The 55,811-nt window shown below is 72.6% G+C and carries 52 protein-coding genes (2 of these 52 cut by a window edge); 30 read left to right on the top strand and 22 right to left on the bottom strand.

All coding sequences use genetic code 11. The annotated features are described in order from the left end of the window. From PD653B2_RS21275 to PD653B2_RS21265, 3 genes are all read right to left on the bottom strand, one after another. A protein-coding gene (locus tag PD653B2_RS21275) for a hypothetical protein (protein WP_085874414.1) crosses the window boundary here: on the bottom strand, positions 1-694 show its 5' portion. The gene continues 44 nt to the left of window position 1, outside the view; the window shows 694 of its 738 coding nt (coding positions 1-694); the start codon lies at positions 692-694; the stop codon falls past the left edge of the window. Then, a complete protein-coding gene (locus tag PD653B2_RS21270) occupies positions 691-1,161 on the bottom strand; it encodes a SigE family RNA polymerase sigma factor (RefSeq protein WP_085874413.1) in 471 nt (156 codons plus the stop codon). The genes PD653B2_RS21275 and PD653B2_RS21270 overlap by 4 nt, the downstream gene beginning before the upstream one ends. 68 nt (positions 1,162-1,229) lie before the next feature. Then, on the bottom strand, positions 1,230-1,682 hold the full coding sequence (locus PD653B2_RS21265) for a nuclear transport factor 2 family protein (RefSeq protein WP_085874412.1): 453 nt from the start codon (positions 1,680-1,682) through the stop codon (positions 1,230-1,232). Between the two features lie 118 nt (positions 1,683-1,800). Here PD653B2_RS21265 and PD653B2_RS21260 point away from each other — a divergent pair, with 118 nt between their 5' ends. Further along, positions 1,801-2,919, top strand: a complete 1,119-nt coding sequence (locus PD653B2_RS21260) for a hypothetical protein (protein ID WP_085874411.1) — start codon at positions 1,801-1,803, stop codon at positions 2,917-2,919. Positions 2,920-2,932: 13 nt separating this feature from the next. Here PD653B2_RS21260 and PD653B2_RS21255 read toward each other — a convergent pair whose 3' ends face one another. Together PD653B2_RS21255 and PD653B2_RS21250 are read right to left on the bottom strand one after the other, a co-directional pair. Next, positions 2,933-3,391: an RrF2 family transcriptional regulator gene (locus tag PD653B2_RS21255; RefSeq protein WP_085874410.1), complete on the bottom strand. Its 459-nt coding sequence runs from the start codon at positions 3,389-3,391 to the stop codon at positions 2,933-2,935. A gap of 83 nt (positions 3,392-3,474) precedes the next feature. Beyond that, the gene (locus tag PD653B2_RS21250) at positions 3,475-4,386 is read right to left on the bottom strand and encodes a sulfite exporter TauE/SafE family protein (protein WP_085874409.1); all 912 of its coding nucleotides are present in this window, start codon (positions 4,384-4,386) and stop codon (positions 3,475-3,477) included. 174 nt (positions 4,387-4,560) lie between these two features. Here PD653B2_RS21250 and PD653B2_RS21245 point away from each other — a divergent pair, with 174 nt between their 5' ends. Further along, positions 4,561-6,432, top strand: a complete 1,872-nt coding sequence (locus PD653B2_RS21245) for an acyl-CoA dehydrogenase (protein WP_085874408.1) — start codon at positions 4,561-4,563, stop codon at positions 6,430-6,432. A 154-nt stretch (positions 6,433-6,586) separates the two neighbouring features. Then, positions 6,587-6,817 (top strand): hypothetical protein, encoded by a 231-nt coding sequence (locus tag PD653B2_RS21240; protein ID WP_085874407.1) that lies wholly within the window; start codon positions 6,587-6,589, stop codon positions 6,815-6,817. A 7-nt stretch (positions 6,818-6,824) separates the two neighbouring features. Here PD653B2_RS21240 and PD653B2_RS21235 read toward each other — a convergent pair whose 3' ends face one another. Beyond that, complete coding sequence (locus tag PD653B2_RS21235) at positions 6,825-7,703, bottom strand: LysR family transcriptional regulator ArgP (RefSeq protein WP_085874406.1); 879 nt, start codon at positions 7,701-7,703, stop codon at positions 6,825-6,827. A gap of 70 nt (positions 7,704-7,773) precedes the next feature. On the opposite strand from PD653B2_RS21235, the gene PD653B2_RS21230 reads away from it, so the two are divergent. From PD653B2_RS21230 to PD653B2_RS21215, 4 genes are all read left to right on the top strand, one after another. After that, the gene (locus PD653B2_RS21230) at positions 7,774-8,376 is read left to right on the top strand and encodes a LysE/ArgO family amino acid transporter (protein ID WP_085874405.1); all 603 of its coding nucleotides are present in this window, start codon (positions 7,774-7,776) and stop codon (positions 8,374-8,376) included. A gap of 86 nt (positions 8,377-8,462) precedes the next feature. Then, positions 8,463-10,178, top strand: coding sequence for a GAF domain-containing SpoIIE family protein phosphatase (locus PD653B2_RS21225; RefSeq protein ID WP_085874404.1), 1,716 nt, complete (start codon positions 8,463-8,465; stop codon positions 10,176-10,178). Between the two features lie 10 nt (positions 10,179-10,188). After that, the gene (locus PD653B2_RS21220; protein WP_085874434.1) at positions 10,189-11,016 is read left to right on the top strand and encodes a maleylpyruvate isomerase family mycothiol-dependent enzyme; all 828 of its coding nucleotides are present in this window, start codon (positions 10,189-10,191) and stop codon (positions 11,014-11,016) included. Next, entirely contained in the window at positions 11,013-11,951 is a 939-nt protein-coding gene (locus PD653B2_RS21215; RefSeq protein ID WP_085874403.1) for an oxidoreductase, read from the top strand. Before PD653B2_RS21220 ends, PD653B2_RS21215 begins: the two co-directional genes overlap by 4 nt. Positions 11,952-11,981: 30 nt before the next feature. On the opposite strand, the gene PD653B2_RS21210 is transcribed toward PD653B2_RS21215, so the two are convergent. Genes PD653B2_RS21210 through PD653B2_RS21200 form a run of 3 tightly spaced genes read right to left on the bottom strand, consistent with a single transcriptional unit; the run spans position 11,982 to position 15,425 of the window. After that, on the bottom strand, positions 11,982-13,463 hold the full coding sequence (locus tag PD653B2_RS21210; protein ID WP_133059051.1) for a hypothetical protein: 1,482 nt from the start codon (positions 13,461-13,463) through the stop codon (positions 11,982-11,984). After that, on the bottom strand, positions 13,460-15,010 hold the full coding sequence (locus tag PD653B2_RS21205) for a hypothetical protein (RefSeq protein ID WP_085874401.1): 1,551 nt from the start codon (positions 15,008-15,010) through the stop codon (positions 13,460-13,462). The genes PD653B2_RS21210 and PD653B2_RS21205 overlap by 4 nt, the downstream gene beginning before the upstream one ends. Then, positions 15,003-15,425 carry a hypothetical protein gene (locus PD653B2_RS21200; RefSeq protein WP_085874400.1) on the bottom strand — a complete coding sequence of 141 codons (423 nt, stop codon included), beginning with the start codon at positions 15,423-15,425 and terminating at the stop codon, positions 15,003-15,005. The genes PD653B2_RS21205 and PD653B2_RS21200 overlap by 8 nt, the downstream gene beginning before the upstream one ends. Before the next feature lie 163 nt (positions 15,426-15,588). Between PD653B2_RS21200 and PD653B2_RS21195 the strand changes: the two genes are divergently transcribed. Beyond that, complete coding sequence (locus tag PD653B2_RS21195) at positions 15,589-16,413, top strand: oxidoreductase (RefSeq protein ID WP_085874399.1); 825 nt, start codon at positions 15,589-15,591, stop codon at positions 16,411-16,413. Positions 16,414-16,460: 47 nt separating this feature from the next. Here the strand turns inward: PD653B2_RS21195 and PD653B2_RS21190 are convergent, their stop codons facing one another. Continuing rightward, positions 16,461-17,150 carry a VC0807 family protein gene (locus PD653B2_RS21190; protein ID WP_085874398.1) on the bottom strand — a complete coding sequence of 230 codons (690 nt, stop codon included), beginning with the start codon at positions 17,148-17,150 and terminating at the stop codon, positions 16,461-16,463. A 218-nt stretch (positions 17,151-17,368) separates the two neighbouring features. Between PD653B2_RS21190 and PD653B2_RS21185 the strand changes: the two genes are divergently transcribed. The 7 genes from PD653B2_RS21185 (at position 17,369) to PD653B2_RS21155 (ending at position 24,724) form a co-directional block, all read left to right on the top strand. Further along, positions 17,369-17,908 (top strand): hypothetical protein, encoded by a 540-nt coding sequence (locus PD653B2_RS21185; protein ID WP_085874397.1) that lies wholly within the window; start codon positions 17,369-17,371, stop codon positions 17,906-17,908. Positions 17,909-17,916: 8 nt separating this feature from the next. Beyond that, positions 17,917-18,564: a hypothetical protein gene (locus PD653B2_RS21180; protein WP_085874396.1), complete on the top strand. Its 648-nt coding sequence runs from the start codon at positions 17,917-17,919 to the stop codon at positions 18,562-18,564. Positions 18,565-18,599: 35 nt separating this feature from the next. Next, entirely contained in the window at positions 18,600-19,628 is a 1,029-nt protein-coding gene (locus PD653B2_RS21175; RefSeq protein ID WP_085874395.1) for an LLM class flavin-dependent oxidoreductase, read from the top strand. A 129-nt stretch (positions 19,629-19,757) separates the two neighbouring features. Then, positions 19,758-20,153, top strand: a complete 396-nt coding sequence (locus tag PD653B2_RS21170) for a ClpX C4-type zinc finger protein (RefSeq protein WP_085874394.1) — start codon at positions 19,758-19,760, stop codon at positions 20,151-20,153. 268 nt (positions 20,154-20,421) lie between these two features. Beyond that, entirely contained in the window at positions 20,422-22,761 is a 2,340-nt protein-coding gene (locus tag PD653B2_RS21165; RefSeq protein WP_085874393.1) for a beta-glucosidase family protein, read from the top strand. A gap of 55 nt (positions 22,762-22,816) precedes the next feature. Beyond that, the gene (locus PD653B2_RS21160; RefSeq protein WP_085874392.1) at positions 22,817-23,974 is read left to right on the top strand and encodes an acyltransferase family protein; all 1,158 of its coding nucleotides are present in this window, start codon (positions 22,817-22,819) and stop codon (positions 23,972-23,974) included. A 165-nt stretch (positions 23,975-24,139) separates the two neighbouring features. Then, complete coding sequence (locus PD653B2_RS21155) at positions 24,140-24,724, top strand: hypothetical protein (RefSeq protein WP_085874391.1); 585 nt, start codon at positions 24,140-24,142, stop codon at positions 24,722-24,724. Positions 24,725-24,739: 15 nt separating this feature from the next. Here the strand turns inward: PD653B2_RS21155 and PD653B2_RS21150 are convergent, their stop codons facing one another. After that, complete coding sequence (locus PD653B2_RS21150) at positions 24,740-25,351, bottom strand: hypothetical protein (RefSeq protein WP_085874390.1); 612 nt, start codon at positions 25,349-25,351, stop codon at positions 24,740-24,742. After that, positions 25,351-26,343 carry an MFS transporter gene (locus PD653B2_RS21145; RefSeq protein ID WP_207559468.1) on the bottom strand — a complete coding sequence of 331 codons (993 nt, stop codon included), beginning with the start codon at positions 26,341-26,343 and terminating at the stop codon, positions 25,351-25,353. Before PD653B2_RS21145 ends, PD653B2_RS21150 begins: the two co-directional genes overlap by 1 nt. Positions 26,344-26,782: 439 nt before the next feature. Here PD653B2_RS21145 and PD653B2_RS21140 point away from each other — a divergent pair, with 439 nt between their 5' ends. The 3 genes from PD653B2_RS21140 (at position 26,783) to PD653B2_RS21130 (ending at position 29,903) form a co-directional block, all read left to right on the top strand. Then, positions 26,783-27,367, top strand: coding sequence for a hypothetical protein (locus PD653B2_RS21140; RefSeq protein ID WP_133059053.1), 585 nt, complete (start codon positions 26,783-26,785; stop codon positions 27,365-27,367). Between the two features lie 59 nt (positions 27,368-27,426). Then, a complete protein-coding gene (gene pgm, locus PD653B2_RS21135) occupies positions 27,427-29,067 on the top strand; it encodes a phosphoglucomutase (alpha-D-glucose-1,6-bisphosphate-dependent) (RefSeq protein WP_085874388.1) in 1,641 nt (546 codons plus the stop codon). Positions 29,068-29,171: 104 nt separating this feature from the next. Next, the gene (locus PD653B2_RS21130) at positions 29,172-29,903 is read left to right on the top strand and encodes a peptidase E (protein WP_085874387.1); all 732 of its coding nucleotides are present in this window, start codon (positions 29,172-29,174) and stop codon (positions 29,901-29,903) included. Between the two features lie 40 nt (positions 29,904-29,943). On the opposite strand, the gene PD653B2_RS21125 is transcribed toward PD653B2_RS21130, so the two are convergent. From PD653B2_RS21125 to PD653B2_RS21115, 3 genes are all read right to left on the bottom strand, one after another. After that, the gene (locus PD653B2_RS21125; RefSeq protein WP_133059054.1) at positions 29,944-32,109 is read right to left on the bottom strand and encodes a DUF4185 domain-containing protein; all 2,166 of its coding nucleotides are present in this window, start codon (positions 32,107-32,109) and stop codon (positions 29,944-29,946) included. Positions 32,110-32,299: 190 nt separating this feature from the next. Then, positions 32,300-33,523 carry a fatty acid desaturase family protein gene (locus PD653B2_RS21120; protein WP_085874385.1) on the bottom strand — a complete coding sequence of 408 codons (1,224 nt, stop codon included), beginning with the start codon at positions 33,521-33,523 and terminating at the stop codon, positions 32,300-32,302. Between the two features lie 74 nt (positions 33,524-33,597). Then, positions 33,598-34,713: a ferredoxin reductase gene (locus PD653B2_RS21115; protein ID WP_085874384.1), complete on the bottom strand. Its 1,116-nt coding sequence runs from the start codon at positions 34,711-34,713 to the stop codon at positions 33,598-33,600. 95 nt (positions 34,714-34,808) lie between these two features. On the opposite strand from PD653B2_RS21115, the gene PD653B2_RS21110 reads away from it, so the two are divergent. After that, positions 34,809-35,978, top strand: a complete 1,170-nt coding sequence (locus tag PD653B2_RS21110) for a PucR family transcriptional regulator (RefSeq protein WP_085874383.1) — start codon at positions 34,809-34,811, stop codon at positions 35,976-35,978. Positions 35,979-36,009: 31 nt separating this feature from the next. Then, positions 36,010-37,131, top strand: a complete 1,122-nt coding sequence (locus PD653B2_RS21105) for a CDP-glycerol glycerophosphotransferase family protein (protein ID WP_085874382.1) — start codon at positions 36,010-36,012, stop codon at positions 37,129-37,131. A 123-nt stretch (positions 37,132-37,254) separates the two neighbouring features. Here PD653B2_RS21105 and PD653B2_RS21100 read toward each other — a convergent pair whose 3' ends face one another. Further along, complete coding sequence (locus PD653B2_RS21100; protein WP_085874381.1) at positions 37,255-38,211, bottom strand: cation diffusion facilitator family transporter; 957 nt, start codon at positions 38,209-38,211, stop codon at positions 37,255-37,257. 69 nt (positions 38,212-38,280) lie between these two features. Here PD653B2_RS21100 and PD653B2_RS21095 point away from each other — a divergent pair, with 69 nt between their 5' ends. Beyond that, complete coding sequence (locus PD653B2_RS21095) at positions 38,281-39,183, top strand: SGNH/GDSL hydrolase family protein (RefSeq protein WP_085874380.1); 903 nt, start codon at positions 38,281-38,283, stop codon at positions 39,181-39,183. Here the strand turns inward: PD653B2_RS21095 and PD653B2_RS21090 are convergent. Then, positions 39,114-40,334, bottom strand: a complete 1,221-nt coding sequence (locus PD653B2_RS21090; RefSeq protein WP_085874379.1) for an MFS transporter — start codon at positions 40,332-40,334, stop codon at positions 39,114-39,116. The genes PD653B2_RS21095 and PD653B2_RS21090 overlap by 70 nt on opposite strands. Before the next feature lie 89 nt (positions 40,335-40,423). Between PD653B2_RS21090 and PD653B2_RS21085 the strand changes: the two genes are divergently transcribed. Continuing rightward, complete coding sequence (locus tag PD653B2_RS21085; protein WP_085874378.1) at positions 40,424-40,858, top strand: MarR family winged helix-turn-helix transcriptional regulator; 435 nt, start codon at positions 40,424-40,426, stop codon at positions 40,856-40,858. A gap of 12 nt (positions 40,859-40,870) precedes the next feature. Here PD653B2_RS21085 and PD653B2_RS21080 read toward each other — a convergent pair whose 3' ends face one another. The 3 genes from PD653B2_RS21080 to paaN form a co-directional block, all read right to left on the bottom strand. Further along, entirely contained in the window at positions 40,871-42,385 is a 1,515-nt protein-coding gene (locus PD653B2_RS21080; protein WP_085874377.1) for an amidohydrolase, read from the bottom strand. 24 nt (positions 42,386-42,409) lie between these two features. Continuing rightward, a complete protein-coding gene (locus PD653B2_RS21075) occupies positions 42,410-43,852 on the bottom strand; it encodes a DHA2 family efflux MFS transporter permease subunit (protein WP_085874376.1) in 1,443 nt (480 codons plus the stop codon). A 402-nt stretch (positions 43,853-44,254) separates the two neighbouring features. Further along, entirely contained in the window at positions 44,255-45,916 is a 1,662-nt protein-coding gene (gene paaN, locus PD653B2_RS21070; protein WP_085874375.1) for a phenylacetic acid degradation protein PaaN, read from the bottom strand. A gap of 94 nt (positions 45,917-46,010) precedes the next feature. Between paaN and PD653B2_RS21065 the strand changes: the two genes are divergently transcribed. Then, entirely contained in the window at positions 46,011-46,655 is a 645-nt protein-coding gene (locus PD653B2_RS21065) for a hypothetical protein (protein WP_085874374.1), read from the top strand. A gap of 1 nt (position 46,656) precedes the next feature. Here the strand turns inward: PD653B2_RS21065 and PD653B2_RS21060 are convergent, their stop codons facing one another. After that, a complete protein-coding gene (locus PD653B2_RS21060; protein WP_085894319.1) occupies positions 46,657-48,111 on the bottom strand; it encodes a serine/threonine-protein kinase in 1,455 nt (484 codons plus the stop codon). Between the two features lie 121 nt (positions 48,112-48,232). Between PD653B2_RS21060 and PD653B2_RS21055 the strand changes: the two genes are divergently transcribed. The 7 genes from PD653B2_RS21055 (at position 48,233) to PD653B2_RS21025 (ending at position 55,560) form a co-directional block, all read left to right on the top strand. Then, positions 48,233-49,156 carry an ABC transporter ATP-binding protein gene (locus PD653B2_RS21055; RefSeq protein ID WP_085874372.1) on the top strand — a complete coding sequence of 308 codons (924 nt, stop codon included), beginning with the start codon at positions 48,233-48,235 and terminating at the stop codon, positions 49,154-49,156. After that, entirely contained in the window at positions 49,153-49,965 is an 813-nt protein-coding gene (locus PD653B2_RS21050; RefSeq protein WP_085874371.1) for an ABC transporter permease subunit, read from the top strand. The genes PD653B2_RS21055 and PD653B2_RS21050 overlap by 4 nt, the downstream gene beginning before the upstream one ends. Positions 49,966-50,027: 62 nt before the next feature. Beyond that, complete coding sequence (locus PD653B2_RS21045) at positions 50,028-50,594, top strand: RNA polymerase sigma factor (RefSeq protein WP_085874370.1); 567 nt, start codon at positions 50,028-50,030, stop codon at positions 50,592-50,594. Positions 50,595-50,641: 47 nt separating this feature from the next. After that, a complete protein-coding gene (locus tag PD653B2_RS21040; RefSeq protein ID WP_242665387.1) occupies positions 50,642-52,057 on the top strand; it encodes a M1 family metallopeptidase in 1,416 nt (471 codons plus the stop codon). 110 nt (positions 52,058-52,167) lie between these two features. Then, positions 52,168-53,151 carry an NAD-dependent epimerase/dehydratase family protein gene (locus tag PD653B2_RS21035; protein ID WP_085874368.1) on the top strand — a complete coding sequence of 328 codons (984 nt, stop codon included), beginning with the start codon at positions 52,168-52,170 and terminating at the stop codon, positions 53,149-53,151. Further along, positions 53,148-54,647, top strand: a complete 1,500-nt coding sequence (locus tag PD653B2_RS21030) for a carboxyl transferase domain-containing protein (RefSeq protein ID WP_085874367.1) — start codon at positions 53,148-53,150, stop codon at positions 54,645-54,647. Before PD653B2_RS21035 ends, PD653B2_RS21030 begins: the two co-directional genes overlap by 4 nt. A 136-nt stretch (positions 54,648-54,783) precedes the next feature. Next, a complete protein-coding gene (locus PD653B2_RS21025; protein ID WP_085874366.1) occupies positions 54,784-55,560 on the top strand; it encodes an SDR family oxidoreductase in 777 nt (258 codons plus the stop codon). A 3-nt stretch (positions 55,561-55,563) separates the two neighbouring features. Here PD653B2_RS21025 and PD653B2_RS21020 read toward each other — a convergent pair whose 3' ends face one another. Further along, positions 55,564-55,811: the final stretch of a serine/threonine-protein kinase gene (locus tag PD653B2_RS21020; RefSeq protein WP_085874365.1), read on the bottom strand. 979 nt of this gene lie beyond the right edge of the window; the window shows 248 of its 1,227 coding nt (coding positions 980-1,227); its start codon lies off the right edge, out of view; it ends in the stop codon at positions 55,564-55,566.

The raw sequence follows: 55,811 nt of genomic DNA, 5'->3' as shown, positions 1-55,811 counted from the left end.
CGAGGCTGAGCGGCGGCTCCGCGGTCAACGGGGCGACGTCCTTGCCCTCGGCGGCGTTGTACGACAGCACGCTCACGATGTAGCCGTGCCGCCAGACGGCGACACCCTGCGCCGTCACGCGGTCGGCCGTGGTGGGTCCCCAGACCAGGGTCTCCATGCCGTCGACGACTGTGCAGCTGCCGTCCGGGCCGCTCTGCTCCTGGCAGCTGGCCATGCTGCGCGCCGGCGCGATCACGAAGGTCGCGAGGGTGCCCTGGTAGCGAAAGTGCAGGACCCGGTCGTACCGGCCGCTCACCACCGAGTACGGCGGCTCCCTCAGGATCGGGCCGACCTCACCGGGGAGCATGGCCGCGAGCTGGTCACGGATGCCGTCCGGCCCGAGCGCCAGGGCGGCGTCCGGAGCCGGCGGGGCATCGCGCTCGCCGGCCGCGGTCGGCTTCGGCGTCACCGTCCCCGAGGGCGCACCCGCCGGGTCAGTCACCGTGCTGTCGCCGGGGCGCTGGTGGAGCTGGGTGGCGACCAGTCCCGCGCCGACCACGCCGACGACCGCCACCGCCGCGAACGCGGTGCCGGCGCGGCGGCGGCGCAGCTTCGTCCGCCCCCGGGCGGCCCCTCCGGCGACCAGCTCGGCGACCTCGGGGCGCAGTCCCGAACCGGCCCGCTCCAGCAGTGCGGTGATCTCGTGGTCGTTCATCGTGGCGTCCTCTCCCGCGCGCGCTCGAGGGCGCGCATGCTCCGGTTCTTCACCGCACCGGGGCTGAGCCCGAGGCGTCGGGCGACGTCCTCCACGGAGAGGTCGTCGCTGTAACGAAGCACCAGCACGGCTCGGTCGAGCGGCGCCAGCCCGGCGAGGACGTCCTGCAGGACGATCCGCAGGTCGCTCGCCGCGGCTGGGTCCGACCCGACCTGGTCCGGCAGGTCGGCGTACGGCAGCTCGTGGTTGCTCTTCCGTCTCCGTTGGCTGAGGAACGTGCGGACCAGCGTGGTCTGGGCGTACGCCGCGGGGTTGTCGATCCGCTTCCACTTCACGAAGACCTTGGCCAGCGTCTCCTGGACCAGGTCCTCCGCGCCGTGCCGGTCACCGCACAGCAGCCACGCCGAGCGGTAGAGCTGGGGGGTGCGCGCGACCGCGAACTCCTCGTACTCCTGGTCCGTCGTCATCTCGCTCCTGCGGGTCGGGCGGGTGCGGTGGTGCTCCACCCTCTAGGACGCACGCGGGAGCGAAACGGTCACACCTTCGTGTACGACGCCATCGTCCGCTCGGGCTCCCAGAAGGCCTTCATCGACGCGACCCGGCCGTCGTCGTTCACGACGTACACCATGATCAGGTCGGTGACGGTGTGGCTGCCGTCGGGGAAGGACGTCTTGATCCGGCCGACGTTCGCGCACGTGTTGCTGCCCGGGTTGGCGAACGACTCGTAGATCTCGAACTCGAACTTCTCGATCGGCTCGATCGCCAGCTTCCAGAAGGCGGCGATGCCCTCGTGGCCGCGGTGCCCCTTGCCGTCCGGGTCGAACATCGACGGGCCGACGGGATCCTCGAGCACCGCGTCCTCGGCGTAGACGGTCAGCCAGGCGGCCAGGTCGCCCTGGGCGACGGCGGAGTAGGAGCGCTGGGACGCGGCGCGCGCCGGGTGGTCGTCGTTCGCGGCCGTCCAGGTGATGGCGTCGGAGCTGATCATGGCCGCATCCTAGGCGCCGTACTGGAACACGTTCTAGGTACCGGCGGGCGTGACCACCGAAATCTCTCGTCCACGCCTCGTTCACCGCCCATCCGCCCGCGGCTGCCACGGTGGCGCCATGGGACGACGGACGGCATGTCTGCACATCGGGCTCCCCCGCAGCGGGGGCGCCTTCCTCGACTCCGCGCTGGCCGAGCACGCCGAGGCACTCCAGGCTGCGGGGCTGCGGCACCCGGCGATGTCCGCGGAGCAGATGTTCCGCGCCGCGATCGAGATCCGTCGTGACCACCGGGCCTGGGGCTACGAACGCCGCGAGGTCGAGGGCTCGTGGGCGGAGATCTGCCGGCGGGCCCGGAAGGGCAAGGGCGACGTGGTGCTCAGCCAGGAGCTGTTCGCGGCCGCCACGCCGCCGCAGATCGACCTGCTCCTGGACGCCCTCCACGGCTTCGACATCCAGCTCGTCGTGACGGCCCGCGACCCGGGCACCCAGCTGGTCGCGGCCTGGGCGGGCTCCGTCGAGGCCGGGCGTTCGGTGTCGTTCTCCCGGTTCTGCCAGCGGGTGATGGACCCCGCCCGCGAGCACGACCAGGCGCAGCGCTTCTGGGCCGGCCAGGACCTCAGCACCGTCCTGGGACGGTGGACTGCGGCGGTCGGCGGACCGCAGCGGGTGCACGTGATCGCCGTGCCGCCGGACCCCGGCGACGCCCGCGAGGAGATCTGGTCGGCGCTCGGCGAGATCGCGGGCTTCGACGCGACCCGGCTCCCCCTCGCGCTCGACACGTCCTCGGGCCCGAACCCGACCACGATCGCCGTCCTGCGCCAGGTCAATCGTGCCGTCGACGGCCGGCTGCCCGGCCGGACGCACCGGACCGTCGTACGCCGCTACCTGTCGGAGGGCTCGGCCCCCCACGTGCCGGCGCCCACCCTCCCGCCGGACCTGCACGCGACGCTGCTCGCGCTCGGTGAGCGCTGGCGCAAGGACCTGGCCGACGGCGGGTACGACGTGCACGGGGACACCGCCGACCTGCTGCCGGCGACGCCGGAGCCGACGGCGGCCCAGCCCGACGACGTCCCGGTCGAGGAGCGGCTGACGGCCGCGACCGACGTGCTCGCGAACGTGCTCGTCGAGGTCGCCCGCCTGCGTGAGCACAACCAGGCGCTCGAGGGGCGCAACACGAAGCTCGAGAAGAAGCGGAAGAAGCTGAAGAGCCGGCTGGCGGACGCGGAGACGCGTTAGCGGCTCCGCATGGTCAGTGCGGCTGCCATGCGTCCTCGTCGGCGGTGCGCGAGGTCACCGCGGGCGGGAGCTTGTGGTCGGCCAGGTCCTGGATCGAGACCTGCTCGAAGACGTCGCGCAGCGAGCGGCGCGCCGCGATCCACACGTGCTGGAGCACGTCGGCGGTCTCGTTGTAGGTGACCGCCTCGGGACGCAGCCCGTAGACGGAGACCAGCGGGCCGTCGACGGCGCGGATCACGTCGGCGACGGAGACGTCACTGGCGGCCCGGCCCATGCGCCACCCACCGGACTGGCCGCGTTGCGACATCACGACCCCGGACCGGCGCAGGTCGGCCAGGATCGCCTGGAGGAACCCGTGGGGGATGTCCTGGAGCCGGCCGAGCTCCTCCGCGCTCACGGCACGACCGTCCTCGCGCGACGCCATCTCGATCAGCGCACGGAGGGCGTAGTCGGACTTGGCGGAAACTCGCATGCGTCCAGTGTGTCAGATGTGTCGACTTGTTCACTCGACCTTGGCGCCCTTGTGGCGGCGGGTCACGCCGACGCGGCGGCGGGTCACGCCGACGCGGTGGCGTGACCGCGGACCCGGTCCTGAGGACGATCGCCGCCTCCTTCGCGCTCGGCCTGCTCGAGCTTGACGGCGTATGCGATCCACAGCACCCAGAGCGTGAACACGACCGAGGCGAGCAGCGCGATGGTGATGCCGGGGACGCCGGCCTGCTCGGCCAGGGTCTTGAGGTTGGTCAGCACGATGACCCCGCCGGCGGCGACGCCGAGCACCCGGGGCGGCAGGAAGCGGACCAGGGTCGCCGCGATCGGGGCGGCGACGGTGCCGCCGACCAGCAGAGCCGCGGCGAACGCCCAGTTGATGCCCTGGGTCCCGAGCGCGAGCAGGAAGCCGAGCGAGGCGCCGAGGGTGACGACGAACTCGGCGGTGTCGACCGACCCGACGACCTTGCGGGGCTCGAGCCGGCCCGACGAGAGCATCGTGGTCGTGCCGACCGGCCCCCACCCGCCGCCGCCGATCGCGTCGATCACGCCGGCGAAGAGGCCCATCGGCGCGAGGAAGCGACGTGACGGGCGCGGGTCGAAGCGCAGCGTGTGCATCGAGAGGAAGCGCCAGGTGACGTAGCCGCCGAGCGCGAGCAGGATCGCGGCCACGACCGGTACGGCGACGGCGGCGTCGAGGTCGACCAACACGGTGGCGCCCGCGAAGGCACCCACGAAGCCGGGCAGCGCGAGGATCGAGACCGTGCGCCAGTCGACGTTGCCGAGGGCGTGGTGGGAGATGCCGGACACCAGCGAGGTGCCGATCTCCGAGAAGTGGATCGCGGCGGAGGCGGCCGCGGGGCCGAGGCCGCCGGCGACCAGCAGCGTCGCCGAGGTCACGCCGTACCCCATCCCGAGCGAGCCGTCGACCAGCTGGGCGGCCAGGCCGACCAGGGCGAGTAGCACGAGCTTGCGCATGTCGCGTCACCTCGATGAATTATCTCTAGTGACTTTATAGTCAATCCTGGACGCCCGGGTGTCAACCGTCCGGGCTCTCCCGTCCACCGGACGTCGGTCACACCGTCTTGCTGGGTTACTGACCAGTACGTATCATGGAAGTTACCGACCAGTACGCAACGCGAAGGTGGGGCCGTGAGCCACTACAAGAGCAACATCCGCGACATCGAGTTCAACCTGTTCGAGGTGCTCGGCCGTGACGAGGTCCTCGGCAGCGGCCCGTTCGGCGAGGTCGATGGCGAGACCGCCCGATCGATCCTGGCCGAGGTCGACCGGCTGGCCCGCGAGGACCTGGCGGCGTCGTTCGTCGACGCCGACCGCAACCCGCCGGTCTTCGACCCCACGACCAACACCGCCCCGCTCCCGGAGCCCTTCAAGAAGAGCTACCAGGCCTGGATGGACGCCGAGTACTGGCGACTGACCACGATGGCCGAGCTCGGCGGCACCCCCGCCCCGGCCAGCTTCTGCTGGGCCATGGGCGAGCTGGTGCTCGGCGCCAACCCGGCGATCTGGATGTACGGCGCGGAGCCGATGTTCGCCGGCGTGATCCAGCGCAACGGCAACGAGCGCGACCAGAAGATCGCCCAGCTGATGATCGACAAGGGCTGGGTCACCACGATGGTGCTCACCGAGCCCGACGCGGGCTCCGACGTCGGCGCCGGTCGCAGCAAGGCCACCCCGAACGACGACGGCACCTGGAACATCGAGGGCGTCAAGCGGTTCATCACCTCGGCCGAGTCCGACCTGAGCGACAACGTCATCCACATGGTGCTCGCGCGCCCGGTGGGCGTCGAGGGCGCGGGCGGTCCGGGCACCAAGGGCCTGAGCCTCTTCATCGTCCCCAAGTTCCACTTCGACCTCGAGACCGGTGAGCTCGGCGAGCGCAACGGCGCCTACGTCACCAACGTCGAGCACAAGATGGGCATCAAGGTCTCCAACACCTGCGAGGTCACCTTCGGCGACCCGTCCGTGGGTGGCGGCGAGCCGGCCGTCGGCTACCTCCTGGGCGAGGTCCACAACGGCATCGCGCAGATGTTCCAGGTCATCGAGAACGCCCGGATGATGGTCGGCACCAAGGCCATCGCCACGCTGTCGACCGGCTACCTGAACGCGCTCGACTACGCCAAGGAGCGGGTCCAGGGCGCCGACCTCGCGCAGTCGGCCGACAAGACCGCGCCGCGCGTGACGATCACCCACCACCCCGACGTACGCCGCTCGCTGATGACGCAGAAGTCGTTCGCCGAGGCGATGCGGGCCCTGGTGCTCTACACGGCGTCGTGGCAGGACCGGGTCCAGATCGCCGAGCACCACGGCGAGCGCGACGAGCTGGCCGAGAAGGTCAACGACCTGCTGCTCCCGATCGTGAAGGGCTACGGCTCGGAGCGCTCGTGGGTGCTGCTCGGCACCGAGTCGCTCCAGACGTTCGGCGGCTCCGGCTTCCTGCAGGAGTACCCGATCGAGCAGTACGTCCGCGACGCGAAGATCGACACCCTCTACGAGGGCACCACCGCGATCCAGGGCCAGGACTTCTTCTTCCGCAAGATCGTCAAGGACCAGGGCAAGGCGCTGGGCCACCTCGCGGGCGAGATCCAGTCCTTCATCGACAGCGAGGCCGGCAACGGCCGCCTGAAGGTCGAGCGCCAGCTGCTCGCCACCGCGCTCGAGGACGCCAACGCCATCGTCGGCGCGATGATCAACGACCTGATGTCGGCCGACGCGTCGGCCGAGGGCGGCGACATCCGCAACATCTACAAGGTCGGGCTCAACACGAGCCGCCTGCTGATGGTGCTCGGCGACGTCGTCTGCGGCTGGCTGCTGCTGCGCCAGGCCGAGGTCGCGCTCGAGAAGCTCGGCGGCGACCCGGGCAAGGACAAGGCCTTCTACGAGGGCAAGGTCGCCGCGGCCCAGTTCTTCGCGCAGAACCTGCTGCCGAAGATCTCCGCCGAGCGGGCCATCGCCGAGTCGGTGGACCTGTCGCTGATGGACCTCGACGAGAGCTCCTTCTGACCCTGACCCGTCGTCAAGTCACGCTGAGAGGGCGTCGACCCGTCGTTCCTGAACGACGGGTCGACGCCTTCTTCGTGTGTTCTAGCGACGGGTCAGCGTCACTGGAGCGCAGGCCCGGTGTTTCGGGCGCGGGCCGGACGGGCACATAGCGCTCATGGGTATCGGAGTCGGCATCGTCCTCATCGTCCTCGGCCTGATCGGGGTGACCGGCGCGGTCACGCTTCCCGACGGCATCGAGGACAACGTCGCAGGTGACACGCTCGGCTGGATCTTCCTCGTGGTGGGGATCCTGGCGATCATCCTCTCGCTGGTGATCAACCAGCAGCGCCAGAAGGCGACGTACGTCGAGGAGCGCCGCACGGAGCCGCGCCCGCCCGTCCAGTGACGCTGCCCTACTGACGCAGGCTCGCCCGCGCCGCCGCACGGACCTCGTCGGTGAGCCGGTCGAGCACCGGCGAGTCGAGACGCCAGCGCTGCCAGTGCAACGCGACGTCGAGGTGCGCCCGGCCGCCGAGCGGCACCAGCAGCCCCGCGCGGACGTCGGGTCGCAGCTGGGGCTCCGGGATCATCCCCCAGCCGAGACCGAGCCGGACCGCCTCGTGGAAGTCGGCCGAGGTCGGCACCCGGTGCACCACGGGCGGTTCGCCGACGCCGCGGGCCGTGAGCACCTCGTGCTGCAGCGCGTCCTTCTCGTTGAACACCACCAGCGGCATCGCCGCCCAGTCGTGGCCGCGGCCCTGTCTCCACCGCTCGGCGAACGCGGGGGCCGCCGCCGGCAGGTAGCGCAGGGTGCCGAGCAGCTCGACCGAGCAGCCCTGGACGGCGGCCGGCTCGGAGGTCACCGCGGCGAGCACGTCGCCGCCACGCAGCAGGCCGGCCGAGAACGCCTGGTCCTCGACGTGCAGCCGCAGCGCCACGTCCGGCCACCCGGCGACCGCACCGACCACGTCGCGGAACCAGGTCGCCAGGGAGTCCGCGTTGACCGCCACGGGCAGGTCGACGGTCGAGCGATGACCGTCGGCGAGCGCGTCGCGCACCTCGTCGTACAGGAGCTGCGTCTGGCGGGCCAGGCGCAGCAGGACCTCCCCGGCGGCCGTGGGCCGGCACGGCGTCGTGCGCTGGACCACCACCCGGCCGACGGCCGACTCGAGGGCGCGGATCCGCTGGCTCACCGCGGACGGGGTGACATGCAGGTGCCGGGCCGCGGCTTCGAACGTGCCCTGGTCGGCGATGGCGACCAGGGCGGCCAGCTGCGAAGGCGCGAGGTCCATGTAGCGATGCTAATGGTTCTGTAGATTCTTTCGCTGGCCTTCATCGCGACCGACGCCCTAGCGTGGCCGGGTGCTCGACTCGACGTTCACCGGCCTCGTCACCGGGCTCACCCTCATCGTGGCCATCGGCGCACAGAACGCCTATGTGCTGCGGCAGGGCCTGGCCCGCGACCACGTCGGCATCGTGGTCGCGATCTGCACGGTCTCGGACGTGATCTTGATCGTCGCGGGCGTGAGCGGCATCGGCACGATCGTCGAGAAGGCGCCGTGGGCGATCGACGTCGTGCGCTGGTTCGGCGTCGCGTTCCTCACCTGGTACGGCGTGAGCACCCTGCTGCGCGCCCGCCGGGCCGAGGCGCTGCACGCCGCCCACGGGGGCTCGACAGGCAGGCGCGGGATCGCGCTGCGCGCGCTCGCCCTGACCTGGCTCAACCCGCACGTCTACCTCGACACCGTGCTGCTGCTCGGCTCGATCGCCAACCACGAGGGCCCGACCGGGCGCTGGTGGTTCGCGCTCGGCGCCTGTGTCGCGAGCACGCTGTGGTTCTGCGGCCTCGGGTACGGCGCCCGGCTCGCCGGCCGGGTGCTCGCCAGCCCGCGGGCGTGGCAGGTGCTCGACGTGCTGATCGGGCTCACCATGCTCGCGATCGCCGCGAAGCTGGCGACGGGCTGACGCTCACCCGCAGGGGTGAGGGGCGGTGGATTGCGCCCCCGCACGCATTCCGGACGGATATCGTTCGGCTCGGAGGCCCCCCACCCATGACACCCCCGGGCGCCGTCGGCGCCGACCCCTCGTTCGACCGGTACGCCCGGATGGTGTCCCGGGCCCTCGGCACGTCCGTCGCCCTGGTGACCCTCGTCGAGGACGAGCGCCAGGTCTTCCCCGGCGCCTGCGGGCTGCCGTCGGACATCGACGAGGTCCGCGAGACGCCGCTGTCGCACTCGTTCTGCCACTACGTCGTGATCGACCAGGCACCGCTCGCCGTCTCGGACCTGCGCAAGGACGCCCGGCTGCACCAGCATCCCGCGATCGCCGACCTGGGCGTGGTGGCGTACGCCGGCTGGCCGATCACCGACCACACCGGCGCCATCGTCGGGTCGCTGTGCGCGCTCGAGTACGAGCCGCGGGAGTGGAGCGCGGCCGACCTCGAGATGCTCGAGGACCTCGCCGCCGCCTGCTCGACGGAGCTCGCCGAGCGCGCCAAGCGCGGGTTCGAGGAGCACCTCTCCCAACGCAGCCGGGTGCTGCTCGCGCTCAGCGAGGGGCTGTCGGTGACCCACACGATGGTCGACGTCGCCCAGGCCGTCGAGCAGATCGCCCAGGAGCAGCTCGGGTGCATCCAGGCCGGCATGTGGCTGCGCGCGCTCGGCAACGAGGACGGCGCCGGCGGCCCGGACATCCTGGCCTACGTCGACTCCCCCACCAACGCGTGGGAGTCCGCCCGCCTCAACGCCGCGCTCCCCCTCGACGACTCCAACCCGCTGGGCGAGACGGCACTGCACGGCGTGCCCCTCTACTTCCGCAGCCGCCAGGCGCAGAACGAGCGCTACCCGCACCTCGTGCTGACCAAGCAGATCGCCGAGTCGCGGACCTTCCAGCCCCTGGTGTCGCGCGGTGCGGTGCTGGGCGCGGTCGCCTTCCTGTGGGAGGACGTGCACGAGCTCTCCGACGAGGACCGGATCACGATCGAGGCGCTGGCGTCGTACTCCGCGCAGGCCGCACAGCGGGCCCTGCTGCTCCAGGAGCGGCTCGACGCCCTGGTCATCCTGCAGAGCGCGCTGCTGCCCACGCTGCCCGACCCGAAGTCCCTCGAGCTGGCCGCCCGCTACCGTCCGGCCGCCTCGCGCGACCAGGTCGGCGGCGACTGGTACGACGCCGTGACCATGTCGTCGGGCGCCACCGGTCTGATGGTCGGCGACGTCGTCGGCCACGACATCGCCGCGGCGGCGGTCATGGGCCAGCTGCGCACCATGCTGCGCACGATCGCCTGGGCGGTCGACGACGCTCCCGCCGCCCACGTGCACCGGCTGGACCGCGCCATGCGCGACCTCGACGTCACGGGGATGGCCAGCCTCGTCTACGCCCGGGTCGAGCCCGAGCCCGACCCGGACGGCGGCCGCACGCTGCTGTGGACCAACGCCGGCCACCCACCGCCGATCCTGGTCTCCGCAGACGGCACGGTCGAGTTCCTCGACGGCGGGGTCCCCGACCTGTTCGTCGGAGTGGTGCCGGACACCGCCCGCGTCGACCACCGCGCCACCATCGCTCCCGGCTCGACGCTGCTGCTCTACACCGACGGGCTCGCCGAGCGCCGCGGTGAGGACATCAGCGTCGGCCTCGACCGGCTCGCCGCGGTCGCCGGGCGCCACCACCGCCTCGACGTGGAGGCCTTCCTCGACGCCGTCATCGGCGAGCTCGTCGGGACGGACCTGCGCGACGACGTCGCCGTTCTCGCGGTGCGCCTGCACGCATAGGGTGCTGGGCATGATCGATGCTCAGACAGATGGAGAGCTCCTCAGCGGGTACGTCGACGTCTGGTGGCAGGCCATCAACGACTTCACCGACCTCCTCGAGGAGCTCCCGGCCGAGGAGTGGTCGACGCCGACCGACCTGGCCGGCTGGGACGTCCGCGCGGTCGCGTCGCACGTCGCCCACCTCGAGTCGATCCTGGCCGGCAACGGCGAGGAGAGCGCCGAGGTCGGGGAGCCCGAGCACGTCACCGGCCCGATGGGCCTCTACACCGAGATCGGGGTCGTCAACCGGCGCGACGCCAGCCCCGACTCGATCATCAACGAGATCCGCGCGGCCGCCACCGCCCGGCACACCCGGCTGCTCGCGGACCCACCCACGGACGCGAGCGCGAAGCCCGAGCCGATCTTCGGCGGCGTCGGCTGGGACTGGCGCACGCTGCTGCGCAACCGGCCGCTCGACGTCTGGATGCACGAGCAGGACATCCGCCGCGCGGTCGACCGCCCGGGCGGCCTCGACTCGGTCGCGGCCCGGCACACGGCGGAGTACCTCGCCGAGAGCCTGGGCTACGTCATCGCCAAGAAGGTCGGCGCCGAGCCAGGCGCCACCGTCGTGCTCGACATGGCAGGCAGCGACCCGGTCGCGTTCACCGTCAACGACGCCCGCCGCGGGGAGCGACTGCCCGCCGTACCGGCCGAGCCGACGACCACGCTGCGCATGGACCGCGAGGCGTTCATCCGGCTGGCCGGCGGCCGCTGCGAGGCGGAGCCCGGCACGGTCAGAATCGAGGGCGACGAGGACCTCGGCCGGCGGGTTCTCGACAGCCTGGCGACCACCCCGTGACCCCTGTCGACCGCTGGACCCTCGCCGACATCCCCGACCAGTCCGGCCGCACGGTGCTGGTCACCGGCACTACGGTCGGCGGGCTCGGGCAGTTCACGGCGCTCGAGCTCGCCCGGCGCGGCGCCCGGGTCGTGCTCGCCGGCCGCACCGGGCAGCGGCTCGACGAGACCGAGGCCGCGATCCTCGCCGAGGTGCCGGGTGCCGGGCTGGAGAAGCTCGTGGTCGACCTGGCCGACCTCGGCTCGGTCCGCCGCGCCGCCGCCGAGGCCGCGGGCCTGGGGCCGATCGACGTCCTGGTCAACAACGCCGGGGTGATGGGCACGCCGTACCACCGCACGGCCGACGGCCTCGAGCAGCAGATGGCGACCAACCACTTCGGGCCGTTCCTGCTGACCGGGCTGCTGCTGCCCCAGCTGGTCGCCAGCGGTGCCGGGACCGTCGTGTCGGTGTCGTCGCAGATGCACCGGATCGCGCGCAGGGCACCGCTCGGCGACCCGCACGTGCAGGAGGGGCGCTACCAGCGCTGGCCGGTCTACGGGCAGTCGAAGCTGGCGAACCTGCTCTTCGTCTACGAGCTCGACCGGCGCGCACGCCGGGCCGAGGTGCCGGTCAAGGCGCTCGCCGCCCACCCCGGCTTCGCGTCGACCCACCTGGCGGCGAACGGGCAGTACGGCCGCTCGAGCGGGGGCGTCGCGTCGATCCTCGACGCCGTGATCAAGGTGGTCTCGCCCAACAGCGCCGACCAGGGCGCGTGGCCGACGCTGATGGCGGCCACCGCCGACCTGCCGGGCGCGACCTACGTCGGCCCCGACGGCCTCGCCGAGTGGGGCGGCCACCCGCAGGTCACCAGCAGCAACAAGCAGTCGTACGACGAGACCGCGCAGCGCCGGCTGTGGCAGATCAGCGAAGAGGTCACCGGGATCCGCTACCCCTGAGGGCGGCGCCCGCTGCGACCACCGGCGGGATCAGTCGGCGTGGGCGTCGCGGACCCGCACCAGCCCGCCGAGGACGGGGACGTACGCCGAGCCGTCGGGGCCGAGGCCGACCGCGCCGTGGTGGCTGTCGGCGAAGACCGTCAGGCCGGTGCGGACGGCGTAGACGAGCCGGCCGGTGCGCAGGTCGACGGCGCCGAGGTACCACGCGTCGACGCCCAGCCAGCTGTGCCGCTTGAGGTAGGTGAAGACCAGGCCGCTCGCGAGCGAGACGGCCGGCGGGGAGCTGGGGACGTCGATGTCGGTGGACCAGGCGACCTCGCAGTCGGCGTCGACCCGGGCCAGGCCACGCTCGGTGGTGCGGCCGAGCACGGTCGAGAGCGGTCCGCCGTACCCCGAGCCGTTCTGCACGACGACCGCGTCGCCCGCCGCGACCAGGCCGCCGTCGGTCGCGCCGTCGCCGCCGAAGACGGCCGTGTGGCAGACCTCCTCGCCGTCGCCGGGCCGATGGAGCACCACCTGCAGTCCGGAGTCGGCGTTGACGGCGACCGCGACGAGCCCGGAGCTCAGCACGACCGGCGCACTCCCGCTCGAGCCGTCGTACGGCGTGCGCCAGGTCGGCGTGGGCTTCGCGCCGGCGGCGGCGCCGATCCGGTAGACCGCCTCGTCACTCACGACGTACACCCCGTCGCGGGTCACCGTGAGCGGCCGGTCGACCTGCTCGGCCAGGTCGGCGACCCGGACCTTCCCGTCGTCGACGACGCCCACCCGGCCGCCCGCCGACACGAACCAGGTGCGGCCCTGCCAGTCCGGCTGGAGACCGACCACGCAGTCCTCGTCGGGGATGTCGTCCTCGATGCCGACGGTCGCCTGCGTGGTGAGGTCGGGGTGGCCCTCGGCGTCGGCGGTGCCGACCAGCAGGATGCGCCGGTCGTTCGTCGCGACCACAGCCCGGTCGTGGGCGTCGACGTAGAACGCCCCGAAGCACGGGCTGTCGTCGCGCTCGGGCAGGTCCTTCGACGCGAGCTGGCGCAGGTTGTCGGGGTCGACCAGCCGCAGCACGGGCGCGTCGGCACTGCCGCAGAGCGAGACCAGGCGGCCGTGGGAGTCGGCCGCGATCCGCTGGCAGCCGTCGACGCCGTACGACTTGGTCCACACGTGCGTCGAGTCGCCCATCGGGCCGGGCCAGGTGGTGCCACCCGGGGCGAGGTGCGGGTTGTCGGGCAGCTTGGCCGCGACCGGCTGTGCGGTGGCCGGCCGGCCGACGTAGCCCGGTGTCACCAGGTGTCCGGGCCCGGGTGGCAGCCGGACCCAGCCGTCGGGCACGGCGTACGCCACCGCGGCCAGGGCGAGCACGGCCCCGACCCACGCCAGGACGACGCGGCGGGTCGGCCGCAGCCAGTCGCGGACCCGCCGGAAGTAGAGGGAGAGGCCGGCCAGCAGCAGGACGACCGGGCCGAAGCCCAGCCACAGGAGACCCACGCCCACCAGGGCGGTCGTGCGCGCGAACCTCATCGCGTGGAGGTGCCCCGGTCGCCCGACCAGGCGCCGCACCCGACGCCGAACCGCGCGCAGCGGTAGCGGACGAGGAAGGCGTACGCCGCGAGCGTCGTCTCGGCGTTGGTGGCGATCTCGCCGACGTACTCGGGCCGGATGTCGAGCGCCGACGCGAGGCCGCTCATCTGGCGCCGGGTGAAGGAGTCCGGCTCACCGGAGCGTCCGTCGGAGCTGACATGCGTGTAGAAGCCCCCGGTCTGGTCGGGGCGGTAGAGGTCGCCGAGGTTCGTCGTCGGGATCAGGCCGTCGGACCCGACCTGGTGGTCCAGCAACGCATCGGCGACCGCGTCGGCATAGGTGCGCGACGTGTCGTCGCCGAGCTCGAAGCCGAGGTCGGTCTCGACCATCCCGAAGAGCACGGTCCGCAGGGTCGAGGTCGACCCCGAGTCGCACGACCCCGGCAGGCACTCGGCGATGCCCGCCGCGCTGCGGTAGCGCCGCTCCATGTCGGCGACCAGCCCGTTGACGGTGTTGTTGAGATGCTCACCGTCGGAGTACTCGTGCTCGGGGTCGGCGTAGCGCTGCAGGATGTGCAACCCCTGGGCAAGGGGCACGAGCGGGTCCTCACGGGACATCGCCACGTAGCCGCGGGTCGGAATCGTGCACACCTTCGACTGGTACGGGTAGTAGGTCGGCGACTCGGGCATCGAGCTGGCGACCGAGGCATCGGTGCAGTCACGATAGACCGACGGGTCGAACACGAAGCCGTCGGCCTGGGTGGCTCCACGGCCCCAGACAGGCGAGTAGACATCGGCGTCGGGGTCGTAGCCGGACCGGTGGACGACCGTGTCGAGGCGCTTCGCGCGGCCGGTCATCCCGCGGTAGTGGTAGGCCGACGCGGACATCATCGCGACGTGCCGGATGGTGTAGCGCAGACTCTTCAGGTCGCTGTAGGTCTCCGGTGTGAGGACGATCGACGCGCTGCGTTCGATCGCGTCCGGGCGCCACTGGGCGAGCGGCCGGTCCCCCAGCTCGACGATCATCGGCTCGTCGGCGTCGCCGCCGACCTGCGAGACCTCCACGTCGGCATCGCCGGACGTGTCGTCCCAGCGGACGACGGTGAGCAGCTGGACGGGGTCGGTCAGGCCCGGCACGTCGTACTGGAAGACGTAGGACTCGCGGAGCCGGCTCTGCTCGCCGCCGATGATCGTGACCTGGTGGTCGCCCGGCCGCACCCACAGACGCGGGCCGGTGAAGTAGACCCGGAGCGGGAGCGCGTAGTACTCCGAGACGACCGCACGGTCGGGCCCGATGTCACGGTAGAGCCCGTCGAGGTAGTGCTCGGCCAGCGCGATCGAGGCGTCGACCTCCGCCAGCGAGGGTGGGTCGGCCTCGGTCGGGCGCCGGTCGCCGGCTCCCCACGAGAGCGCGAGCTCGACCAGGAGCACCAGCGCCAGCCCGGCTCCGGACAGGCGCACCAGCCACCGGACCGACCACCAGCGGGCCAGCCGGCGCAGGGCGGGCTCGAGCCGCTCGCCGCGGATCGCGCCGAGAACCTCACCCACGGGCGAGCGTGACCCGATCGACCACGTGGGTGACGGCGACCGCGACCAGCCCGGCGAGGGCCTCCGCGAAGAGGGTGCCGCGGTTGGCCTCGACCAGGGTCAGCAGGACGGGGAGCCCGACCACCAGCCCGGCCGCGGCCCCGCCGGCGTACCGGAGCAGGTGGCCGCGGGCCTCGGGACCGGACAGGCGGAGCTTGACGACGATGCCGAGCAGGGACACCACGACGTACAGGCCGAGCGCAGCGCGCAGGTAGGGGACGCCGAGCGCCACCCGCAGCAGCGCGAACGACCCGATCAGGGCGACGTAGGAGACCGCGTTGGTCAGCGCGAGCTTCGAGTCCCGGACGTAGTCCTCCACGACCCGGAGGTCGACGAAGACCTGGTCTGCGGGCGGGCGCAGATCGAACTCGGCCACCGGCTGCACTCTCCCCCGTGCGCTCTGATGCTGACTGTGACTACCGACGACGACGGTGCGCCGAACGTCACGAGCCTAGACCGAACCGCCGGGCGCGGGACGCGGTTCCGTCAAGTCGGTCTTGCGTTTGGCTGTGCCGACGCGACGGAGCACAGTGGGAGACATGAAGCGAATCTCGGACGTGAAGCGGATCGGGTACGGCGCGATGCGGCTGACAGGCCCCGGCATCATGGGCCCGCCGGCCGACCCGGTCGAGGCGGCGCGCGTGCTGCAGCGCGCGATCGAGCTCGGTGTCGACCACATCGACACCAGCGACTACTACGGCCCCTGCGTCGTCAACGACCTGATCCGCGAGTCGCTGCACCCCTACCCGCCGGAGCTGGTGCTGGTCACCAAGGTCGGCGCCCGGCGCACCGACGACGGCGCCTGGCTGCCGGCGTTCAGCCCCGACGACATCAAGGCGGCCGTCCACGACAACCTCGGCCGGCTCGCGGTCGAGCGGCTCGGCGGTGTGAACCTGCGGTTCATGGACGACTGGGAGGGCAGCTTCGAGGACCAGTGGACGGTGCTCGCCGACCTGCGCAGCCAGGGCCTGGTCGGTGACCTGGGCCTGAGCAACTGCACGCCCGAGCAGGTGAAGATCGCCCAGGACATCGCGCCGGTCGCGATGGTCCAGAACGCCTACAACCTCGCCCACCGCGAGGACGACGACTTCCTCGACGCCCTCGCCGAGCAGGGGATCTTCTACGTGCCGTTCTTCCCGCTCGGCGGCTTCAGCCCGCTCGACCTCGAGGCGGTCGCCGGCGTCGCGGCCAAGCACGGCGCCACGCACATGCAGGTCGCGCTCGCCTGGTTGCTCCAGCGCTCCCCCAACATCCTGCTGATCCCGGGCACCAGCTCGGTCGCGCACCTGGAGGAGAACCTCGCGGCCGGCAAGCTGCTCCTCGACGACGACGACCTGCAGACGCTCGACGCGATCGGGGGTTGAGGAACGCCCCCGCGGGCCGAACCACGGCGGCGGACCGAGGGACCAGGTCAGCCGGCGAGCATCACGCGAGGCGCGAGCAGGCCTTCCTTGCGGGCGACCAGCACGGCCGCACCGATCGTCACGGCCACCGCGGCGGCGTTGATCGAGAGCACCGAGACGCTCTTGACCAGGACGAACGTCTCGAGCGACTGCGACTGGAGCAGCCACAGCGTCATCAGCGCCTTCCCGAGGCAGAGCGCGGCCCACATGAGGGTCAGCTGCCAGAAGAGGCGCCGGATCCGCGGCCGCACCGAGAGCTCGTGGTCCATCGGGTAGAAGTCACCGGCCAGCCGCGCCACCATCGGTCGCGCGGTCGCGAGCGAGAGCAGGAACAGGGCCGAGATCACGCCGTCGCTGATGATCGGCTGGAGGAAGTAGAGGAACGTGCTGTCGGTGAGCAGCGCGATCAGGGTGCGGCCGGTCATCACAACCGCGGTGAGGATGAGCAGGCCCGACGTACGACGTCCGGTCAGCGCCCGCCAGGCGATGGCGCCGTAGGACCAGCCGAGCGCCACGAAGATCGCCGTCCACACGCCGTTGACCCGGAAGCAGACGTAGAAGAGCGTCGCCGGGATCGCGCACGCGACCAGGAGGCTCAGGCCGACCCTGCGGACCACGGCGCCCAGGCTCGGGCAGTGGCGGGGCTCGTCGACCGTCGGATCGAGGACTGGAGCGGGCACGGCGGCGAGCGTTGACATGGAAACCTGACTGGCGATCCGAGGTACGCCTGGAAGATGCGACGACGCGGAACGACGACGTCCGGCTCGGTGTCGACAGTTCCGCGTTGTGTTCAGGGTAGTTCCTCCCCCCTGAGCGGCTGCGGGAAACCCTGGTATCGGCCCGTGGACGGTTCCGACGAGGGCAGGGTCACAGGCCGGATCTGTGTCGGATCGGACGCCTCCGGGCACTGCAGGACATGAGCAACGACAGCACGGACAAGGCAGCCCAGGCCCGCGACGGCATGCTCGACAGCATCGCCGGCAAGGCGAAGGAGCTCGCCGGCGCGGTGACCGGCAAGGACGCCCTCGTCGAGGAGGGGCAGCTCCAGCAGGCCGCGGCCCGCACCCGCAAGGAGGGCCTCGCCGACGACGCCGTCGCCGACGCGAAGCGCGAGGAGGCGGCTCAGGAGCTGCGCGAGGCGAACCGGGAGGCGGCCCAGCAGGAGGGCGCCGCCCGTGCCCGGGCCGCGCGGGAGGAGTCCCTCGCCGAGCAGCAGCGGGCCACCGAGCACGCCGCTGCCGAGGAGGCCGCCGCGCGCGAGGAGACCGCCGGACGCGCAGCCGCCGAGAGGCAGGCCGATGCGGTGGCCGAGCGCCGGCTCCGCGAGGCCGAGGCACTCGAGACCGACGCCGACACGACCGAGCAGCGCACCACCGAGGAAGCGGCCCGCCTCCAGCGCGAGGCCGACGCCGCCGACCAGCGGGCCGCGCAGCTGCGCGCCCAGACCGAGAGCTGAGGACCACCATGTTCCGCACCCTGATCGCCCTGCCCTACCAGATCGCCCGCCTGCCGCTGGTGGTCGTCGACAACAGCCTCTCCCGACGGCTCCCCGACGACGCCCCCGCCCGGGTCGCCCTCGACCGCGCCATCGGCACCGCCGACACGGTCGCCGGGGCCCTGCTCCGGGATCGCGGCATCGCCGCCCAGGGCGCCGACCGGCTCGACCGCTCCGACAAGCTCGCGACCGCCGCGCGCCTCGAGGAGGAGGCCGCCGTACGCCGCGAGCAGGCCCGCGCGACCGCCGCCGCCGGCCGCAGCGAGGCCACCCGCACGCGCACCGCGGCCCGCAAGCGCGCCGCCTCCGGCCTCGCGGAGGCCGACGTGGTCGAGGCACGGGGCAAGCAGCAGGCGAAGGCCACCGCGACGAAGACCGCCGCGACCGAGAAGGCAGCCGCCGACAAGACTGCCGCGAGCCGGACCGCCACGGCCGAGCGGCGCAAGAAGGCCGCCACCTCCACCGCTGCCGCGAAGAAGAAGGCCGCCCAGGCCGCCCCGAAGTCCGAGCTCGACCAGGCCCGCGAGACCAAGCAGGCGGCCGTCGAGGCGCGCGCCGACGCCGAGCGCCTCAGCGAGCTCGCCGAGGCCAAGAAGCAGGAGCGCAAGGACAGCTGAGCGGGCGACGCCCATGCGGGTGGTTGGATTCTCCCATGCACCTGGGCGTCGACAGCTTCGTCTCCACCGTCACCGACCCGACCACGGGGCACGTGGTCGGGCCGGTGGAGCGGATGGAGCACCTGCTCGAGGAGATCGAGCTCGCGGACCGCAGCGGGCTCTACTCGTTCGGGATCGGTGAGCACCACCGCAGCGAGTACTACGACTCCGCACCGCCGGTCATCCTGGCCGCGGCCGCCGCCCGGACCGAGCGGATCCGGCTCGGCAGCGCCGTCGCGGTGCTGAGCGCGGTCGACCCGGTGCGCCTCTTCCAGCAGTTCGCGACCCTGGACCTGATCTCGAAGGGCCGCATCGACCTCGTCGTGGGACGCGGGTCGTTCACCGAGGCCTTCCCGCTCTTCGGCCTCGACCTCGCCGACTACGACACGCTCTTCAGCGAGAAGCTCGAGCTGCTCCTGCAGATTCGCGACCAGGACGAGGTCACCTGGTCCGGGCGGCACCGCCCGCCCCTGGTCCGCCAGCGGATCTACCCGCGCCCGGTCCAGGACCCGCTGCCGATCTGGGTCGGCGTCGGAGGCACGCCGGAGTCGTTCGTGCGCGCCGGGCTGCTCGGCCTGCCGCTGATGGTCGCGATCATCGGCGGCGAGCCCCGCCAGTTCGGGCCGCTCGTCGACCTCTACCGCCGGGCCGGCGCCGAGGCCGGCCACCCGCCGGAGCGGCTCCAGGTGGGCCTGCACGTCTTCGGGTTCGTCGCCGAGAGCACGCAGGCGGCCGCCGACACGATCTACCCCGGCTGGCACGAGATGTTCACCAAGGTCTCCCGCGAGCGAGGCTTCCCGACCCCGACCCGGGCGCAGTTCGACGCCACCTCCGGGCCGAACGGCGCCTTCTTCCTGGGCGACCCGCAGACGGTGGCCGACAAGATCCGCCGGGTCGCCGACCAGCTCGGCGGCGTCGACCGCCTGTCGCTCCAGATGACCAACCCCCGTCTCGCCCACGACGACCTGCTCCGCGGGATCGAGCTGCTCGGCACCGAGGTCGCGCCTCTCGTCGCCGACGCCTGAGGGACACACCTGCGCAGGAGCCGACCCGGCTGGGTGGTCCGGCCGGGCTGGCCCGGTGTGGTCCCGCCTGACACTCTGGAGCACGTCGGGCGCGGCCCGACGCTTCTGGGGGGTGGCGAGAGGACCGGGATGGACGCCGATTCGACGTACAAGTGCTGCTCGTTCTGTGGCGAGCAGGGCCGCGAGGACATGCCTCTGGTGGGCGGGCTCGGTGCCTTCATGTGTGGCGACTGCCTCGACTACTACAGCGGTGTCGTGGCCGAGTTCCGACGCACGGGCGAGGACAGGCCGCCGCCGTGGGAGACGATGTCGGACGCCGACCTGCTCGGCAAGCTGGCCCTGATCGTGCAGACGGGCGCGCAGGTCGACCGCTTCCTGGTCGACTGGGTGCAGCTGGCCCGGTCGCGCAAGCTCTCGTGGGCCGAGATCGGCAAGGCGCTCGGCGTCTCGCGCCAGGCGGCGTGGGAGCGGTTCTCCCGCGCGATCATCGACGGGGAAGCGACCCCGGAGCTGGGCTCGGCGTAGCGGGCGCGAGCACGGGGGCCGACCCATGGTGACCCCCGTGGCACCACCTCATCGACCCCCGCCGCCGGACAGCCTGTCAAACGTCAGGAGCTCCTGACAAGGCACGTTGCCGGACCGTGACCAGCGCCACCTCCGGCGGCGGCTCACGTCCGAGATCACGACCTCCGGAGCGGCCCCCCGGTCGCCGTCGACCCTCGAAGCGGTCGGAGCCGTGCTGGATCCCCCGTCCCGGCGATGCTCCCGGCCTGGGACTGACAGGGTGGGCAGCATGGACGACGCCCAGCTCGACGAACGCATCGCTCGACTCCCCCTCGACCGCAAGGTCCGGCTGCTGACCGGCGCCTCGATGTTCACCGTCCGCGGGGACGACGAGATCGGGCTCGCGCCGATGGCGTTCTCGGACGGGCCGACGGGGGTGCGCGGGCTCGACTTCACCGGCGGGCCGCTGACCTGCCTCTTCCCCAATGCGACCCTGCTCGCGTCGTCGTGGCGCACCGAGACCGCCGCGGAGGTCGGGCGGCTGCTCGCCGAGGAGGCGGAGCGGCAGCACATCCACGTCGTGCTCGGCCCGACGGTCAACCTGCACCGCAGCCCGCTGGGCGGGCGGCTCTTCGAGGCCTACTCCGAGGACCCGCTGCTGACCGGCCACCTCGCGGCGGCGTACGTCTCCGGACTGCAGTCGCAGGGCGTCGGCGCCTGCGTGAAGCACCTGGTCGCCAACGAGGCCGAGACCAACCGGCACACCGTCGACAGCGTCGTGGACGAGCGGACGCTGCGCGAGCTCTACCTGCTGCCGTTCGAGATCGCGGTCGAGGACGCCGACCCGTGGTCGGTGATGGCGGCCTACAACGACGTCAACGGCATCCCCGCGACCGAGCAGGGGCCGGTCAACAACGGGATCCTCAAGGGCGAGTGGGGCTGGAGCGGTCTGGTGATGTCGGACTGGTTCGCGACGAAGTCGGCCGCCGCGGCCGCGAACGGCGGGCTCGACCTCGTGATGCCCGGGCCGACCGGCCCCTGGGGTCCGGCGCTGGTCGCGGCCGTCGAGGCGGGCGAGGTCGACGAGAGCGTGGTCGACGACCACCTGCGCCGGCTGCTGCGGCTGGCGTCCCGGGTCGGCGCGCTCGACGAGACCCGCACCTGGCGCACCGACCTGCCCGAGCCGGGTGGGGACGTACGGCGTGAGCAGCTGACGCGGCTCGCGGCCGAGGGGATGACGGTGCTGACGAACGACGGGACGCTCCCGCTGGCGCGGGGTGGCTCCGTGGCCCTGATCGGGCGGCCGGCACTGGAGACCGCCTGCATGGGCGGCGGATCGGCGGCGGTGCGGGCACCGCACCAGGTGAGCATCGCCGAGGGGCTGACCGCCGCGACCGACGGTGTGACGGTCACCGACGGCGTCGCCGTACGGGCCCGGGCCCGGGCCGGGCACTTCGCGATGCGGGTGCGGCACTACGGCGCCTCCGGGGCACTGCTGTCCGACCACCGGTCCGAGGAGGCGAAGACCGTCGGCACCATGGTCGACCAGGCGCTCGCCGAGCCCGTCACCCGGGTGGTGATGTCCGCGACGGTGCCGGGCGGTGCGATGCGGGTCGGGTTCCTGGGGGTGGGGACCGCGACGGTGACCGTCGGGGAGGCGTCGTACGAGGTGACGCTGGAGTCGGAGACCGACGACATGGGGGGCGACTTCCTGCGCCCACCCGGCTGGCAGACCGACGTGGTGCTCGACGGGCCGACGGAGCTCGTGGCCGACGTGACCCTCGGCGGCTGGGCCGGCCTCGGGCTGGTCGCCGAGCCGACTCCCCCGGCCGACGACGCCGCGATCGCCGCCGCGGTGGCCGCCGCTGCCGCCGCCGACGTCGCGGTCGTGGTCGTCGGCCTGACCGAGGAGCAGGAGACGGAGGCCTTCGACAAGTCGACCCTCGCCCTGCCCGGTCGCCAGGACGAGCTCGTCTCCGCGGTCGCGGCCGCGGCCCGCCGGACGGTCGTGGTCGTCAATGCGGCCACCCCGGTGCTGATGCCGTGGCGCGACGAGGTGGACGCGATCTTGTGGGCCGGGCTGCCCGGCCAGGAGGGCGGCCACGCGGTCGCCGCCGCGCTGCTCGGCGACGTCGAACCGGCCGGCCGGCTGGTCACGTCGTTCCCGGCCGCTGACGGCGCGTCACCCGCGTGGGACGTCGTCCCGACCGACGGCAGGCTCTCCTACGACGAGGGCATCCACGTCGGCTACCGGGGCTACGCCGCGCGCCGGGCCCCCGCGCCGGCGTACTGGTTCGGCGAGGGCCTCGGCTACGGCACGTGGGCGTACGGCGCGGTCACGCTGTCGGGGTCGGCGGTCACCGTCGACCTCACCAACGTCTCCGCGCGCGACTCCCGCGAGGTGGTGCAGGTCTACCTGCAGCCGGCCGAGGACGACCAGCCGGTCCGGCTCGTCGGCTGGACGACCGTCGACCTCGCGGCCGGCGCGACCCGCAGCGTCGAGGTCGCCCTGGACCCGCGCGCGTGCCGCACCTGGGCCGACGGCGCCTGGCGGCCGCTGACCCGCGGCCGGCTCCTGGTCGCCCGCGGCCTGGGCGACATCCGGGGCGAGGTCGCGCTGCCGGGTTGAGCCCTGGTCTAGGAACCCTCCCCACGGGGTACAACCCCGGCGTCGACACAGGGGTATGTCACGGGGGGATGTCATGGGGGCCGGCTTCATCGAGCACGCGGGCTACCGCGGCCTGCGCCGGTTCCCTGCCCTCGACGGGGTGCGGGCGATCTCGGTCGTGCTCGTCTTCACCGCACACCCGGCCTACCAGCACGTGTGGCCGCTGCTGCACGGCCCGTCCGGGGTCACGATCTTCTTCGTGCTCAGTGGCTTCCTGATCAACACCCTGATGCTGCGCGAGCGCGACGCACACCCCGAGGGCGTCAGCCTGAGCGCGTTCTACCTCCAGCGGGTCTTCCGCATCTACCCGCTGTTCTTCGCGGTGTTCCTGCTCTACTGCGTGCTGATCGTGGGCCTCGGGCTCCAACCCGAGCGACGTGACGCCTTCGTCGAGAACATCCCCTACTTTGTGCTCTTCTTTCCCGAGCACTCGGTCTTCTTCAACCACGGCGTGCTCGTCCCCTTCGACATGGCATGGTCGATCGGGATCGAGGAGAAGTTCTACCTCGTCTGGCCGCTGCTGGGCTTCGTGCTGCTCAGGGCCCGGGGCCGGTCGCAGGCCGTCGCGCTCGGTGTCGTCGCCCTCACCTGCACGGTGGCCGGCTACCTCGGCGGCGGGTGGGGCGTCTCGCTGGAGAGCTACACCCCGATCGCCCTCGGCGCACTGTGCGCGACGCTCCTGCACCACCGCCGCTCCTACGACCGGCTCGCGGTCGTCGGCCGCCCGCCGGTCCTGCTGCTGGCCTGCATCACGCTCGTGGTGCTCCAGTTCGGCGCCGAGGAGATCCTGCCCCAGGGGTGGCTCTACCCGGTCTTCGATCTCGTCGTGGCGCTGACGCTGGTCGGTCTGGTCACGACGACCTCCACGCGGGTGGGCTGGCTGGGCTCGCGGCCGATGGTCTACGTCGCCGGTCTCTCCTACGCGCTCTACCTGCTGCACAACTTCGGGCTGAACGCCGCGGAGGCCGTGCTGCCGGCCGCCTGGGGCTTCCCGGGGTCGCTCCTCTCGACCGCGGTCGGCCTCACGCTCGCCTTCGTCGCGGCGCACGTCGCGCACGTGTGCTTCGAGGATCCGCTGCGTCGTTTCGGCGTGGGCCTCGCGGCCCGACGGCGGTCGGCGCGGGCGCGTCAGGCGGCGGAGCCGGACCGCACGACGGAGCCGCGCGGGGCGTAGGCGATCGTCTGCCGGGAGCCGGCACCCGTGGGTGAGCCACGACGGCGCTCGCGCCCGCCCCCACGAGCGGGACGAGCGCCCAGATGAGGGGACTTCCTCCCCTCGCCACCGGATTGAGTACTCGGGCTCACGCGGCGAGCGGCGACCACTGACAGCCTCGGGGTCATGATCATCGAGAGCCACGTCCCGCCGTACCGGAACCCCGCGCTGCTCGGTGGCATCGCCGTCGCCGGCGCTTCGCTGCTGGCCTTCGTGATCGGCCTGTACACCCGCTCGCCCGTGCCGATGCACTGCGACGCCGACCCGTTGTTCTGCCCCTCGGAGCGAGACCTGTGGGACTGGGCGACCCGGGACTGGTTCCTCGGGGCCTTCCTGGTGGGGCTGCTGGTCGCCTGGTCCGGGCTGGTGTGGCAGCCGGTCAGCGACCGCCCGCGACTGCGCCGGGTCGGCTCCGTCGTCGGCCTGATCGTGTGCGTCCCCCTGACCGGCCTCCTGACGGTCGTGGCGATCGTGCTCGCCGGCACCGACTGCGACCCCAACACCTTCTGCTTCGGCGGCACCCAGGACGCGCTGGTCGTCGCCGTCCCCGCGACGTACGGCGTCGCCCTCTGCCTCCTGATGGCGGTCGCCATCGGCTCCCGCGACGACCGGCGGCCCAGCCAGGTGAGCGGGACCCTCGCCATGGCCCTGGCCTCGGGAGTCTTCGTCCTCGTCGCGGCCGGCTTCGTGCTCAGCGCACTCGGCCTCTGAGAGCTGGCTCGCAGGTCAGAGGAGCTCGCGGAGCCGGGCGGCGAGCGAGTCCTCGACGGCCTGCGTGATCGCGGCGTCGAGCTGCCGGTTGAGGTCGTCCCGGTCGTCGAGGTTCTCCAGGAGGGCGCGCAGGTCCAGGCCGTCGATCGCGCGGGTGAGGACGTCGTCGGTCTTCAGGGCCGCATCGACCACCGAGTCCGGCAGTGCGCGGATCGCGGCCTCGAGGAAGCCGTTGAGGTCCGCGCTGCCGAGGGCGTCGTCGACCAGGTCGGAGGCGGGCGGCAGGGTGCCGTCGTCCTTCATCCGCTGCACGGCGGACAGCAGGCCGTCGTGCAGGGCGTCGACCTCGGCATCGCTGCGGGCGCCGGGCCGGGCGAGCTCCAAGGTGAGCGCCTCGCGGCTGACGCCGAGGCGGCAGGCGGCGCCGTCGATCCCGAGCAGCACGAGACGCTCGGTGAGGCCGTCGATGCCGTCGGCGCGCGAGACGACCGCCCGCTCGGCGCACGGGTCGGCCGGCTGGAGCGGCTCGAAGTCGCCGCCGCCCTGGGCGACCTGCACCCCGAGCACGCCACCCACCAGGACCAGCGCGACCACCGGCAGGCCGACCAGGCGGGCGAGCCGGCTCATCACCGCACCCGCCTGCGGGGAGCGACCACCGTGAGCAGGGCGAGGAGCGCGAGGCCGGCGCCGATGAGGAAGGAGTCGCGGAAGGCCCGCGTCGCCGCCCGCTCCAGCTGGGCGTCGAGGTCGTGCTCGAGCCGGGCGGCAGCCGGGCGCTCCTCGGGCGCGAGATCCGCCGTCGCGAAGGCGTGGGACAGATCGGGCACCTGGCCCTGCTGCTGGACCAGCTCGTCGCCGAGGGCCTGGGCGACCGCGATCTTGTCGTCCGGCAACAGCTGCGCGTCCAGCATCAGGGACGCGATCGCCTCCTGGGCCGGCACCTGGGCCTCCTGCAGGTCGGCGGTGAACACCGGGGTCAGGATTGCCAGCCCCACGACCACGCCGAGGTGGCGCGCGCTGATGGTCCACCCCGCGTGCCGGATCCGCGGCAGCCGCATCTCCATCGCCTGGGAGGTGAGCCGGTCGACGGTCAGCCCGAGCCCCAGACCCACCAGCGCCTGGGGCGCGATCGTCCAGACGAGGTCGGCCGACGGCGGGACGGCGAGGCCGACCAGGCCGCCGGCGATGAGGAAGCAGCCCACTGCGACCTCCACCTCGGCCGGAGGCCGGAGGAGGCGCGCGAGCGGCCGCGCGGCGAGAGCCGCCAGCGGCACGACCGACACGGTCAGCGCCGCGGTCCCCGGAGAGCGGCGCCAGCCCTCGACCAGGAGCAGCACCAGCAGGAACAGCGCGGCCGTGAGCGCCGCCGACAGCAGGGCGAGGGTCAGGTTGGGGCGGATGGCCGGCCGGTGCCGGTCCGGGGTGAGGTCCGGCGGCGCGGGTACGGCGAGCGCGGCCGGCACCGCCAGCACGGCGAACGGCACCTGCACCACGAAGATGGCCTGCCACGAGAACGCCTGGGTGAGCAGCCCGCCCGCGAACGGCCCGATCGCGGTGCCGACCACACCGGCCGTGACCCAGGCCGCGACGCCGCGCCGCTCGCCGTACTCCGCGGCCATGAGCTCCAGGCACCCGACCAGCGCCAGCGCGCCCCCGAAGCGCCTGCACGCACCGCGCCGCGACCAGCGCGTCGATCGACGGCGCCAGCGCGCACCACGCGGAGGAGGCGGCGAACACCGCGATGCCGACGGCGCTGACGACCCGCGGCGGCGTCCGGCCGAAGACCACGGCCGTCGGCACGGCCGCGAAGCCCAGCACGAGGTTGAACGCGATCAGCACCCACGCGACCCCGCCGACGGTCGCGTCCAGGTGTCGGAGGATGTCGGGCAGCGCGAGCGTCACCACCGCGGAGTCCGCGAGCACCAGCGCCACGGTCACGGCGAGCAGGGGACCCACGGCACGACGCACCCGGACATCCTCGCAGCGACGGCCGCCGCACCGGGGGTTGAGTACCTGGGCTCACGCCGCGGCCCGTGGGGCGGTGACAGCCTCGGGCCCATGAGCATCGAGAGCGGGCGCCCGGCGTACCGGAGACTGGCGATGATCGGCGGCGTCGCCCTTGCCGGCGCGTCGGTGTCGGCCTACCTGATCGGGCTGTACCTGCACCAGGGTCCGCCGCCCGGCTGCGAGGAGTACGTCTACTGCCACTCCGAGCGCGACCGGTGGTCGGCGGAGACCCGGGAGTGGTTCCTCGGCGCGTCCCTGCTGGGACTGCTGGTGGCGTGGTGGACCTTCGCCTGGCGGCCGATCAGCAACCACCCTCGGCTGCGGCGGGTCGGATCGGTCATCGCCCTGGTCGGGTGCGTCCCGCTGGCCGGCCTGCTGGCCGTCCTGGCCTACCTGGTCGCCGGCGCCACCTGCGAGCCCGACGCCATCCTCTGCCTCAGCGGCGCCGGCGACGCCCTGGCGTTCGGGATCCCCGCGACCGTGGCCGCGGTCCTCTCCCTCCTGCTGGCGGTCACCCTCGCCTGCCGCGACGACCGCCGGGCCGCGCGGCTGAGCGGCACCCTCGCCCTGACCGTCATCTCGAGTGTGCTGGTGCTCGCGACCGCCGGCTTCGTTCTCGTCGCCCTGCACATCTGATCTCGTCGGCCGGCTGCTCAGGGTCACTGGCCGCGTGGCCGGCGCGGCATGATGGCGCCATGAGCGATCCCCGCGCCGGTCAGCCCGCCGAACCCTCCGACCTCGTCGACGTCGCGCACCTGGTGACGGCGTACTACACAGGGGTGCCGGACCCCGACGACGTCGACCAGCAGGTCGCCTTCGGCACCAGCGGACACCGCGGGTCGTCGCTGCGCACGGCCTTCAACGAGACGCACATCCTCGCGACCACGCAGGCGATCTGCGACTACCGGCGCGAGCAGGGGTACGACGGCCCCCTCTTCATCGGCCGCGACACCCACGGTCTCTCCGAGCCGGCGTGGGCGACCGCCCTCGAGGTGCTGGCCGCCAACGACGTGACCGTGCTCGTCGACTCGCGCGACCGCTACACGCCCACGCCGTCGGTCTCGCACGCGATCATCCGGGCGAACGGCGGGCGATCCTCGGGGTCCGGGCTGGCCGACGGCATCGTGGTGACCCCGTCGCACAACCCGCCCTCCGACGGCGGTTTCAAGTACAACCCGCCGTACGGCGGCCCGGCGGACTCCGACGCGACCACGGTGATCGCCGGCCGCGCCAACGAGCTGATCCGCGGCGGGCTGGCGGACGTGAAGCGGATCCCCTTCGCCCGGGCGCGGGCCGCGGCCTCGTCGTACGACTTCCTGGGGACCTACGTCGACGACCTGCCGCACGTCGTCGACCTGGCGGCGATCAAGCAGGCCGGGGTGCGGATCGGCGCCGACCCGCTCGGCGGCGCGTCGGTCGACTACTGGGGCGAGATCGCCGACCGGCACGGGCTCGACCTCACGGTCGTGAACCCGCTGGTCGACCCGACGTGGCGCTTCATGACCCTCGACTGGGACGGCAAGATCCGGATGGACTGCTCCTCGCCCGCCGCGATGGCGTCGCTGATCGCGCAGAAGGAGAAGTACGACATCGCGACCGGCAACGACGCCGACGCCGACCGGCACGGCATCGTGACGCCCGACGCCGGGCTGATGAACCCCAACCACTTCCTGGCCGTCGCGATCGAGTACCTCTTCGGCGGGGCACGGCCGGGCTGGCCCGCGGGGGCGCGGATCGGCAAGACGCTGGTCTCGTCGTCGATGATCGACCGGGTGGCCGCGTCGATCGGGCGCGAGATGGTCGAGGTGCCGGTCGGCTTCAAGTGGTTCGTGCCCGGGCTGATCGACGGGTCGTTCGGCTTCGGCGGCGAGGAGTCGGCGGGCGCGTCGTTCCTGCGCACCGACGGGTCCGTGTGGACGACCGACAAGGACGGCATCATCCTCGCGCTGCTGGCCTCCGAGATCCTCGCGAAGACCGGTCGGTCCCCCAGCGCCCACTACGCGGAGCTGGTCGAGCAGCACGGCGAGCCGGCGTACGCCCGGATCGACGCGGCGGCGACCCGAGAGCAGAAGGCGGCGCTGGCGGCCCTCTCGCCGGACGACGTGTCCGCGACCGAGCTGGCGGGCGAGGAGATCACCGCCAAGCTCACCGAGGCGCCCGGCAACGGCGCGAAGATCGGCGGGCTCAAGGTGACGACCGCGTCGGCGTGGTTCGCGGCCCGGCCGTCGGGCACCGAGGACGTCTACAAGATCTACGCCGAGTCGTTCCGCGGCCCCGACCACCTGGCGCGGGTGCAGGACGAGGCTCGGGACGTCGTCAGCGCGGCGCTGGGCTGATCCGGGTCGGGCTCGTCCTCGATCCGCGCTGTGTGACGTGTCGACCCACGGTGACGTGACCCAGCACATTCGTCGGCGGGTCGAGCGGCTGCGAGGATCGGCGCATGACGCCCAGCGCCACGATCCTCGCCTTCGGAGGCGGCGGCTTCGCCATGGAGCCCGACAACCCGCTGCTCGACGACTTCCTGCTCTCGCTGGCGGCCCGGCGCCGCGGCGTCGGTGACCGGCCGCGGATCTGCTTCGTGCCGACCGCGAGCGGCGACGCGGAGGTGTACGTCGACCGGTTCGTGGAGGCGTTCGCGGAGCGCGCGGAGACCAGCAGCCTGCGGCTCTTCCATCTCAGCGAGCTCGAGACGGTCGACCTCCGGGCGCTGGTGCTCGCCCAGGACGTCATCCACGTCGGCGGCGGCAGCACCGCGAACCTGCTCGCCCTGTGGCGGCTGCACGGACTCGATGAGATCCTGCGCGAGGCTCTCGCCGCGGGCGTCGTGCTGTCCGGCGTCAGCGCCGGGATGAACTGCTGGTTCGAGAGCTCGGTCACCGACTCGTTCGGCCCGCTGGCAGCGCTCGACGACGGGCTCGGCTTCCTGGCGGGCAGCGCCTGTCCCCACTACGATGGCGAGCCCGAGCGGCAGCCGACGTACACCCAGCTGATCGGGGCGGGGGTGCTGCCGGCCGGGTACGCCGCCGACGACGGCTGCGCGCTGCTCTTCCGCGACGGCGAGCTCGTCGAGGCGGTCTCGTCGCGCCCGGAGGCCCGGGCGTTCCGCGTGCACCTCTCCGACGACGGGTCGGACGTCGTCGAGAGCGCGCTGCCGGTCATCTACCTCGGCTGACTCGTCGGATGCTCGACGCAGCGCGGCGTCGCCGCCCCGCTCAGTCGGGGAGCGGGAGCCGCAGGAACCTCGGCCGGTAGAGCGTCGGGTCGGCGAGGACCTTGGCGAAGTCGGTGTTGTTGCGGCTGTACGACGCGACCACCGACCCGGCCTCCGGGAACATCGACGGGTGGGCGAGCGGCATGTAGCGCACCGCTCCGCTGCCGGGGTCCGACGGGGCCGTCGCCACGGGGGCCGTCACGGTGAAGGGCCCGGTCGGGCCGGGCGCCGTCCAGAACACCAGCTCGGCGCCGAGGTCGCCGTCCTGCTTGCTGAGGGCGTACCAGCGGTCGCCGCGGTGGAAGACGCTCAGCGTCTGGGACACGCCGCCGACGGCCGGGATCAGCTCGGCCGCCCGGTCGGGGTCGGTCTGCCAGGTGGCGCCGTCCCAGTAGCGCCACTGCGAGGCCTCGAGCACGTCGTCGGGACGGACCCGCGCCACCTGGAGGGAGAAGCCGAAGACTCCCGGCTCCTCGGGGTTCGCCGTGCCGTAGAGGTAGAGCCACCCGGCGTCGACCGTGAGCGCGGCGCCCCACTCGGGCCGGCTCTTGTCAGCGCTGTCGGGGCCGACGTCCTCGGTGGCGATGAGCTGCGGGGTGCCGCCCTCGTGGACGACGAAGACCGCGAGCGCGGGACCGAGGTTGTCGAAGCCGAACGAGCCACCCCCGGTCGTCTTGACCCGCTGCGCCGAGACGAGCACCAGGTCGTAGCCCGGCTGGTGTGCGACGCCGACGGACATCGGCCAGTAGCCGACTCCGTCGAGACGGTCCGGGATCAGGGCGCCCTTGTTGTGCGGCAGCACGACGGACACGCAGTCCTCGTCCCAGAGCATCATCGAGTTCCGCACGAACCGGGGACCGTCGAACGACTCCCCGCGCAACGTGTCCCCGAAGACCAGCGCGAACCGGCCGTCCTGCAACCGGACGTCGGCACCGACGTCGGCGCCCTGGAAGGCGGGGCTGCCCTGCAGGGTCGCGATCTCGTGGTTGATCTCGGCCACGTCGCGCGGAATCCTCCCCGGGTCGACGCACGTGGTCTCGGATGCCAGGCTCGGGAGGCGCTCGGCCGCCACCACGCCCGGCGCCGGCAGCACGGCGATCGTCAGCGCCACCACCGCGGCCAGCGGCAGCACCGCCCCGAGGACCCGGAGTCGCCAGTGCCGCAGCGGCATGGCCGGCTTCGGTTCGACCGGGTCCTCCCCGGCCCTCCGGCGGAACTGCCGGGCCAGGAGCAGCACCACCACGGCGAGGAGCGCCCACGCCGCGACCAGGAGGATCGACCGGGTGGACCGGCCGGGGTCGAAGTAGGCGACGTCGGCGACCGCGGCCTGCATCGCCCCGGTCGGCGACCAGGGCGACAGGGTGGCCCACGGCGGTGGCAGCAGGTAGGGGCTGGTGCCCGAGAGCAGGGGCGTCGCGAGCACGAAGTACGTCGCCGCGACGGCGGCCAGGCCGACGAGGCCGGCCAGCGCCTCGACGGCGAGCGTGATGACGCCGAGGGTGAGGCCGTAGCCGGCCCCCAGCGCGATCACCGCGGGGTCGTTGCCCCCGAGCGCGGTCGCCGGGAGGAGCTGGAGCACGCTCGCCGCACCGAGCGAGACCACGCCCAGGCCCCCGATGCGCAGCACGCCGAGGCCCGCCGTACGGGCGAACGGTCCGCGGACCAGGGAGATCGCCACCACCGCGCCGAAGCCGAACAACCCGCACAGGAGGACGAAGACCCGCACCCGCCCGGCCGGGTCGTCGTCCGCGCTGGGGGCGATCTCCTGGACCTCGGTCGTGCGCTCGCGCGCGGTCCCGATCGACGTCAGCCGGTCGGCGACGGCCCGGTTGAGGTCACGGTCGTTGCGCGCGTTGACGAGGACGACGTCGTGGGTGGTCCTGAGGTCGACGAGGACAGCCGCGACGGCCGCCCCGTCCCGGACCGCGGCCCGCGCCTCGTCGACGTCCTCGGTCCAGCTCGCGTCGAAGGGCTCGTCGGGCATCGCATCGGCCTGGTCGGCGAGGGACTGCGCGACGACTGCGGGCGCGGTGACGACGATCGGGGCCTGGTGCGGTCGCCCGGCGTCCTCGCGCTGGGTGAGCGTGAGGAGAGCGACGGTCTGGGCGGCGAGCACGAGCAGGCAGGCCAGCACCGTGTACTCGGCCGCCCACTGCCTCCGTGTCACCACACCCCTCGTCCGGCCGTACCGCTCCCGCCCGAAGTGTGACCGGTCGAGCGCACGCCCGCCATGGGCGCACCGCGGGGCGCCGGGCCCGAGACCTCCTGCGGGCCTGAAATCCCGATAGTCCCTGACGTTCGCGGGGTCGAGGGCTGCTCTTCACCCCGTTTTCGTCAGGGACTATCGGAGAAGACGGTCAGGCGGCGAGCCGGCGCGACTGCTGGGTGAGCCGGGCCTGGGCGGCCCGGCGGACCTTCGAGCCACCGGTGGTCATCTTGTAGAGGAGCGCGACCTGCTGGGGGGCGTTCTTGAGGTTGGTCGTGGCCAGCCAGCCGTTGGGCAGCGACAGGCGGACCACCTTGTGCCAGGCGCTCGCGAGCTGCTGCGGGAACGGCGCGGCGTGGTAGTTGAGCTCGTACTTGTCGAAGAGCGCCTTCACCTTCGGGGCGATCTCGGCGTAGCGGTTGCTCGGCAGGTCGGGGAACAGGTGGTGCTCGATCTGGTGGGACAGGTTGCCCGACATCAGGTGCATCGCCTTGCCGCCGGAGATGTTGGCGGCGCCGAGCATCTGGCGCAGGTACCACTCGCCGCGGGTCTCGCCCTCGATCGAGCGCTTCTCGAAGGTCTCGACGCCCTCGGGGAAGTGGCCGCACATGATGATCGAGTGGCTCCACAGGTTGCGGACCACGTTGGCCGTGAAGTTCGCGGCCAGGGTCGGCAGGAACGAGCCGGTCGGGATCGACAGGGCCGGGTGGACGACGTAGTCCTTGGTGGCCTGGTTGCGGATCTTCTTCAGGACCTGGCTGACCCGGGCCTTGAACTCCGGCTCCTTGGTCTTCTTGCGCTTGATGTTCGCGCCGAGCTCGAGGTCGTACGCCGCGATGCCGTACTCGAAGAAGCACGCGTTGACGAAGTTCCAGAACGGCTGCACCAGGAAGAACGGGTGCCACGGCTGGTCCTCGTCGACGCGCATGATGCCGTAGCCGAGGTCGTTGTCCTTGCCGATGACGTTCGTGTACGTGTGGTGCAGCTCGTTGTGGGAGTGCTGCCACTGCTTGGCCGGGGTCGCCATGTCCCACTCCCACGTCGTGGAGTGGATCTTCGGGTCACGCATCCAGTCCCACTGGCCGTGCAGGACGTTGTGGCCGATCTCCATGTTCTCGAGGATCTTGGCGACGCTCAGGCCCGTCGTGCCCACGATCCAGGCCGGCGGGAACGCGGAGAACAGCAGGACGGCGCGGCTCGCGAGCTCCATGCGGCGCTGCACGTCGATGACGGTGCGGATGTACTTCGCGTCGTTCTCGCCGCGGTCGTCGATGATGTCCTGGCGGATGGCGTCGAGCTCGATGCCGATCTGCTCGATGTCCTCGGGCGTGAGGTGGGCGATCGGGGACTCGGTCTTCTTCTGCAGTGCGGTCATCAGGTTCCCTTTCGTCGTCCGGGGTGTCGAGACGGGCCCCGAGAGGGCCTTCCTCGACCACCGGAGGGGATCGGTCAGTGGTCGATGTGGCAGGCGCCGGCGGCGGCGCTGATGCAGGTCTGGATGATCACGCCGTCGCCGGGCGAGGCCGTGGTGATCTCGCCGTTGCGGAGGTCGCGCACGGCGCCCTCGCGCAGCGGCAGCACGCAGCCGAAGCAGACGCCCATCCGGCAGCCGCTCGGCATCAGGACGCCGGCACCCTCGGCCGCGTCGAGGATCGGGGTGGCGCCGTCGGCCTCGACGGAGACGCCGGACGCGAAGGTCAGCGTGCCGCCCTCGCCGGTCGCCATGACGGGCGCCCGGAAGCGCTCGATGTGGAGCGGCAGGTCGTGGGTCGTGTGGTGCTTCTCGAGCGCGTCGAGGAGACCGACCGGGCCGCAGGCGTACGTCGTGCGCTCGGCCAGGTCGGGCACGATCGCGGCGAGGCCGGTGTCGGGACAGTCGACGTCGAGCATCCCGTCGACGTCGGTGTGCAGCTCGACGAGCCGCAGCCGACCCTGGGCGGCGTACGCCCGGAGCTCGTCGCCGAAGATGACCTCGGAGCGCGACAGCGCGGAGTGGAGCAGCACGATGTCGGCCGTGACGGGCACCGCGCGGGAGAACATGTTGCGCAGCATCCCGATGACCGGGGTGATGCCCGAGCCGGCGGTGACGAGCAGCAGCTTGCCGGGGATCGGCTGGGGCAGGACGAAGTCGCCCTGGGCCTGGCCGAGGTGGATCATCTGGCCGGCCTTGACCCGGCGCACGAGGTGGTTGGAGACCACGCCGCCGGGGATGCCCTTCACCGTGATGCTGATGCAGCGGTCGGCGCGCGGCCCGTGGGTCAGCGAGTAGGTGCGCCAGAGGCGGACACCGTCGACGTCGACGCCGACGCGGAGGTACTGGCCGGGCACGTGGCCGGCCCAGTCGCGGCCGGGCTTGATGACGAGGGTCGCGGCGTCGGCGGTCTCGGGGCGGACCTCGACGATCCGGCCGCGCAGGTCGGCGCCGCGGCGCAGCGGGTGGAAGACGTCGAGGACGTCGTCGATCTCCAGCGGGGTGACGGCGGCGTCGGCCAGCTTGCGCAGGCTCTCCCGCAGCGAGAGGCCCCGGGGGGACCTCCCCGCTCGGGACGGGACGGCGATGCTCATGTCTTCCAGTGTGCTGCTCCTGCGGCGTAATATCCTGTCCATAGAACGTGAACTTGTCCATCACATTTGTTCACAGGTGACAATCGGGAGTCGACATGGTCCGGAACAGCTCGCGCCGTACGGCGGACCACGGACTCCAGCTGTCAGCCGAGGCCGTCGAGCAGATGCGTGCCGAGCTGCCCCGGGCGGCCGACCACGTGGTCGCCGCGATCATCGACGAGGTGCCCAGCTACACCGACGCGTTCAGCGGGCCGATGGGCGAGACCATCCGCAACGCCGTCCAGGTCGCGCTGGGCGGCTTCCTCTCCCTGGCCAGCGGCAAGCGGGGCACCGACGTGTCGACGCCCACCGCGCCGGCGGTCGAGGGCTCCTACCAGCTCGGCCGCGGTGAGGCCCGCAGCGGGCGGTCGACCGACGCGCTGCTCGCGGCGTTCCGCATCGGGGCCCGCGTCTCCTGGCGCGAGATGTCGACGACCGCGGTGCGCAACGGGGTCGAGGGCGAGGTACTCGTGGACTTCGCCGAGCTCGTCTTCGCCTACATCGACGAGCTGTCGGCGGCCGCGGTCGCCGGCCACACCGACGAGCTCGCGACCACCGGCCGGGTCCGCCAGCGGCTGCTGGAGCGGGTCGTCCACCACCTGCTCACCGGGTCGCCGGTCGACCAGGTCGTCGACGCGGCCGAGCGGGCCGGGTGGGAGCCGCCCAAGACGCTGACCGCGGTGATCGTGCCGGAGGCGCAGGTGCGGCCGGTGCTGTCCTCGCTGTCCCCGGGCACCCTCCAGGCCGCGGACCCGCCCGAGCTCGACGAGGGCGTGCTGCTGCTGGTCCCCGACGCCCACGCCCACCGCCGGACCGCGCTGCTCCGGACGCTCGCCGACCGCGGGTCGGTGGCCGGGCCGGCGCGACCGTGGCTCGAGGTGCGCGCGTCGTACGACCGGGCCCTGCGCGCCCACGCCGCCGGCATCGACCTCGACACCGAGGCCCACCTCGTGACGCTGGTGCTCGACGCCGATCCCTCGGCGCGCGCCGACCTCCGGGCCCAGCTGCTCGCGCCGCTCGCCGACCTGCGGCCGGGCACGGCCGACAAGCTGGCCGACACCCTGCGTTCGTGGCTGCTGCACCAGGGCCGGCGCGAGGACGTCGCGGAGCAGCTGTTCGTGCACCCCCAGACCGTCCGCTACCGCATGGGTCAGCTGCGCGAGCTGTACGGCGAGCGCCTCGACGACCCCGAGTACGTCCTGGCCCTGACGGTCGCCCTGGGATAGCGCCGCCACGGGCGAGGACTAGAATTCGTGGGTGCACGAGCAAGCCGTGATCGCCTACTTCGCGGACGACCCCACCCGGACCTACCAGCTGGTCCAGTGGCTCCCCGTCCTCGAGCTCCTGAGCGCCCGCCAGCAGGTGGTCGTCGTGGTGCGTGACCCCGACTCCGCGGCCGTGCTCCGCGAGCAGACGACGCTGCCGGTCCACGAGGCGCTGTCCTTCCCCGACCTGACCGCGCTCTACGTCGAGCTCGACCCGAAGGTCGTCCTCTACTGCAACAACTCGATGCTCAACTTCCAGTCGCTCATCCACGGCCGGGCCCTGCACGCCCACATCAACCACGGTGAGAGCGACAAGCAGAGCATGGCCAGCAACAACGCCAAGGCCTACGACCGGGTCTTCGTCGCCGGCGAGGCCGCGGTGCTGCGGCACGCGGCCGGTCTCCTGGAGTTCGACACCACCCGGCTGGTGCGCATCGGGCGGCCGCAGCTGGACCTGCACCCGGGTCCGGTCCTGGCGCCGAGCCCGCGCCGGACGGTGCTCTACGCGCCCACCTGGGAGGGCGACGCCGAGTACAACGACTACACGTCGATCGACACCATCGGCCCCGAGATCGTCCGCGCGGTCCTCGGCGTCCCCGACGTCCGCCTCGTCTACAAGCCGCACCCCAAGGTCGCCAGCAGTCGTACGCCGGCCGTCCGCGCGGCGCACCGCCGGATCCTGGAGCTGGTGGCCGAGGCCGGCGATCCCCACGAGGCGATCACCGTCGGCGACATCCTGGCGATCATGCCGGACTGCGACGCGATGGTCACCGACGTGTCGTCGGTCGGGCTCGACTGGCTCTACCTGTGCACCGACAAGCCGATCTTCATCACCGACCGGCACCACGACGCCGAGCGGCTGCGCCGCGAGGTGCCGGTCAGCCGGTGCGCCGACGTGATCGCCGACGTCGAGGTGGCCGAGCTGACGGCGCTGCTCGGCGCCCGGCTCGACCACGACGAGCACCACCTGGCCCGGGTGGCGATGCGGCACCACTACTTCGACGACCTCCAGATCGGCGACAGCACGACCCGCTTCCTCGACGCCGTCTCCGAGCTGGTCGACCTGCGCGACCGGCTGCTGGGCGAGAGCGACGGCGCCGCCATCACCGCCTGACGGTCAGGGCGGCGGGTCCTCGCCCACGAGGCCGTCGACGGACTCGCGGATCAGGTCGGCGTGGCCACCTCGACCGCGGTCGGACGTGATCGACCCGGGCTGAGGGTCGGTTCCCCCGAGAGCTCAGGGGGTGAGCGGCTCCGCGTCCGGCAGCGCGAGCGTGAGGACGGCATCCTCGATCAGCGGGTTCTGCTCGATGTCGCTCTCGACGCGCTGCAGGCGTACGGCGAGGTGTGACTCGGGGTCGTCGCCGACCAGGTCGACCGCGGCGACGACAAACATCCGCTGCGGACCGACGTACTCGACGTGGAGGTAGGTCAGCTTGTCGATCTCCGGGTGCTCGAGCACCGCGGCGATCACCCGCGACCGGACCTCGGGGGTCAGTCCCTCCCCCAGCAGGTAGTCCATGTTGCGGCTCATCAGGAAGACCGCGACGAACGCCAGCAGCACCCCGACCGCGATCGAGCCGAGCGCGTCGAAGACGGGGTCACCGGTGAGCTGGTGCAGCGCGATGGCGCAGCCGGCGAGCAGGATCCCGAGCAGCGCGGAGAAGTCCTCGAAGAACACCGCGCGCAGGGTCGGGTTCGACGTCCGGGTCACGTAGCGCAGCGGGCGCATGCCGAAGCGCTCGGCCGCACCGCGCACCTGGCGGGCCGCCTGGAGGAACGACGTTCCCTCGAGCACGAGCGCGATGCCGAGGACGACGTAGTTGATCAGGAAGCTCGTCTCGGCCTCGTCCGCCGCGAGCTGGGTCACCCCGTGCCAGACCGAGACGACGGCGCCCGCGGAGAAGAGGCCGAACGCCGCGACCAGTGACCAGATGTACGTCGACCGGCCGTAGCCGCGCGGGTGCTCGGCGTCGCGCGGCCGCGCACCCCGGCGCTCCGCGACCAGCAGGAACACCTCGTTGCCCGTGTCGGACCACGAGTGCGCGGCCTCCGCGACCATCGAGGCGGAGCCGGTCACGACGGCGGCCACCGACTTCGCGATCGCGAGCAGGCCGTTGGCCAGCAGCGCGACCACGACGGTCACCAGCGACTCGTTGCCGGTCGGCTCCTCGGGACCCGCGGTCTCGGTCATGTCCCCATCCTCACCGGGTCGTCCACCCGCACGGCGTGTGGACTCGGACACCACCGTACGGTCGGAGGAATGCCCCGCCTCCTGCCCGCCGCCGTCCTGGCGCTGACGATCGCCCTGACGTCCGGCTGCTGGGCGGGCGACGCCGACGAGCCCGCGCCCGGGCCGGCGCGGGCGACGGGGTCGCCCACGGGCGCGCCCGCGGCGTACGACCAGTACGTCGCGCTCGGCGACTCCTACACCGCCGCGCCGCTGGTGCCGCCGACGGACACCTCGAACCTGTGCCTGCGCTCCGGGGTGAATTACCCCGCGCTGGTCGCCGAGGCGATGCCCGGCACCACGCTGACCGACGTCAGCTGCAGCGGCGCCGCCACCCAGAACGCGACCACGCCGCAGACCGGCCGGGGCGGGTCCGTGCCGCCGCAGCTCGACGCGCTGTCGCGGGCCACCGACCTGGTCACGATCGGCCTCGGGGGCAACGACCACGCGCTGTTCGCGACCCTGCTCGGCCGGTGCACCCAGCTCGCGGTCGCGGACCCGGCGGGGGCGCCGTGCACGGCCGCGTATCCGGAGGCCGACACCGCCGCGACGCTCGCTGACATCCGGCGCAACGTCGCCGGCGTCGTTGCCGCGGTCCGGGACCGCTCACCCCACGCGCGGATCGTGGTCGTCGGCTACCCGCAGATCGTGCCGGAGTCCGGCACCTGCGACCTGCTGCCGCTCGCGGCGGGCGACTACCCGTTCGCCCGCGCCGTCAACCAGGGCCTGGCCCGCGCCGTCCGCCTCGCCGCCGACGACGCACGGGCCGACTACCTCGACCTCTGGGCACCCAGCACCGGCCACGACATCTGCGCGGCCGACCCGTGGATCAACGGGCGCGTCACGACCGCCAACGAGGCGCTCGCCTACCACCCGTTCGCGGTCGAGCAGGCGGCCGTGGCCGACCTGCTGCTGGGGATGCTGACCGAGGACTGACGCCCGGCCAGCAGCTCGGCGAGCACCAGCACGGCCAGGGCGGTGGCCGCGAGGGCCGCGCCCACCCAGAGCGGCGCGGTGTAGCCCAGCCCCGCCGCGATCGCCAGGCCGCCGAGCCACGCGCCGAGGGCGTTGCCGACGTTGAACGCCGCGATGTTGGCGCCGCTCGCGAGCGTCGGCGCCGCGCCGGCGTACGCCATGATCCGCATCTGGAGCCCGGGCACGGTGGCGAAGCCGAAGGCACCCATCAGGACCAGGGACGCGATCGTGGCGAGCTGCGACGCGGCCGTGAGTGCGAAGAAGACCATCACGAGCGTCAACGCGGCCAGGACCACGAGGAGCGTGCGCGGGACCGAGACGTTGGCCGCTCGGCCGCCGAGGGCGTTGCCGACGAAGAGCCCGGCGCCGAAGAGGACCAGGAGCCAGGGGACCGAGCCGGCCGCGAACCCGCTCACGGAGGTGAGCGTGTAGGCGATGTAGGTGAAGGCGCCGAACATGCCGCCGAAGCCCAGGACCGTGACCGTCAGCGAGAGCCAGACCTGTCCGTTGCGGAAGGCCGCCAGCTCGCGCAGCAGGCTCCCGGGAGCGGCCTTGGCGCGCTCGGTCACGCTCGGCACCAGCAGGGCGATCGCGACGAACGCCAGGACGCCGATCCCGGTGATCGCCCAGAAGGTCGCGCGCCAGCCCAGCTGCTGACCGAGCAGGGTCCCGGCCGGGACGCCGAGCACGTTGGCGATGGTCAGGCCACCGAACATGAGCGCAATCGCGCTGGCCCGCTTCTCGGGGGCGACCAGGTCCGCGGCCACCACCGCGCCGATCCCGAAGAACGCGCCGTGGCAGAGCGCGGCGATGACCCGGCCGGCGAGCATGAGGGCGTAGGTCTCGGCGACGGCGGAGAGCAGGTTGCCCACGATGAAGAGGACCATCAGGCCGAGCAGGACCGGCTTGCGCGGCAGCCGGGTCACGGCGGCGGTGAGACCCACAGCCCCGACCGCGACGCTCAGCGCGTAGCCCGAGATCAGCCACCCGGCGCTGGCCTCCGAGACGGCGAAGTCGGCGGCGACCTCGGGGAGGAGCCCGGCGATCACGAACTCGGTCAGGCCGATGCCGAACCCTCCGACAGCGAGGGCGAGCAGTCCGGGTTTCAACATGTGCTCCGTTTCGTGCAGGGGGTATCCAGCGTGTGCAACCAAATTAGTTGCACACGCGGTCTATTGCAAATCGCTGGTATAGTGGCCCCATGGCGATCAGCGATCAGGCCGTCGAGGTCCGCGCCCAGGGGTGGCGACGCCTGGCCGCGATGCACCAGCTCATCGAGACGAGCCTGGAGAAGGCGCTGCGCGACGCCCACGGCCTGTCGGTCGTCGAGTTCACGGTCATGGACGCGCTGTCTCGTCAGGACGGCTGGCACCTGCGGATGGCGCAGCTCGCCCGCGCGGCCGGGCTCTCCCCCAGCGCCGCGACCCGGCTGGTCAACCGGCTCGAGGAACGCGGCCTGCTCACGCGCATCCTGTGCGCCGACGACCGGCGCGGCATCTACACGGAGCTGACCCCGGCCGGCCGCACGGCGCTGACCCGGACCCGGCCGGCCCACGACGCGGCCCTCGAGGCCGCGCTCACCGAGGCGGCGGCCCTGCCCGAGCTCCAGGAGCTCGTCCGAGCGGTCACCGGCTGACGGGTCCGCCCGTCACCAGGCCGTGTGGACGACGGACCCGGCCACGAGCGTGAGGGCGCTCCCCATCCCCCGCAGCGCCTGCCCGAGCGCGGCGGTGTCCTGCTGGTCGTGGTCGCGCAGCAGCGGGTCGTGGTCGAGGAGCACCAGGTCGCCGCGGGAGCCGGGCGCCACCGTCGGCTGCCCGTCGACCGACGCGGCCAGCGCCTCGCGCGTGGTCAGCGCCTGCTCGCCGTGCCACGGGTCGCGCTCGTCGTCGCTGCGGTGCACGGCGGCCGCGATGGCCAGCCAGGGGTCGAGCGGCGAGACCGGCGCGTCGGACCCGAGGGCGAGCTCGACGCCGTCGTCGAGCATCCAGCGGAACGCGAAGCAGCGCTCCGAGCGCTCCCCCCAGATCTTCTCGGTGAGGTCGCGGTCGTCGAGCAGGTGCGCCGGCTGCACGCTGGCCCGGATGCCGAGCTCGGCCATCCTCCGGATGTCGGCCCGGTTGGCCAGCTGCGCGTGCTCGATCGACCCGCGGGCGCCGGTCGCGGCGTACGACGCGAGCGCCTCCGCGACCGCGGCGTCCCCGATCGCGTGCGTGGCGACCTCGAGGCCGCCCGCGTGCGCCTTGCCGAGGAGCGCGCGCAGCTCGTCGCCGGAGAGGTTGGGCTGACCGGCGGGGTACTCCAGCCGGTGCGCGTCGCCGTACGGCTCGCAGCACCACGCCGTACGGGTGTTCAGCGAGCCGTCGCTGATGATCTTGAGGGGGCCCATCGTCGCCCGGTCGTCGCAGCCCGGCAGGGTGTCGCCGGTGCGCAGCCCGAGGGCGATGACGTCGTCGAGGTGCTGGTCGTACGTCGCCGCGCGCACCCGCAGCACGTCGCACCCCGCCCAGCGCTCGACCCAGTCCATCGGCCCGCTGCCGAACTCGAAGTCGGTGAACCCGACGATCCCCTTGGCCGCGGCGAAGTCGAGCGTGCGGCGGTAGGCCTCGGGTGACGTGCCGTCGGTGCCGACCAGGCTCGCGAGGCGCGGGTAGGCCGCGAACCACTCGGCCTCGCGGACGACCGAGTCGCGGACCGGCATCGCGAGGTGCATCAAGGCGATCGTGTTCAGCCAGGCGTGGTGGCCGTCGCCGCTGATCAGGACCACCGCGGTGTCGCCGGTGACCGCGTCGAGCTCCGACACCGTGACGTCGCGGTCCCAGATGCCGGAGCGGTGGCCCCACCCGATGACGGGCAGGTCGGGGTACTCCGCCACCCGCTCGGCCACGAGCCGCAGCGCCTGCTCGGGCGACTTGGCCGGCGCCAGGTCGAGCCGGCCCGAGGTCAGGGTCCACTGCGCCATGTGCACGTGCTGGTCCCACAGGCCCGGGATCACCCAACGGCCGCCGGCGTCGACCTCGTCGACGCCGTCCGGCCGGTCGAGACCGGTCCCGACCGCGGTCACGACGCCCTGCTCGACGGCGATGTCCACGGGTCGGTCGACGCCTCGCTCGCCGTCCCCGAGCGGGACGACGCGGGCGTTGCGGATGAGGATGCTCGTCACCCCCCGCACGCTAACGGGCCCGGGTCAGGCGACGTCGGGGCAGGGCTCCTCGTCGGGTACGGCGTCCGCGGCCGGGCCGCCGTGCGCGGCCACGGCCATCGGCTTCGGCCGGAGGAACGTCCCCCCGATGACCGCCGCTGCGAGGGCGAACGCCGCGCCGGCGGCGAAGGACAGCTGGAAGCCCCCGTTGAGCGCCGCGAGCCGCGCCAGCCCGTCGGCGGCGAGCGACTCCGTGCGCCAGGTCGACAGGCTCACCAGCACCGCGAGGCCGAGCGCGCCGCCCATCATGAACGACGTGTTGACCACGCCCGAGGCCAGGCCGGCCTCCTGCGGCTCGACGTCACCCATGGCGGCCAGCAGCACCGGGTTGAACGCGATGCCGGCGCCCGCACCGAGCAGCAGCATCGAGGGGAGCACGTCGGTCGCGAAGCTGCCGTCGACCGGGGCTCGGGAGAAGAGCGCGAGGCTGGCCGCGGCCAGCGCGAGGCCCGCCACCAGCGGCGGGCGGATGCCGAAGCGCAGCACCAGCCTGTCGGAGACCCGCAGCGAGCAGAACGCCATCACCACGCTGGTCGGGACGAAGGCGAGGCCGACGTCGAGGGCGTCGTACCCCAACACCTGCTGGAGGTAGAGCGCCGCCAGGAAGAACCACGCGAACATCGCGGCCGCCCACAGCACGCCGACGACCTGCGACACCACGACGTTGCGGAGCATGAACAGCCGCAGCGGGACCAACGGCTCCGTCACCCGCGACTCCCACAGCACGAAGGCCGCGAGCAGGACGACGCTGCCGGCGATCAGCAGCGGAGCGCTGTCGACGATCCCGTAGACCGACAGCATCAGCGCGGCGGTCACGAGCACGGCGCCCAGCACGTCCACCCGGCCGCGCTGCTCGATCGCGTCGTCGGCCGGCAGCACGCGGGTCGCGGCGACCCAGACCCCGACACCGATCGGCACGTTCACCAGGAAGATCCAGTGCCACGAGAGGAGCCCGGTCAGCACCCCGCCGAGCAGCACGCCGACGGCGCCACCGCCCGACATCACGAAGCCGAAGAAGCCCATCGCCTTGGCGCGCTCGGCCGGGTCGGTGAAGAGGCCCAGGATCAGCGCCAGGGCGACGGCCGAGACCGCGGCACCCCCGAGGCCCTGGATCGCGCGGCCGACCACCAGCAGCTCCGACGACGGCGCCAGCCCGCAGGCGATGGACGCAACCGTGAAGAAGGCGACGCCGCCGAGGAAGACCCGCTTGGTGCCGAGCAGGTCGCCGAGGCGGCCCGAGAGCAGCAGGCACCCGCCGAAGGTCAGCAGGTAGGCGTTGACCACCCACGCCAGCGCCGGCTGGGAGAAGCCCAGGTCGGACTGGATCGAGGGCAGCGCCACGTTCACGATGCTCGAGTCGAGCACGATCATCAGGTCGCCCAGGCAGAGCACGTAGAGCGCCAGCCAGCGGGACTTCACGTCGGTCATCGGGTTCTCCTCGGTGGGAAGGTGCGGTCACCCGCTCCACGAACGGGGGACCACGAGATCGACAGACCTGGCGAGATTCTCTTACTCATCGGTGGTTTCGAGGCTCGTCGCTGGCGCTCCTCGCACCTCAACCACCGCACCACGGTGGTTGAGGTGCGAGCGGAGCGAGCCTCCAAACCACCACCGCGTCGATCACACGTGCCGGCGCAACACGGTGGTTGAGGTGCGACCGGAGCGAGCCTCGAAACCACCACCGCGTCGATCACACGTGCCGGCGCAACACGGTGGTTGAGGTGCGACCGGAGCGAGCCTCGAAACCACCACCGCGTCGATCACACGTGCCGGCGCAACACGGTGGTTGAGGTGCGAGCGGAGCGAGCCTCGAAACCACCACTGCGTCGATCACACGTGGCGGCGGGACTGGATGACGCGAAACCGGGAGGCGACGTACGCGCCGTCGGTGTACGACGCGGTCGCGGCCGGGTTGGCGCCGGTGCCGTGGAAGTCGGAGAACGCCGCGGACTGGTTGACGAAGACGCCGCCCAGGAGGTTCTCGGACAGCGCGACGCCCGCGTCGAGGGCCGCCTCGCGCACCTGGTCGACGACCTCCTCGGAGGTCGAGTAGACCGCGGCCGTCATCGCGCCGTGGCGCTGCACGGTGTCGCGGAACAGCTCGACGGACTGGTCGGTGCCGTCGGTCTCGATCAGGTAGGCGACCGGGCCGAAGCACTCCGACTCGTAGACGTCGGAGTCCTCCGCGGTGAGCGAGATCAGCGTGGGAGTGCGCACCGTCGCGGCGTCGTACGCCGGATGCGTCACCGTCCGCGACGCCACCAGCACGTCGTGCTTCGATGCGGCCTCGAGCCGGTCGAGCACCCCGTCGTTGACGATCCCGCCGAGCAGCTCGACCGCGCGCGCGTCGTCGCCGAGCAGCCGGTCGAGCGCCGCACCGATGCCGGCAGCGACCTCCGCGGGCGACTTCACGCCGTCGTCGGTGGCGATGCCGGCCGCGGGCAGGTAGACGTTCTGCGGCGCGGTGCACATCTGGCCGGAGTAGAGCGAGAACGAGAAGGCGAGGTTCTGGCACATCGCGCCGAAGTCGGAGGTCGAGTCGACGACGACCGTGTTGACGCCGGCCTTCTCGGTGAAGACGACCGCCTGGCGGGCGTGCTCCTCCAGCCAGTCGCCGAAGGCGTTGCCGCCGGTGAAGTCGATCAGCCGCACCTCGGGTCGCGTGGCGAGGGTCGCGGCCAGGTGGTCGTCGGGCTCCTCCGCCGCGAGGGTCACCAGGTTCGGGTCGAAGCCCGCCTCGGTCAGCACCTCCTGGCAGACCTGCACCGTGATGGCGAGCGGCAGCACGGCCGCCGGGTGCGGCTTGACCACCACCGGGTTGCCGGTGACGAGGGAGGCGAACAGCCCCGGCCAGGAGTTCCAGGTCGGGAACGTGTTGCAGCCGATCACCAGCGCGATGCCGCGCGGCACCACGGTGAACGTCTTCTCCATGCGCAGCGGCTCGCCGCGGCCGGGCTTCTCCCACAGCGCGGTCACGGGCGTGCGGGTCATCTCGGTCCACGCGTAGGCGACCGCCTCCAGCGCGCGGTCGAGCGCGTGCGCGCCGCCGGCCTGGAACGCCATCACGAACGCCTGCCCGCTGGTGTGCTGCACCGCGTTGGCCAGCTCGAAGATCCGTGCGTGCAGCCGGGCGAGGATCTCCAGGCACACGCCCGTCCGCCCGTCCGGGCCGGCGTCGCGCCACCCCTTCATGCCGGCAGCCGCCGCCGCGAGCAGGGCGTCGACGTCCGAGGCCCGCGGGTAGGACACCCCCAGCTCGAAGCCGTACGGCGAACGCTCGGTCGAGACGGTCCCGTCGGCGCCCGGCGTCGTGAGCGGGAACGCGCCGCCCAGCCACGCGTCGTACGCCGCCTTGCCGTCGGCGGCCGCGGTCTCGCCGTAGACCCGGGGCGAGGGCGACTCGTCGTACGCCGAGAAGTACCCCCGGCTGGCGCACGCGGCGACCGCGGCCTCCAGTCGCTCGCGGTGGCGGTCGAACAGGGCGTCGTTCATGGCAGGTGCTCCCAGACAGAAAAGAGTTTGTGACAGTCTTCGCACACTCTGGCACAGGACTGTCACAACAGTCAGGCGGCTACCCTCATCCGCCATGAGGGTGCGTTGGATCGGGCTGGCGCTGGTGCTCGCGCTGGTGGGAGCCGCCGCGGGCTACGGCCTGGGCGTGCTGCTCCGCTCCGAGCCCACCACCTTCGCCTCCGCCCACCCGGTGCCGGCCGTGTCGCCCTCGATCCCGATCGAACCGACCCCGAGCTACGCCCCCGACATCGACTACCCGGCCCTCGAGACCGGCCTGACCTACAAGCAGCACCGGATCGGCAACCCGCCCTACGAGTGGGAGTACGACGTGCCGAAGGGCTGGACGTCCTTCCAGGAAGGGTTCTTCGAGGTCCGCTGGCGGCCGGAGGGCGAGCCGACGGTCGGCGGCTACAGCCTACGCGTCAAGATCATCAACCAGCACGAGAGCAACGAGCAGATGGTCGCGGAGAAGAAGGCCGCGCTGACCGAGATCTACGAGGACGACGTCACGTTCACCGGCGAGACCGGCGACCGGCTGTCCTTCAGCTACCGCGACGCGGCCGCCAACAAGCTGCGCTACAACACCTTCCAGTGGTTCACCCCGACCGGCGGCGCCACCGCCGAGTTCGAGATGAGCGTCGTCGGCAGGGCCGTCGACCGGGCCGGCCTCGAGGACCTGCTCGACCACGTGGCGGCGAGCATCCACAAGCGGCCCTAGCTCAGTAGCCGTGCACCACGACGTCGTCGAGGACGTTGTTGGCGGTTGCCCGGGCGGCGCTGCGGACCTGCACCCACAGCAGCCTGTTGGAGGCGAGCTGCACGACCCGCTCGACGGTGACGCCCCCCGGGCAGCCCGTGTAGAGCACCGTCCGGGTCGGGTTCTCGTCGATGGTGTCGTCGACCGGCTCCTGGGCGTGGGTGCACTCGGGGTGCTGCGGCACCTGGTCGGGCAGCTTGGTGCCCGGCAGGATCCCGAGGAAGACGCCCTGCGACGAGGAGTCGACGTCGGTCCAGCGCTGGGACGTGCCGACCGACAGCGCCGGGAACTGCCCGCCCCCGTTCGGCGCCCGCCAGCCCTTCGGCGCCTGCGCCTGCTCCCACCCGCCCGGGACCGTGACCGACAGCGTGCCGGTCCGGTCGGTCACGGTGGTCTCGTCCTCACCGCGCTGCTCGTAGAGGTACCCGCCCACCCCGGCAGCCGCGAGCACGACCAGGCAGGCCAGCGCGCCGACGATCCGGCGGGCGGTGCGCCGCGGCGGCTTCGGGGGAGGCAGTGCCTCGGACACGACGAGCGGTGACGGCCGGGCGCCGGGCTGGGTCAGGTGCGGGTCGATCGGCAGCCACGGGGCGGACATCGAGCCCGTGGTGTCGCCGCCCAGGGCGGTCGCCAGCGCGTCGACGTACGACGCGACGTCGGGCCACCGGTCCTCGCGGTCCACCGCCAGGCCGCGCCGTACGACGGCCTCGAGCGCGCCGGAGTAGGGCCGCTCCGGGGTCGACAGGGGCGGCGGCGGGCCGGGTGAGCCCGCCGCCGACAGCGAGGCGTGGGAGTACGGCGCCCGGCCGGTGAGCAGGAGGTAGGTGAGTGCGGCCAGCGAGTACAGGTCGGCCCGTCGGTCGAGCGGCTCGCCCTGTGCCTGCTCCGGCGCGACGAACGACGGGGTGCCGCCGATCATGGTCAGCCGCGACGACATGTCGAGCGCCTTGCCGAGCCCGAGGTCGGCCACCATCGCCCGGACCCGCCCGTCGACGGTGCGGAAGAGCACGTTGGCCGGCTTCACGTCGCGGTGCAGCACGTGGCGCTCGTGCAGCGCCTGGAGGCCGGCGCCGACCTGGCGCACCACCTCCATCGCCTGGGGTGCGGTGAGACCTCCGGCCTCGAGCCGGTCGGCGAGCGTGCCCTGGTCGGCGTACGCCATCACCAGGTAGGGACGCCCGTCGCCGAGCTCGCCCGCGTCGTAGACGGTCACGACGTACGGCGACTCGACCTTGCGCAGGAAGCGCCCCTCCTCGACGAACCGCTGCCGGACGTGGCTGTCCTCGGTCCAGTTCTCGGCGAGCACCTTCACCGCGACCGGGGAGTCCAGCTGCTCGTCGTAGGCCAGCCACACGGTGGCGAACCCGCCCGACCCGATGCGTCGGCGCACGACGTAGCGACCGAGGCGAGAGGGCATGGACACGCGTGCATCATGTCAAAGCAGGGGTCCGACCCCGAGGATCCTCGGGGTCCGCTCAGGGTCGGGGGGCGTCACTTCCCCGATGTGGGCGACCGCGGTCGACCCCGAGGGTTAACCCATGATCAAGGTCGAGTCCCTCACCAAGCAGTACGCCGGCTTCACCGCCGTCGACGACGTGACGTTCACGGCGCGGCCAGGCCGCGTCACCGGATTCCTCGGGCCCAACGGCGCCGGGAAGTCCACCACCATGCGGATCATGGTCGGGCTGACCCCCGCCTCGTCCGGGTACGCCGAGGTCAGCGGCCGGCGCTTCGCCGACCTGCCCAACCCCGGGCTCGAGGTCGGCGTGCTCCTCGACGCCTCCGCCCAGCACGCGGGCCGCACCGGCCGCGAGATCCTCACCATCGCGCAGCGCACCATGGGCCTGCCCGCCGGCCGGGTCGGCGAGATGCTCGACCGGGTCAGCCTCACCGACGACGAGGCCGACCGCCGGGTCCGCAACTACTCGCTCGGCATGCGCCAGCGGCTCGGCATCGCGACCGCGCTGCTCGGCGACCCCGACGTCCTCATCCTCGACGAGCCCGCCAACGGGCTCGACCCGGCGGGCATCCGCTGGATGCGCGACCTGCTCCGCGGGTACGCCGACCGGGGCGGCACCGTGCTGCTCTCGTCGCACCTCCTGCACGAGATCGAGGTCATCGCCGACGACCTCGTGGTCATCGGCCAGGGGAGGATCGTCGCCCAGGGCACGAAGGCCGAGCTGCTCGCCACCGCCGGCACGCTCGTCCGCACCCCCGACGTGCACCAGCTGGCCCAGGCCCTCACCTCCGCCGGCGTGAGCTTCACGCCCAGCGCCGCCACCGGCAGCCAGGACGCCCTGCGGGTCGACGCCGACCCGGGCGTCGTCGGCAGGGTCGCGCTCGACGCCGGGGTCCACCTCGTCGAGCTGCGCGCCGCCGACGGGGCCGGCCTCGAGGAGATGTTCCTCGAGCTCACCGCAGACACCCAGCGCGAGACCCTCACCGAAGGAGCAGCAGCATGACCGCCACGACCCTCGAGAGTGCCGTCGAGGAGGTCGCCCGTCCGGTGCGGCCGACCCCGGCCCGGATCCCGATGTCCCGGATCGTCTCCGTCGAGCTGCGCAAGTCGTTCGACACGAGGTCGGGCTTCTGGCTGATGGCGAGCATCGGGATCCTGGCGGTCGTCGCAACCGGCGCCACGATCCTGTTCGCACCCGACGACGCCCTCACCTACGGCAACTTCGCCGCCGCGGTCGGCTTCCCGATGGCGATCGTGCTGCCGATGGTCGCGATCCTCTCGATCACCAGCGAGTGGAGCCAGCGCACCGGCCTCACGTCGTTCACGCTGGTGCCGCATCGCGGCCGGGTGCTGGCCGGCAAGGCGCTGGTCGCGGTCCTGGTCGGCGTGGTCTCGATGCTGCTCGCCGGCCTGATCGGCGCGCTCGGCAACGTCATCGGCACGTCGATCAACGGAGTCGACCCGACGTGGAACATCTCCGCCCTGGAGTTCGGCTACATCATCCTCGGCAACCTCCTCGGCATGGCCGTCGGTTTCATGCTCGGCGTCCTGATCCGCAACTCACCGGGCGCGATCGTGGCCTACTTCGTCTACAGCCTGGTGCTGCCGACCGTCACGACGGTGCTCGCCGAGACCCAGGAGTGGTTCGCCGACAAGCAGCCGTGGGTGGACTTCAACTACGCCCAGGGCCCGCTGTTCGACGGTGACATCAGCGGACAGCAGTGGGCGCAGCTCGGCGTCACCGGCCTGTTCTGGCTGGTGATCCCCCTGTCGATCGGCCTCTGGTCGGTCCTCCGGTCCGAGGTCAAGTAACAACCTCGCAACCCTTCCCCGTCGCCTGACTATGGTTCAGGCAACGGGGAAGGGTGCTGTGCATGCAGAACGAAGCGTTGACCGCGGACGAGATCGACGACCTCGCGCGTCGGTCGCAGGCCGGTGACCGCGACGCCCTCGAGGCGCTGCTCACCGCCGTCCGGCCGCGCGCCCTCAACGTCTGCCGCGGGGTGCTGCCGCACCTGCCGGACGCCGAGGACGCCTGCCAGGAGGCGCTGATCAACATCGCGAACAAGATCGGGTCGTGGGGCGGCCGCGGCCGGTTCACCACGTGGATGCACGTCGTCGCGGTCAACTCCGCGCGCTCGACGTACCGGCGCATGAAGAACCAGGCCACCTCGACCGACCCGCTCGAGGCAGGCCCCCTCGACAAGCCCGACCCGCGCACGACCAGCGTCATCGCTGGCACCCGCCTCGACCTGCTCGAGGCGATGGAGACGATCGAGAAGGACCACCCGCAGTTCGTCGAGCCGCTGCTGCTGCGCGACGTCTACGGCATGTCCTACGAGGAGATCGCCCAGCAGATCGGCATCCCGCTCGGCACCGTCAAGGCGCAGATCCACCACGGCAGGAAGCTGGCCCGGCCGTTGCTGCGGGGCACGGAGTGACGGGTCGGCGACGCCGTCCACGAACGTCGACCATCACGGGCTTGTCCGTGGCGTTGGCCGCGACCCTGGTGCTGGCCGGGTGCACCTCCGACGCCGACCAGCCGGAGGACTCACCCTCGCCGGCGCCGGCCGCGGTGCCCGAGGAGGTGGCCGACGGGGTGAGCACCCCGGTCGAGGACCGCGTCTACCCCGACGTGGGCGACCCGGGTGTCGACGCCCTGCACTACGACCTCGGCCTCGACTGGACCCCGACCACCCGCACGCTCGATGCCGTCGAGACGCTCGAGTTCCGGGCGACCACCGACGCCGACTCCTTCCAGCTCGACCTCGCGAAGCCGTTGAAGGTCGCCGCGGTGACCCTCGACGGCAAGGACGCGGCCTACGACCACGCGGGCAAGGACCTCGTCGTCCAGGAGCCGGTCCGCGAGGACGGCGAGCACACCCTGGTGATCCGCTACGCCGGCACGCCGCGCCCGGTCCCCGCACCGACCAACCGCACCGACTTCGACAGCACCGGCTGGACGATCACCCGCGACGGCGGGGTGTGGACGATGCAGGAGCCGTACGGCGCCTACTCCTGGTACGCCGTCAACGACCAGCCGTCCGACAAGGCGCTCTACTCCTTCACGATCAGCACGCCCAGTCCGGGGGTCGGCATCGCCAACGGCCGGCTGCAGTCGCGCACCCAGAAGGCGGGCGACACCGTCACCAGGTGGACCCTGGACGAGCCGGCCTCGTCGTACCTCGTCACCATCGCCATCGGCGACTTCACGATGACCGAGGACGAGTCGTCGTCCGGCGTCCCGATCACCTACTGGACCGATCCCGACCAGCCCGCGCTGCTCGCCCGGCTGCACCGGGCGCCGGCCGCGCTCGACTGGCTCGAGGACAAGCTGGGACCGTTCCCCTTCGACTCGCTCGGCTTCCTGGTCGTCGACTCCGAGAGCGGCATGGAGACGCAGACCATGATCACGCTCGGCGACACCCGCTACGCCACGGGCGCCGACACGCTGGTCCACGAGGGTGCGCACCAGTGGTACGGCGACGAGGTCACCCCCACCGACTGGCGCGACGTCTGGATGAACGAGGGCATGGCCACCTTCCTCCAGGGCGTCTGGACGGCCGAGGACCAGGGCACGTCGGTCGACTCCGTCTTCGGCACCTGGGCCGGCTACGACCAGCAGCTGCGAACCCAGTACGGGCCGCCCGCGGACTTCGTCCCGGACTCCTTCGGCGCCGGGAACGTCTACTACATCCCGGCGGTGATGTGGAACGAGCTGCGCAAGAGGCTCGGTGACGAGCTGTTCTGGCGGCTGGTCCGCGAGTGGCCGTCGGTGCACGCCTACGGCAACGCCGGCTACGACGACATCACCTCGTGGTGGTCCGAGCAGAGCGGCGAGGACCTCACCGACTTCTTCCACGACTGGCTGCTCTCCGACGAGACGCCCCCGACGTCGCCCTGATCGTCGGTCGAGCAGCGAGCGCCGGCGAGCGTCGTCGAGACCCCCGGGGTCGGCTCTGCCGACAGCAGATCCGCTTGCCCCGGCGGCGGTGACCGGGAAGGTTGGCACCCGTGAAGGTCCTGGTGCTCGGCGGTTCGGTGTTCCTGTCGAAGGCGGTCGCGACGGAGGCGGTGGCCCGCGGGCACGACGTCACGTGCGCCAACCGCGGCACCTCCGGGTCGGTGCCCGACGGCGCGACCCTGGTCGTCTGGGACCGCACGGAGCCGGTGCCGGCCGAGCTGACCGACACCTTCGACGTGGTCGTCGACGTCGGGCGCTACCCGTCCTGGACACGGTCGGCCGTGGCCGCTTTCCCCAGCGCCCACTGGGTCTTCGTCTCCACGGTCAACGTCTACGTCGACGAGTCGACCCCGGGCGGTCGGCCCGGCACGCTGCGGCTGCGTGAGCCGATCCACGAGGACGTCGACCTGTCCGTCGACATGGAGGCCTACGGCCCGATGAAGGTCGCCTGCGAGCAGATCGTCCGCGACGGGGTGGACTCCTGGATGGTGGTGCGGCCCGGTCTGATCGTCGGCCCGGAGGACCCGAGCGGCCGGTTCACCTACTGGCCGGCGCGGATGGCCGACGGGGGCACGGTGCTCGCGCCGGGCCGGCCCGACGACAGCACCCAGGTCATCGACGCCCGCGACCTGGCGGCCTGGATCGTGGCCGCCGCGGAGTCGCGGACCACCGGCGACTACGACGGCGTCGGCCACGCGACGACGATGGGCGAGGTGCTCACCGCGGTGGCGACCGGCTGCGACGCCGAGGTCGAGCTCACCTGGGTGCCGCAAGAGTTCCTCACCGAGCAGGGCGTCGAGCCCTGGGCCGGGCCGGACTCGCTGCCGCTGTGGCTGCCGCGTCCGGAGTACGACGGGATGACCGCCCACGACGCGACCCCGTCGTACGACGCGGGCCTGGTCACCCGACCGGTGGCCGAGACCGCCCGCGACACCCTGGCCTGGCTGCGCGCCACGCCGGACGCGCAGGTCACCGGCATGTCACGCCAACGGGAAGGTGCGGTGCTCGCCGCGTGGCATAGCCTGCGCGGATGACCGATCCGAAGCCCGCGCGTCTCTCGGCCGCCGAGCTGATCGACCTCGTCCTGGACGACGGGTCGTGGAGCTCGTGGGACACACCCCCCGACCGCACCGGCGTCTCGGAGGAGTACGCCGCCGTGCTCGCGGCCGCCGCGGAGAAGAGCGGCGTCGACGAGTCGGTGCTGACCGGCGAGGGGTTGATGCACGGGCGCCGGGTGGCGGTCGTGATGGGAGAGTTCGCGTTCCTGGCCGGCTCCATCGGCCGGGCGTCCGCCGACCGGCTGGTCACCGCGATCGAGCGGGCCACCCGCGAGGAGCTGCCCCTGCTGGCGGGCCCGGTGAGCGGCGGCACCCGGATGCAGGAGGGCACCCCGGCGTTCGTGCAGATGGTGCGGATCACCCAGGCGGTGGCGGCGCACAAGGAGGCCGGCCTGCCGTACCTCGTCTACCTGCGCCACCCCACCACCGGCGGCGTGATGGCATCGTGGGGGTCGCTCGGCCACATGACGGTCGCCGAGCCCGGCGCGCTGATCGGGTTCCTCGGGCCGCGGGTCTACGAGGCGCTGTACGGCAAGGAGTTCCCGGAGGGCGTGCAGACCGGGGAGAACCTCTACGCGCACGGCATCATCGACGCGGTCCTCGCCCCGCACGAGATCGCCCACATCCTCGACCGCGCGCTGGCGATGCTGACGGCGCCGCGGCTCGGCATCGCGGCGGTGCCGCCACCACCGGCCGACCACTTCTACGACGGCACCCCCGAGGTCGAGACCTGGGACGCCGTCACCCGCTCGCGCCGCGAGGACCGGCCGGGCATCCGCCGGCTGCTGCGGTACGCCGCGTCGGACGTCGTCCCCCTCAACGGCACCGGGCAGGGCGAGCAGGACCCGGGCCTCTTCATCGGGCTGGTGCGCTTCGGGGAGGCGCCGTGCGTCTTCCTCGGCCAGGACCGGCGCGGCCAGACGCTCGAGCACCCGATGGGTCCCGAGGCGCTGCGCGAGGCCCGCCGCGGGATGCGGCTCGCGTCCGACCTCGGGCTGCCGCTGGTGACCGTGATCGACACCCAGGGCGCCGCACTGTCCGCGGAGGCCGAGAACGGCGGGCTGGCCGGCGAGATCGCGCGCTGCCTCTCCGACCTGGTCACCCTCGACGCCCCGACGCTGTGCCTGATGCTCGGCGAGGGCAACGGCGGCGGCGCGCTGGCCTTCCTGCCCGCCGACCGGGTGGTCGCCACCCAGCACTCCTGGCTCTCGCCGCTGCCGCCGGAGGGCGCCAGCGCGATCGTGCACCGCGACCTCGACCACGCTCCCGAGATGGCCCGCTCACAGCAGGTGCGGGCGATCGACCTGCACGCTCGCGGCATCGTCGACATGGTCGTCGCCGAGCGCCCCGACGCCGCCGACGAGGCCGAGGCGTTCTGCCAGCGGGTCGGCCGGGTGCTCGAGCACGAGCTCGCCGTACTCCTCCGGGTCGGTCCGGGCTCCCCCGCCGACCGGGCCCGGCGCTACGTCTGAGCCCGCCGCGGGGTCGCCCTCCTCGCTGTAACGCGGTGTTAGGACCTCTGGTGACCCCGTTAGAACGGGTTCATAGAGGGCCTAACACCGCGTTACAAGCGGCGGAGCGGAACTAGAACGCGTTACCGTTCGGTCCGTGAAGACGTACGTCGTGAGCGGGGCCGCGTCGGGGATCGGGGCGGCGACGAGCGCGCTGCTGCGCGAGCAGGGGCACCGGGTGATCAGCGTCGACCAGCGCGACGCCGACGTGGTCGCCGACCTGTCGACCGCCGAGGGGCGGGCCGCGGCGGTGGCCGGGGTGCAGGCGCTGACCGACGTCGTGCACGGGGTGGTGCCGGCGGCCGGGGTCGGTGGCTTCACCGGGGTCGACCCGCAGCTCGTCGTGTCCGTGAACTTCTTCGGCGCCGTCGCGCTGGTGCGCGGGCTCCAGCCGCAGCTCCAGGCCGCGCACGGCGCGGGCGTCGTGCTGCTCGCCTCCAACTCGATCACCGGCCAGCCGGGCTGGGACACCGGGCTGGCCGACCTCTGCGTCGCCGGCGACGAGCAGGCGGCCCGCGCCGCGGTGGCCGGCCTCGAGGCGGTCATGGTCTACCCGGCGACCAAGGCGGGGCTGGCCTGGTGGGCGCGCCGCGAGGGTGTCTCGCCCGGGTGGGCCGACGCCGGCATCCGGCTCAACTCCGTGGCGCCGGGCCTGATCGCGACCCCGATGACCGAGCAGCTGCGCGCCGACCCGGTGTTCGGCCCGTTCGCCGACGCCTACCCGACGGCGCTCGGCCGGCCCGGACTGCCCGAGGAGGTCGCCCAGGCGATCTGCTTCCTGCTCTCCGACGCCGCGAGCCTGGTCGTCGGCGCGACGCTCTTCGTCGACGGCGGCACCGACGCGATCCTGCACCCGGACCAGCCGCGGCCCTAGCGGTCAGGTCAGGCAGTCGAACGAGGCCGAGGTCAGCGCCTCCTTGATCGCCGGCTTGTCGGCGAGGTCCGGGTCGAGGAACGCCAGGTCGGCGTCGAAGAAGCCGTCCTCGATCAGGCGGTCGAGGCCGACCGCATCGACGACCGTCGTCGCCACGCAGTCGGCCTGGTTCGCCGTCATCGCCCCCTGCTCCACCAGCGCGTCGGCGAACGCCCCCGCCGCCTTCACCTCGTCGCGAGCCGACGGCGTCG

Source organism: Nocardioides sp. PD653-B2, assembly GCF_002117935.1.
Classification (GTDB): Bacteria; Actinomycetota; Actinomycetes; order Propionibacteriales; family Nocardioidaceae; genus Nocardioides.
The sequence above is the reverse complement of the archived record's forward strand: the minus strand, read 5'-3'. Positions and strand labels throughout refer to the sequence as shown.

Bases quoted from the DNA above. Each gene is read 5' to 3' on its own strand.
- PD653B2_RS21075 (WP_085874376.1), bottom strand. From the start codon at position 43,852: ATGACCGACGTGAAGTCCCGCTGGCTGGCGCTCTACGTGCTCTGCCTG.
- PD653B2_RS21030 (WP_085874367.1), top strand. From the start codon at position 53,148: ATGACCGATCCGAAGCCCGCGCGTCTCTCGGCCGCCGAGCTGATCGAC.
- PD653B2_RS21160 (WP_085874392.1), top strand. From the start codon at position 22,817: ATGTCACGGGGGGATGTCATGGGGGCCGGCTTCATCGAGCACGCGGGC.
- PD653B2_RS21265 (WP_085874412.1), bottom strand. From the start codon at position 1,682: ATGATCAGCTCCGACGCCATCACCTGGACGGCCGCGAACGACGACCAC.
- PD653B2_RS21185 (WP_085874397.1), top strand. From the start codon at position 17,369: ATGAGCAACGACAGCACGGACAAGGCAGCCCAGGCCCGCGACGGCATG.
- PD653B2_RS21115 (WP_085874384.1), bottom strand. From the start codon at position 34,713: ATGAGCATCGCCGTCCCGTCCCGAGCGGGGAGGTCCCCCCGGGGCCTC.
- PD653B2_RS21145 (WP_207559468.1), bottom strand. From the start codon at position 26,343: ATGGCCGCGGAGTACGGCGAGCGGCGCGGCGTCGCGGCCTGGGTCACG.
- PD653B2_RS21220 (WP_085874434.1), top strand. From the start codon at position 10,189: ATGATCGATGCTCAGACAGATGGAGAGCTCCTCAGCGGGTACGTCGAC.
- PD653B2_RS21085 (WP_085874378.1), top strand. From the start codon at position 40,424: ATGGCGATCAGCGATCAGGCCGTCGAGGTCCGCGCCCAGGGGTGGCGA.
- PD653B2_RS21225 (WP_085874404.1), top strand. From the start codon at position 8,463: ATGACACCCCCGGGCGCCGTCGGCGCCGACCCCTCGTTCGACCGGTAC.
- PD653B2_RS21270 (WP_085874413.1), bottom strand. From the start codon at position 1,161: ATGACGACGGACCAGGAGTACGAGGAGTTCGCGGTCGCGCGCACCCCC.
- PD653B2_RS21050 (WP_085874371.1), top strand. From the start codon at position 49,153: ATGACCGCCACGACCCTCGAGAGTGCCGTCGAGGAGGTCGCCCGTCCG.
- PD653B2_RS21055 (WP_085874372.1), top strand. From the start codon at position 48,233: ATGATCAAGGTCGAGTCCCTCACCAAGCAGTACGCCGGCTTCACCGCC.
- PD653B2_RS21095 (WP_085874380.1), top strand. From the start codon at position 38,281: ATGCCCCGCCTCCTGCCCGCCGCCGTCCTGGCGCTGACGATCGCCCTG.
- PD653B2_RS21250 (WP_085874409.1), bottom strand. From the start codon at position 4,386: ATGCGCAAGCTCGTGCTACTCGCCCTGGTCGGCCTGGCCGCCCAGCTG.
- PD653B2_RS21065 (WP_085874374.1), top strand. From the start codon at position 46,011: ATGAGGGTGCGTTGGATCGGGCTGGCGCTGGTGCTCGCGCTGGTGGGA.
- PD653B2_RS21090 (WP_085874379.1), bottom strand. From the start codon at position 40,334: ATGTTGAAACCCGGACTGCTCGCCCTCGCTGTCGGAGGGTTCGGCATC.
- PD653B2_RS21130 (WP_085874387.1), top strand. From the start codon at position 29,172: ATGACGCCCAGCGCCACGATCCTCGCCTTCGGAGGCGGCGGCTTCGCC.
- PD653B2_RS21180 (WP_085874396.1), top strand. From the start codon at position 17,917: ATGTTCCGCACCCTGATCGCCCTGCCCTACCAGATCGCCCGCCTGCCG.
- PD653B2_RS21195 (WP_085874399.1), top strand. From the start codon at position 15,589: ATGAAGCGAATCTCGGACGTGAAGCGGATCGGGTACGGCGCGATGCGG.
- PD653B2_RS21260 (WP_085874411.1), top strand. From the start codon at position 1,801: ATGGGACGACGGACGGCATGTCTGCACATCGGGCTCCCCCGCAGCGGG.
- pgm (WP_085874388.1), top strand. From the start codon at position 27,427: ATGAGCGATCCCCGCGCCGGTCAGCCCGCCGAACCCTCCGACCTCGTC.
- paaN (WP_085874375.1), bottom strand. From the start codon at position 45,916: ATGAACGACGCCCTGTTCGACCGCCACCGCGAGCGACTGGAGGCCGCG.
- PD653B2_RS21170 (WP_085874394.1), top strand. From the start codon at position 19,758: ATGGACGCCGATTCGACGTACAAGTGCTGCTCGTTCTGTGGCGAGCAG.
- PD653B2_RS21190 (WP_085874398.1), bottom strand. From the start codon at position 17,150: ATGTCAACGCTCGCCGCCGTGCCCGCTCCAGTCCTCGATCCGACGGTC.
- PD653B2_RS21150 (WP_085874390.1), bottom strand. From the start codon at position 25,351: ATGAGCCGGCTCGCCCGCCTGGTCGGCCTGCCGGTGGTCGCGCTGGTC.
- PD653B2_RS21175 (WP_085874395.1), top strand. From the start codon at position 18,600: ATGCACCTGGGCGTCGACAGCTTCGTCTCCACCGTCACCGACCCGACC.
- PD653B2_RS21110 (WP_085874383.1), top strand. From the start codon at position 34,809: ATGGTCCGGAACAGCTCGCGCCGTACGGCGGACCACGGACTCCAGCTG.
- PD653B2_RS21060 (WP_085894319.1), bottom strand. From the start codon at position 48,111: ATGCCCTCTCGCCTCGGTCGCTACGTCGTGCGCCGACGCATCGGGTCG.
- PD653B2_RS21100 (WP_085874381.1), bottom strand. From the start codon at position 38,211: ATGACCGAGACCGCGGGTCCCGAGGAGCCGACCGGCAACGAGTCGCTG.
- PD653B2_RS21140 (WP_133059053.1), top strand. From the start codon at position 26,783: ATGAGCATCGAGAGCGGGCGCCCGGCGTACCGGAGACTGGCGATGATC.
- PD653B2_RS21165 (WP_085874393.1), top strand. From the start codon at position 20,422: ATGGACGACGCCCAGCTCGACGAACGCATCGCTCGACTCCCCCTCGAC.
- PD653B2_RS21255 (WP_085874410.1), bottom strand. From the start codon at position 3,391: ATGCGAGTTTCCGCCAAGTCCGACTACGCCCTCCGTGCGCTGATCGAG.
- PD653B2_RS21155 (WP_085874391.1), top strand. From the start codon at position 24,140: ATGATCATCGAGAGCCACGTCCCGCCGTACCGGAACCCCGCGCTGCTC.
- PD653B2_RS21235 (WP_085874406.1), bottom strand. From the start codon at position 7,703: ATGGACCTCGCGCCTTCGCAGCTGGCCGCCCTGGTCGCCATCGCCGAC.
- PD653B2_RS21120 (WP_085874385.1), bottom strand. From the start codon at position 33,523: ATGACCGCACTGCAGAAGAAGACCGAGTCCCCGATCGCCCACCTCACG.
- PD653B2_RS21045 (WP_085874370.1), top strand. From the start codon at position 50,028: ATGCAGAACGAAGCGTTGACCGCGGACGAGATCGACGACCTCGCGCGT.
- PD653B2_RS21210 (WP_133059051.1), bottom strand. From the start codon at position 13,463: ATGAGGTTCGCGCGCACGACCGCCCTGGTGGGCGTGGGTCTCCTGTGG.
- PD653B2_RS21240 (WP_085874407.1), top strand. From the start codon at position 6,587: ATGGGTATCGGAGTCGGCATCGTCCTCATCGTCCTCGGCCTGATCGGG.